57 protein-coding genes, 1 tRNA gene and 1 riboswitch (2 of these 59 running past the window's edge) are annotated in these 54,668 nt (G+C 70.9%); of the genes, 22 read left to right on the forward strand and 36 right to left on the reverse strand.

All coding sequences use genetic code 11. The features are described from left to right. Window positions 1-141: the start of an NUDIX hydrolase gene (locus tag ACFC0D_RS10340; RefSeq protein ID WP_376433208.1), read on the reverse strand. It extends 492 nt beyond the left edge of the window; 141 of the gene's 633 nt are visible here — the first part of the coding sequence; the start codon lies at window positions 139-141; its stop codon lies off the left edge, out of view. 39 nt (window positions 142-180) lie between these two features. Beyond that, window positions 181-1,641: a hypothetical protein gene (locus ACFC0D_RS10345; RefSeq protein WP_376433210.1), complete on the reverse strand. Its 1,461-nt coding sequence runs from the start codon at window positions 1,639-1,641 to the stop codon at window positions 181-183. A gap of 336 nt (window positions 1,642-1,977) precedes the next feature. On the opposite strand from ACFC0D_RS10345, the gene ACFC0D_RS10350 reads away from it, so the two are divergent. Further along, window positions 1,978-3,555 (forward strand): DoxX family protein, encoded by a 1,578-nt coding sequence (locus tag ACFC0D_RS10350; protein WP_376433212.1) that lies wholly within the window; start codon window positions 1,978-1,980, stop codon window positions 3,553-3,555. 132 nt (window positions 3,556-3,687) lie between these two features. On the opposite strand, the gene ACFC0D_RS10355 is transcribed toward ACFC0D_RS10350, so the two are convergent. From ACFC0D_RS10355 to ACFC0D_RS10365, 3 genes are all read right to left on the reverse strand, one after another. Beyond that, a complete protein-coding gene (locus ACFC0D_RS10355) occupies window positions 3,688-4,404 on the reverse strand; it encodes an NDP-sugar synthase (protein WP_376433214.1) in 717 nt (238 codons plus the stop codon). A 62-nt stretch (window positions 4,405-4,466) separates the two neighbouring features. Continuing rightward, complete coding sequence (locus ACFC0D_RS10360) at window positions 4,467-4,880, reverse strand: hypothetical protein (protein ID WP_376433216.1); 414 nt, start codon at window positions 4,878-4,880, stop codon at window positions 4,467-4,469. A gap of 258 nt (window positions 4,881-5,138) precedes the next feature. Continuing rightward, on the reverse strand, window positions 5,139-6,236 hold the full coding sequence (locus ACFC0D_RS10365) for an ABC transporter ATP-binding protein (protein ID WP_376433218.1): 1,098 nt from the start codon (window positions 6,234-6,236) through the stop codon (window positions 5,139-5,141). A 181-nt stretch (window positions 6,237-6,417) separates the two neighbouring features. Between ACFC0D_RS10365 and ACFC0D_RS10370 the strand changes: the two genes are divergently transcribed. Continuing rightward, window positions 6,418-6,491: transfer RNA gene (locus ACFC0D_RS10370), tRNA-Thr, on the forward strand. 71 nt (window positions 6,492-6,562) lie between these two features. On the opposite strand, the gene ACFC0D_RS10375 is transcribed toward ACFC0D_RS10370, so the two are convergent. The 14 genes from ACFC0D_RS10375 to ACFC0D_RS10440 form a co-directional block, all read right to left on the reverse strand. After that, the gene (locus tag ACFC0D_RS10375; protein ID WP_376433220.1) at window positions 6,563-7,699 is read right to left on the reverse strand and encodes a tyrosine-type recombinase/integrase; all 1,137 of its coding nucleotides are present in this window, start codon (window positions 7,697-7,699) and stop codon (window positions 6,563-6,565) included. Beyond that, a complete protein-coding gene (locus ACFC0D_RS10380; RefSeq protein WP_376433222.1) occupies window positions 7,699-7,902 on the reverse strand; it encodes a helix-turn-helix domain-containing protein in 204 nt (67 codons plus the stop codon). Before ACFC0D_RS10380 ends, ACFC0D_RS10375 begins: the two co-directional genes overlap by 1 nt. Before the next feature lie 2 nt (window positions 7,903-7,904). Next, entirely contained in the window at window positions 7,905-9,308 is a 1,404-nt protein-coding gene (repSA, locus tag ACFC0D_RS10385) for a replication initiator protein RepSA (protein ID WP_376433224.1), read from the reverse strand. 4 nt (window positions 9,309-9,312) lie between these two features. Beyond that, window positions 9,313-9,498 (reverse strand): hypothetical protein, encoded by a 186-nt coding sequence (locus ACFC0D_RS10390; RefSeq protein ID WP_376433226.1) that lies wholly within the window; start codon window positions 9,496-9,498, stop codon window positions 9,313-9,315. After that, window positions 9,491-9,733: a hypothetical protein gene (locus ACFC0D_RS10395; protein ID WP_376433228.1), complete on the reverse strand. Its 243-nt coding sequence runs from the start codon at window positions 9,731-9,733 to the stop codon at window positions 9,491-9,493. Before ACFC0D_RS10395 ends, ACFC0D_RS10390 begins: the two co-directional genes overlap by 8 nt. Window positions 9,734-9,738: 5 nt before the next feature. Then, on the reverse strand, window positions 9,739-9,918 hold the full coding sequence (locus ACFC0D_RS10400; protein ID WP_376433230.1) for a hypothetical protein: 180 nt from the start codon (window positions 9,916-9,918) through the stop codon (window positions 9,739-9,741). A gap of 95 nt (window positions 9,919-10,013) precedes the next feature. After that, window positions 10,014-10,562: a GGDEF domain-containing protein gene (locus tag ACFC0D_RS10405; RefSeq protein ID WP_376433232.1), complete on the reverse strand. Its 549-nt coding sequence runs from the start codon at window positions 10,560-10,562 to the stop codon at window positions 10,014-10,016. Between the two features lie 5 nt (window positions 10,563-10,567). Beyond that, window positions 10,568-10,807: a hypothetical protein gene (locus tag ACFC0D_RS10410; protein WP_376433234.1), complete on the reverse strand. Its 240-nt coding sequence runs from the start codon at window positions 10,805-10,807 to the stop codon at window positions 10,568-10,570. Between the two features lies 1 nt (window position 10,808). After that, a complete protein-coding gene (locus ACFC0D_RS10415) occupies window positions 10,809-11,114 on the reverse strand; it encodes a SpdD protein (RefSeq protein ID WP_376433236.1) in 306 nt (101 codons plus the stop codon). A 14-nt stretch (window positions 11,115-11,128) separates the two neighbouring features. Beyond that, window positions 11,129-11,314, reverse strand: a complete 186-nt coding sequence (locus ACFC0D_RS10420) for a mobile element transfer protein (protein ID WP_376433238.1) — start codon at window positions 11,312-11,314, stop codon at window positions 11,129-11,131. 20 nt (window positions 11,315-11,334) lie between these two features. After that, window positions 11,335-12,000 (reverse strand): DUF2637 domain-containing protein, encoded by a 666-nt coding sequence (locus ACFC0D_RS10425; RefSeq protein ID WP_376433240.1) that lies wholly within the window; start codon window positions 11,998-12,000, stop codon window positions 11,335-11,337. Window positions 12,001-12,022: 22 nt separating this feature from the next. Further along, complete coding sequence (locus tag ACFC0D_RS10430) at window positions 12,023-12,202, reverse strand: hypothetical protein (protein WP_376433242.1); 180 nt, start codon at window positions 12,200-12,202, stop codon at window positions 12,023-12,025. Window positions 12,203-12,287: 85 nt separating this feature from the next. Then, entirely contained in the window at window positions 12,288-13,640 is a 1,353-nt protein-coding gene (locus ACFC0D_RS10435) for an FtsK/SpoIIIE domain-containing protein (RefSeq protein ID WP_376433244.1), read from the reverse strand. Window positions 13,641-13,642: 2 nt separating this feature from the next. Continuing rightward, window positions 13,643-13,975, reverse strand: coding sequence for a hypothetical protein (locus ACFC0D_RS10440; protein WP_376433246.1), 333 nt, complete (start codon window positions 13,973-13,975; stop codon window positions 13,643-13,645). Window positions 13,976-14,126: 151 nt separating this feature from the next. Between ACFC0D_RS10440 and ACFC0D_RS10445 the strand changes: the two genes are divergently transcribed. Together ACFC0D_RS10445 and ACFC0D_RS10450 are read left to right on the forward strand one after the other, a co-directional pair. Continuing rightward, on the forward strand, window positions 14,127-14,993 hold the full coding sequence (locus ACFC0D_RS10445; RefSeq protein ID WP_376433248.1) for a GntR family transcriptional regulator: 867 nt from the start codon (window positions 14,127-14,129) through the stop codon (window positions 14,991-14,993). Then, window positions 14,980-15,672 (forward strand): HAD family hydrolase, encoded by a 693-nt coding sequence (locus ACFC0D_RS10450; RefSeq protein WP_376433250.1) that lies wholly within the window; start codon window positions 14,980-14,982, stop codon window positions 15,670-15,672. Before ACFC0D_RS10445 ends, ACFC0D_RS10450 begins: the two co-directional genes overlap by 14 nt. A 1,922-nt stretch (window positions 15,673-17,594) precedes the next feature. Here ACFC0D_RS10450 and ACFC0D_RS10455 read toward each other — a convergent pair. The 3 genes from ACFC0D_RS10455 to ACFC0D_RS10465 all read right to left on the reverse strand — a co-directional run bounded on the left by ACFC0D_RS10455 (window position 17,595) and on the right by ACFC0D_RS10465 (window position 21,797). After that, complete coding sequence (locus ACFC0D_RS10455) at window positions 17,595-19,214, reverse strand: cation acetate symporter (protein WP_376433252.1); 1,620 nt, start codon at window positions 19,212-19,214, stop codon at window positions 17,595-17,597. Next, on the reverse strand, window positions 19,211-19,834 hold the full coding sequence (locus ACFC0D_RS10460) for a DUF485 domain-containing protein (protein WP_376433254.1): 624 nt from the start codon (window positions 19,832-19,834) through the stop codon (window positions 19,211-19,213). Before ACFC0D_RS10460 ends, ACFC0D_RS10455 begins: the two co-directional genes overlap by 4 nt. A gap of 562 nt (window positions 19,835-20,396) precedes the next feature. Then, the gene (locus ACFC0D_RS10465) at window positions 20,397-21,797 is read right to left on the reverse strand and encodes an NAD(P)/FAD-dependent oxidoreductase (protein ID WP_376433256.1); all 1,401 of its coding nucleotides are present in this window, start codon (window positions 21,795-21,797) and stop codon (window positions 20,397-20,399) included. A 132-nt stretch (window positions 21,798-21,929) separates the two neighbouring features. On the opposite strand from ACFC0D_RS10465, the gene ACFC0D_RS10470 reads away from it, so the two are divergent. The 3 genes from ACFC0D_RS10470 (at window position 21,930) to ACFC0D_RS10480 (ending at window position 23,888) form a co-directional block, all read left to right on the forward strand. Next, window positions 21,930-22,826, forward strand: coding sequence for an aminoglycoside phosphotransferase family protein (locus ACFC0D_RS10470; RefSeq protein WP_376433258.1), 897 nt, complete (start codon window positions 21,930-21,932; stop codon window positions 22,824-22,826). Window positions 22,827-22,845: 19 nt separating this feature from the next. Further along, on the forward strand, window positions 22,846-23,322 hold the full coding sequence (locus ACFC0D_RS10475) for a GNAT family N-acetyltransferase (RefSeq protein WP_376433260.1): 477 nt from the start codon (window positions 22,846-22,848) through the stop codon (window positions 23,320-23,322). Window positions 23,323-23,477: 155 nt separating this feature from the next. Further along, entirely contained in the window at window positions 23,478-23,888 is a 411-nt protein-coding gene (locus ACFC0D_RS10480) for a RidA family protein (RefSeq protein WP_376433262.1), read from the forward strand. Between the two features lie 138 nt (window positions 23,889-24,026). Here the strand turns inward: ACFC0D_RS10480 and ACFC0D_RS10485 are convergent, their stop codons facing one another. Further along, window positions 24,027-25,025, reverse strand: a complete 999-nt coding sequence (locus ACFC0D_RS10485) for a zinc-binding dehydrogenase (RefSeq protein ID WP_376433264.1) — start codon at window positions 25,023-25,025, stop codon at window positions 24,027-24,029. 51 nt (window positions 25,026-25,076) lie between these two features. Then, window positions 25,077-26,252 carry an NAD(P)-binding protein gene (locus ACFC0D_RS10490; RefSeq protein WP_376433266.1) on the reverse strand — a complete coding sequence of 392 codons (1,176 nt, stop codon included), beginning with the start codon at window positions 26,250-26,252 and terminating at the stop codon, window positions 25,077-25,079. A gap of 98 nt (window positions 26,253-26,350) precedes the next feature. On the opposite strand from ACFC0D_RS10490, the gene ACFC0D_RS10495 reads away from it, so the two are divergent. After that, window positions 26,351-27,016 (forward strand): pentapeptide repeat-containing protein, encoded by a 666-nt coding sequence (locus ACFC0D_RS10495; RefSeq protein WP_376433268.1) that lies wholly within the window; start codon window positions 26,351-26,353, stop codon window positions 27,014-27,016. 21 nt (window positions 27,017-27,037) lie between these two features. Here ACFC0D_RS10495 and ACFC0D_RS10500 read toward each other — a convergent pair whose 3' ends face one another. The 4 genes from ACFC0D_RS10500 to ACFC0D_RS10515 all read right to left on the reverse strand — a co-directional run bounded on the left by ACFC0D_RS10500 (window position 27,038) and on the right by ACFC0D_RS10515 (window position 30,726). Further along, complete coding sequence (locus ACFC0D_RS10500; protein ID WP_376433270.1) at window positions 27,038-27,538, reverse strand: hypothetical protein; 501 nt, start codon at window positions 27,536-27,538, stop codon at window positions 27,038-27,040. A gap of 103 nt (window positions 27,539-27,641) precedes the next feature. Then, window positions 27,642-28,859 carry an FAD-dependent monooxygenase gene (locus ACFC0D_RS10505; RefSeq protein ID WP_376433272.1) on the reverse strand — a complete coding sequence of 406 codons (1,218 nt, stop codon included), beginning with the start codon at window positions 28,857-28,859 and terminating at the stop codon, window positions 27,642-27,644. A 68-nt stretch (window positions 28,860-28,927) separates the two neighbouring features. Beyond that, a complete protein-coding gene (locus tag ACFC0D_RS10510) occupies window positions 28,928-29,554 on the reverse strand; it encodes a response regulator transcription factor (protein ID WP_329117865.1) in 627 nt (208 codons plus the stop codon). Beyond that, on the reverse strand, window positions 29,551-30,726 hold the full coding sequence (locus tag ACFC0D_RS10515) for a sensor histidine kinase (RefSeq protein WP_376433275.1): 1,176 nt from the start codon (window positions 30,724-30,726) through the stop codon (window positions 29,551-29,553). Before ACFC0D_RS10515 ends, ACFC0D_RS10510 begins: the two co-directional genes overlap by 4 nt. Before the next feature lie 250 nt (window positions 30,727-30,976). Between ACFC0D_RS10515 and ACFC0D_RS10520 the strand changes: the two genes are divergently transcribed. Continuing rightward, on the forward strand, window positions 30,977-31,519 hold the full coding sequence (locus ACFC0D_RS10520) for a heme-binding protein (RefSeq protein ID WP_376433277.1): 543 nt from the start codon (window positions 30,977-30,979) through the stop codon (window positions 31,517-31,519). Between the two features lie 156 nt (window positions 31,520-31,675). Further along, window positions 31,676-33,097, forward strand: coding sequence for a M1 family metallopeptidase (locus ACFC0D_RS10525; RefSeq protein ID WP_376433279.1), 1,422 nt, complete (start codon window positions 31,676-31,678; stop codon window positions 33,095-33,097). Between the two features lie 108 nt (window positions 33,098-33,205). On the opposite strand, the gene ACFC0D_RS10530 is transcribed toward ACFC0D_RS10525, so the two are convergent. Beyond that, window positions 33,206-33,781, reverse strand: coding sequence for a TerD family protein (locus ACFC0D_RS10530; protein ID WP_361960491.1), 576 nt, complete (start codon window positions 33,779-33,781; stop codon window positions 33,206-33,208). 135 nt (window positions 33,782-33,916) lie between these two features. Here ACFC0D_RS10530 and arfB point away from each other — a divergent pair, with 135 nt between their 5' ends. Next, window positions 33,917-34,345 (forward strand): alternative ribosome rescue aminoacyl-tRNA hydrolase ArfB, encoded by a 429-nt coding sequence (gene arfB, locus ACFC0D_RS10535; RefSeq protein ID WP_376433282.1) that lies wholly within the window; start codon window positions 33,917-33,919, stop codon window positions 34,343-34,345. A 27-nt stretch (window positions 34,346-34,372) separates the two neighbouring features. Here the strand turns inward: arfB and ACFC0D_RS10540 are convergent, their stop codons facing one another. Beyond that, window positions 34,373-34,972, reverse strand: a complete 600-nt coding sequence (locus ACFC0D_RS10540) for a flavin reductase family protein (RefSeq protein WP_376433322.1) — start codon at window positions 34,970-34,972, stop codon at window positions 34,373-34,375. 314 nt (window positions 34,973-35,286) lie between these two features. Between ACFC0D_RS10540 and cdgB the strand changes: the two genes are divergently transcribed. Both cdgB and ACFC0D_RS10550 read left to right on the forward strand, forming a co-directional pair. Then, on the forward strand, window positions 35,287-36,906 hold the full coding sequence (gene cdgB, locus ACFC0D_RS10545) for a diguanylate cyclase CdgB (RefSeq protein ID WP_376433284.1): 1,620 nt from the start codon (window positions 35,287-35,289) through the stop codon (window positions 36,904-36,906). A gap of 154 nt (window positions 36,907-37,060) precedes the next feature. Beyond that, window positions 37,061-38,026 carry a CBM35 domain-containing protein gene (locus ACFC0D_RS10550; protein WP_376433286.1) on the forward strand — a complete coding sequence of 322 codons (966 nt, stop codon included), beginning with the start codon at window positions 37,061-37,063 and terminating at the stop codon, window positions 38,024-38,026. Between the two features lie 65 nt (window positions 38,027-38,091). Here the strand turns inward: ACFC0D_RS10550 and ACFC0D_RS10555 are convergent, their stop codons facing one another. The 3 genes from ACFC0D_RS10555 to ACFC0D_RS10565 form a co-directional block, all read right to left on the reverse strand. Further along, complete coding sequence (locus ACFC0D_RS10555; RefSeq protein WP_376433288.1) at window positions 38,092-39,018, reverse strand: 1-phosphofructokinase family hexose kinase; 927 nt, start codon at window positions 39,016-39,018, stop codon at window positions 38,092-38,094. A 134-nt stretch (window positions 39,019-39,152) separates the two neighbouring features. After that, entirely contained in the window at window positions 39,153-40,298 is a 1,146-nt protein-coding gene (gene nagA, locus ACFC0D_RS10560) for an N-acetylglucosamine-6-phosphate deacetylase (RefSeq protein ID WP_376433290.1), read from the reverse strand. Next, window positions 40,298-41,236, reverse strand: coding sequence for an ROK family protein (locus ACFC0D_RS10565; protein WP_376433292.1), 939 nt, complete (start codon window positions 41,234-41,236; stop codon window positions 40,298-40,300). The genes nagA and ACFC0D_RS10565 overlap by 1 nt, the downstream gene beginning before the upstream one ends. A gap of 241 nt (window positions 41,237-41,477) precedes the next feature. Here ACFC0D_RS10565 and ACFC0D_RS10570 point away from each other — a divergent pair, with 241 nt between their 5' ends. The 3 genes from ACFC0D_RS10570 to otsB are packed head-to-tail and all read left to right on the forward strand — an operon-like array spanning window position 41,478 to window position 43,853. Beyond that, window positions 41,478-42,707 (forward strand): extracellular solute-binding protein, encoded by a 1,230-nt coding sequence (locus tag ACFC0D_RS10570; RefSeq protein WP_376433294.1) that lies wholly within the window; start codon window positions 41,478-41,480, stop codon window positions 42,705-42,707. Window positions 42,708-42,717: 10 nt separating this feature from the next. Then, complete coding sequence (locus ACFC0D_RS10575) at window positions 42,718-42,972, forward strand: DUF3263 domain-containing protein (protein ID WP_376433296.1); 255 nt, start codon at window positions 42,718-42,720, stop codon at window positions 42,970-42,972. Window positions 42,973-42,995: 23 nt separating this feature from the next. Continuing rightward, complete coding sequence (gene otsB, locus ACFC0D_RS10580) at window positions 42,996-43,853, forward strand: trehalose-phosphatase (RefSeq protein ID WP_376433298.1); 858 nt, start codon at window positions 42,996-42,998, stop codon at window positions 43,851-43,853. 16 nt (window positions 43,854-43,869) lie between these two features. Here the strand turns inward: otsB and ACFC0D_RS10585 are convergent, their stop codons facing one another. The 3 genes from ACFC0D_RS10585 to ACFC0D_RS10595 form a co-directional block, all read right to left on the reverse strand. Further along, window positions 43,870-45,309, reverse strand: coding sequence for a trehalose-6-phosphate synthase (locus ACFC0D_RS10585; protein WP_376433300.1), 1,440 nt, complete (start codon window positions 45,307-45,309; stop codon window positions 43,870-43,872). Between the two features lie 100 nt (window positions 45,310-45,409). Beyond that, window positions 45,410-46,861: a hypothetical protein gene (locus tag ACFC0D_RS10590; RefSeq protein WP_376433302.1), complete on the reverse strand. Its 1,452-nt coding sequence runs from the start codon at window positions 46,859-46,861 to the stop codon at window positions 45,410-45,412. Between the two features lie 56 nt (window positions 46,862-46,917). Next, the gene (locus ACFC0D_RS10595) at window positions 46,918-47,898 is read right to left on the reverse strand and encodes a glucosyl-3-phosphoglycerate synthase (protein WP_376433304.1); all 981 of its coding nucleotides are present in this window, start codon (window positions 47,896-47,898) and stop codon (window positions 46,918-46,920) included. Window positions 47,899-48,019: 121 nt separating this feature from the next. Further along, window positions 48,020-48,177, forward strand: a riboswitch (SAM riboswitch). Between ACFC0D_RS10595 and thrC the strand changes: the two genes are divergently transcribed. From thrC to solA, 6 genes are all read left to right on the forward strand, one after another. Then, window positions 48,171-49,484 (forward strand): threonine synthase, encoded by a 1,314-nt coding sequence (gene thrC / locus ACFC0D_RS10600; RefSeq protein ID WP_376433324.1) that lies wholly within the window; start codon window positions 48,171-48,173, stop codon window positions 49,482-49,484. It overlaps the preceding riboswitch by 7 nt. Window positions 49,485-49,575: 91 nt before the next feature. Next, window positions 49,576-49,854 carry a MoaD/ThiS family protein gene (locus tag ACFC0D_RS10605; protein ID WP_215066190.1) on the forward strand — a complete coding sequence of 93 codons (279 nt, stop codon included), beginning with the start codon at window positions 49,576-49,578 and terminating at the stop codon, window positions 49,852-49,854. 447 nt (window positions 49,855-50,301) lie between these two features. Continuing rightward, the gene (locus ACFC0D_RS10610; RefSeq protein WP_005315736.1) at window positions 50,302-50,505 is read left to right on the forward strand and encodes a cold-shock protein; all 204 of its coding nucleotides are present in this window, start codon (window positions 50,302-50,304) and stop codon (window positions 50,503-50,505) included. Window positions 50,506-50,769: 264 nt separating this feature from the next. Further along, window positions 50,770-51,855 (forward strand): S-(hydroxymethyl)mycothiol dehydrogenase, encoded by a 1,086-nt coding sequence (locus tag ACFC0D_RS10615; protein WP_376433306.1) that lies wholly within the window; start codon window positions 50,770-50,772, stop codon window positions 51,853-51,855. Continuing rightward, window positions 51,852-54,332 (forward strand): FAD-dependent oxidoreductase, encoded by a 2,481-nt coding sequence (locus ACFC0D_RS10620; protein ID WP_376433308.1) that lies wholly within the window; start codon window positions 51,852-51,854, stop codon window positions 54,330-54,332. Before ACFC0D_RS10615 ends, ACFC0D_RS10620 begins: the two co-directional genes overlap by 4 nt. 14 nt (window positions 54,333-54,346) lie before the next feature. Then, window positions 54,347-54,668: the beginning of an N-methyl-L-tryptophan oxidase gene (solA, locus tag ACFC0D_RS10625; RefSeq protein ID WP_376433310.1), read on the forward strand. 833 nt of this gene lie beyond the right edge of the window; the window shows 322 of its 1,155 coding nt (coding positions 1-322); the start codon lies at window positions 54,347-54,349; the stop codon falls past the right edge of the window.

A 54,668-nucleotide genomic window follows, 5' to 3' on the forward strand; every position in this document is an offset into this window, starting at 1 on the left:
CGGGTCCTGGTACAGCACCCCGCCCGCGGCCTCGACGGCGGCCGGATCCGTGAGGATCTCGATGCCGCCCGGGTCGTTCCGGAACAGCTCCGGCCGCTCGCTGCGCAGCAGCTCGTACCGCCGCACCGGCTCCCTGCTCATGCTCTTCCCCTCCGGCCCGGCCGGGCCGCCGGACACGTCCTAGCCGTGCCGCCCCTGCTGGTCGGCCTGCCCGTTCCCACCGGGCGCCCGCCCGGTCTCGACGACACGACCGCCGTACGCCCCCAGGATGGCCTCCCAGTCCTTCTTCAGGTTGCCCAGCCGAAGCGTCGGCAATGTCAGCGAGTGTCCGAGGCCCGAGCGGCGGTCCCTGGCACCGCGGTCCCAGAACTCCAGACGGACGCTCAGCGCCCCGCCCACCGCCGTCAGCATCTGCAGCGAACCGGCGAGCAGCGACACCTCCTCGCCACTCGCGACCTGCAGCGCCACCCCGCCCGACTCGAGCACCAGCAACGTGGTGATCTCCCGGGCGAACCCCTGGCGCGAACTGCTGGCCGCGCGCGCCGCCTTCAGCATCCGAGCATGGTTCCGGGCGATCGTCGCGGTCCGCGCCGAGAACTCCTCCGAACTCGGAATCCGGCCGTCCCGGAAGCTGCGGTGGATGAACGCGTCCAACGACGCCACATACGCCTGCCACTCACCCGTCTCGCGCAGACCGATGATGTCGGCCAGCGACAGACCGGCGTACGAGTTCGGCCCGTCGACCGCCCGGTGCAGCGAATCCGCGACCAGGTTCCGCACCAGACGGCCGACCGCCTCAGGATCCTGTGCCTGCGCGTCGGGCGAGACCTCCTCCTGAAGCGTGCGGCGCGGCGGAGAGCCCGGCGGCGTCGCCGCGACGAGCCCGCTCGCGTCCGGCACCCCCAGGCTGTACATGAGGTCGATCAGCTGCTTCGTCGGCACGATCTCGTCGCCGTCCCGCAGCAGGTTCTCGTGCGGGGCCGTGCCGGGGCGGGTGAGGAACTGCTCGTAGAGCGCGCTCCGGCTGATGTTGCTCGTCCGGTCCTGGGAGGCCGCCCACACGAGGATGTCCTTCAGGATCCCCTCGCCCATCGCGTGGGCCAGCTCCTCCGGAATACCGAGGTCCTTCGCGAGCTGCGGGGCACGCAGCCACCGCAGCCCCGCCAGCTGCCGCGTGAAGCGCTGGCCGATGCGGTCGGCTCCGGTCCGGTTCGCCTCCTCGTCCCAGTCCAGACGCACGAACGCCGGGTCGGACTCCTCCGAGACCAGCCGCCGCCAGGCACGGCCGGCGACCGCGTCGTGCGTGAAGGGAAAGTCCTCGGTGCCGTCCCGCTCCCTGTACAGATACGGGACGATCACACGGTCGTTCAGCAGCTGCGCGAACGCCTTGCGGTCACCCGCCTCCGCCTGCGGGACGAAGTTCGAGTACAGCGCCTCGTTGTTCACGAAGAAGGCCCGATTGACCACCAGGGTCCCGCTGTTGACGAGCGAGCGGCGCAACTCGGCGGAGGCTGCCGCGATGCCTCCGGGCACCCTCCGAGGAGCACCCGGCTCCTGGCGGCCCGCGGCCAACTCCGCCGGGAACCACTGGTCGTCGAGCGCCTGGGCCATCACCGGGTAGTTCGTCAGGTCCGAGAACACGAGCTGGTTCCCCCGCCGCGCCGGCTCCGGCGCGGACGGGGCGCCCGGCGTGTCCGGTGCGGGCTCCGATCCCGGCAACGGGGCTCCGTCCGAAGCCCGTTGCTGTGGGACCTGTAGTGGTGGCGGCGGACCGGGCTGACCGTTCCGACCGTGCTGAATGGGGCTGGCCACGATGTCGCTCCCCTCGACTGGCGTCCCGCGATTGTAAAGTCAACTGACGGCGCATCATGGAACAACCGTTCCCCCGGCCGTGCACCCCAGTGACATTGATCTTGACGGGCCTCGGACATTTCCCGCCCGTCAAGGCAGTGTCCTAATCCCGCGTCACTCGGTTAGATGAGTGTGGACACCAGAACGCCCCGGCCGGGGTTCGACGATCAGCCCGCGCTGAGCATGGTCAAAGTGGATTCCGACCCCGCGCAGGTCATCGTGAACCACGCCAGCTTCCGTGTGCGGCTCGCGCCGGCCCAGCAGCCGAAGTTCGCCGCCGCCTCCCGCGGTTCGGCCCTCGCCGGAGTGAGTGCGGGCGCGGCCGCCGGGCGCCGGCGGCCCGTCGTGTGGACCGGAAGGTCCGCGCCCGGCGACCCCGGCGCCACCGGACTGCTCCAGGCCGTACGGGAGTCCTCGGTCTCCACGCTGGAGCCCCCGGGACCCCTCGACGCGGGCATCACCCAGGCCATCCCGCGCATCGACGACACCATGCCCACCCCTGTCGTCCCCGCCGAGTCCGCCCCGCTCCTGCCGCCCATGCGGCGCGCCGAAGGCGCCTACGACGGGGCGTACGGCGGCAACTCGCATTACGGCCCGCACGACGGTCCGTACGAGGCGGCCTACGGGGACGACCGGGACGACCGGGACGCCGACGACGAGTACCGCAACCGCCCGCACCGCCACGGCGCGGACCCGGTCCGCCACGCCTACTACCCCGGGCGTCGGATGAACCTCGGCGTCGTACTCCTCCCGCTCCGCGTCTTCCTCGGCTTCATCTCCATCTACGCCGGCATGGGCAAGCTCTGCGACCCCGTCTACTTCGACGGCGGCGAACGCGGCTCCATGGTCAAGTGGCTCAACTCGCTGAACCCCTGGGCCCTCGCCGAACCCCTTCGCGACTTCGCCCTCCAGCACCCGGTCGGCGCCGGACTCACCGTCGCCTTCCTCCAGGTCGTCGTCGGTGTCCTCACCGTCTTCGGACTCTGGCAGCGCGTCGCCGCCGTCATCGGCGCCCTGCTCTCCGCCGCGCTCCTGCTCACCGTCAGCTGGAAGAGCGTCCCCGTCTACGACTCCGCCGACATCATCTTCCTCGCCGCCTGGTCCCCGCTGATCATCGCCGGCGCCCCCGTCTACTCCATCGACGGACGCCTCGCCGGCGAAGCCTGGCGCACCCTCGGACCCCGCTCCGAACTCTGGGATCTCCGCCGTCGTGTCCTGCGCCGCGGCGCCCTCGTCGCCTCCGTCGTCGTCGGCCTCACGCTCCTCCTCGGCTCCATGCTCGGAGGCGCCGTACGGTCCACCGAGATGGTCACCGTGCCCGGCCCCAACGACGACCCGATCAACCACCTCCCCGGCCGGTCCCTCCCGCAGGAGTCCGGCGAGCGCAGCCCCTCCCAGTCCGCCTCCACCCGCCCCAAGCCGTCCGCGACGGCCGGCGCGAGCGGCGAGCGCGAGGAGAAGGAGAAGGCCAAGCCGAGCGAGACCGTACGGGAGACCGGCCGGATCTCGGAGAGCCGCCCGACCGCGACCCGCGGCACCGACAGCACCCCGAGCCAGTCCAGGCCCGCGGCCCCGCCGTCCACCAGCTCCGGCCCGACCAGCTCGGGCGGCACGAGCAGCGGCGGCGGCACCGGCACCACCGACCCCACGAGCGGCTCCACCTCGGGCGGCAACCGGAACCCGATCGGCGGCCTCCTGGGCTGACGCCCCCGCTCGACCCGGCTCCGTACGACCCACCCGACCACGAAAAGGGCGGCACCACTTCAGAGTGGTGCCGCCCTTCCCGTACGCATCCTGTACGTATCCCGTACGTATCCCGTACGTACAGAACCGCTGTCACACCCCCTGAGCCGCCAGCTCCTTCGCCGCCTCGGTCAGGTCCTTCGCGGTGTCGATGGCCCGCCAGTAGGCGCCCTGGGGCAGCGGGAAGCCCGCCAGGCGGCGCTCTCGGGCCAGCCGGGGGAACGTGGTGCGCTCGTGGTCGCCCCGATCGGGGAGCAGCCCCGTGAACTCGGGGGAGAAGACGTACACGCCGGCGTTGATGAGGAACGGCGACGGCGGCGACTCGATGAAGTCGGTGATGTGCCCGAACGTGTCCGTCTCCACGGCCCCCCACGGGATCCGGGGGCGGGCGAGGGCGAGCGTGGCGGTGGCGTCCCGCTCCGCGTGGAACTCGGCCATCTCGCGCAGGGAGAAACGGGTCCAGATGTCGCCGTTCGTGGCGTACCAGGGCTGTCCGGGCTCAGGCAGATGCGCGGCGGCGTACTTGAGGCCGCCGCCACGGCCCAGCGGCTCCGTCTCGACGACGGTCGTCACACGGAGCGGCAGATCGGCGCTCTCCAGCCACTCCTGGAGCACCTCGGCGAGATGGCCGCAGGACACGACGGCATCCGTCACGCCCTCGGCTGCGAGCCAGGACAGCTGATGGCCGATGATCGGGGTCCCGGTGCCCGGGATCTCGACCATCGGCTTGGGGCGGTCGTCGGTGTAGGGGCGCAGGCGCGAGCCCTGGCCGCCCGCCAGGACCACGGCCTGCGTCGGAGAGGTGTTCATACCGGGAACGATATGCGCACCTCGTGAGGCAGCCGTTCAGCGTCGCGGGGTGGGTTCGCGACTCAGCTCGCGTACATCACGCCGGTGGCGAACGAGGTGTCGCAGACCGGGCGGGAGTAGGACTGGGCGCGGGTGGGGCCGTAGTACCGCACGGCCGCCTTGCCGAGGGCGCGGGCGATGGACATGCAGTGCTTGGCGAGGGACGGGCTGTTCTCGACCTCGCGCTGGAGGTGCGTCAACGCCGTGCCGGGGTCCTTCTCCTGAAGCTCTGCGAGCAGGCGGTCGCGCAGAATATCCTGCGGAGCACGGGACTTGGCGGGGACGGAGACGTCCTCGGAGGACGCGGTGAGCATCTGGGTCCCGGTGGCCTGACCGGCCCACGGAACGGCGGACACCGCGAGCGTCCCGGAGAGCACCAGGACGACGGGCAGGACGAGAGCGAGAGAGCGGCCGATACGGCGGGCAGTGTGCGTCACGCAGGCGAGCGTAGCGGCCGGTAGTGATATGGCGACATTTAGTCACTCTCGCGAGGGATGGTTCGAAGCGTCTTTTCGAATTCCGTGTTGACGCCGGTGCCCGAATTGACGGGTCTGCCGGGGTATTTGTCGACACCCTGCGACACGCCGGTCCTGTACGCGAACGGCCCCGCACCCGCAAGCGGGAACAGGGCCGAACGGCACCGACGAGGACCGGGTGGACGAGCCGGACCGGCTCGTGCACCCGGAGAGACCGGATCAGCCGGAGAGGCGCTCACCCGTCGAGGTGGAGAACACGTGCAGCTCGTCCGGGCGCGGCACGACGTGCAGCGTGGAGCCCTTCTCCGGCACGGCGCGGCCGCCGACGCGGACGACCAGGTCCTTGTCCTCGCTGCCGACGCGGGCGGAGCCGTAGACGTAACCGTCGGCGCCGAGCTCCTCGACGACGTTCACGGAGACGGCCAGGCCCTCCTTGCTGGTGGCGCCCGAGACATCGAAGTGCTCGGGGCGGATGCCGACCGTGACGGTCGTGTCGCCCTTGGCGGAGGCGGCGGAGAGCGCGGCACGGGAGACCGGGACGACGCTGTTGCCGAACTTCACACCGCCCTCGGTGATCGGCACCTCGACCAGGTTCATGGCCGGGGAGCCGATGAAGCCGGCGACGAAGAGGTTGGCGGGACGGTCGTACATGTTCCGCGGCGAGTCGACCTGCTGGAGCAGACCGTCCTTCAGCACGGCGACCCGGTCGCCCATGGTGAGGGCCTCGACCTGGTCGTGGGTGACGTACACCGTGGTGATGCCGAGCCGGCGCTGCAGGCTGGCGATCTGCGTACGGGTGGAGACACGGAGCTTGGCGTCGAGGTTCGACAGCGGCTCGTCCATGAGGAACACCTGCGGCTCACGCACGATGGCGCGCCCCATCGCGACACGCTGCCGCTGACCACCGGAGAGCGCCTTCGGCTTCCGGTCCAGGTACGGCGTGAGGTCGAGGATCTTCGCGGCCTCTTCGACCTTGGCGCGGATCTCGCTCTTGTTGACGCCGGCGATCTTGAGCGCGAAGCCCATGTTGTCGGCGACGGTCATGTGCGGGTACAGCGCGTAGTTCTGGAACACCATCGCGATGTCCCGGTCCTTCGGCGGCAGGTGCGTGACGTCACGGTCACCGATCCGGATGGAACCGCCGTTGACGTCCTCAAGACCGGCGAGCATCCGGAGGGAGGTGGACTTGCCGCAGCCGGACGGGCCGACGAGAACGAGGAACTCGCCGTCCTCGATCTCGATCTCGAGCTGGTCGACGGCGGGCTTGTCGGACCCCGGGTAGAGCCGGGTCGCCTTGTCGAAAGTGACAGAAGCCATGGTGATGTATCCCTTCACCGGCAGGAACGTGCCGGACGATCCGAGTGGAAGGAAGGATGGGTCTAGTCCACCGGAGTGAACTCCGGGTGACGCTACCTGGCGATTCCGGATCTGTCAGCACTCCCGAGCCGGTGAGATTTCCGACCTGGGCGGGTCGGGGGTTGGTTACACTGCACTCGCTGCCTCCTTAGCTCAGCTGGCCAGAGCACCGCTCTTGTAAAGCGGGGGTCGTCGGTTCGAACCCGACAGGGGGCTCAAGGCAAAGGGCCAGCGCAGGGGGACGTTTCCCCGGCGCTGGCCCTTTCGCATGATCACGGCCGTGCCACCTACGTGCCAGAAGGCCCGTCCTTACGGGCTTGGCGGATCATCTCCCCGAGCTTCCCCGCGATGTGCTGATCACGGTCGCTCGTCATGTGCTGATAGATCAACGCGGCCCGGGTCGTGCTGTGCCCCATCCGCGTCATCAGCTCGCGGGTGCTGGCACCGGCGCTGGAGGCGAGGGTGTTCCCGGTGTGGCGGAGGTCGTGGAAGTGCACGTCCCCGGAGACGCCGGCCTTGGTGCGAGCAGCGGTCCAGTCGTCCCGGAAGTTGCTCCGGCGGAGGAGGCCGCCGCGGGGACCCAGGAACAGATGACCGTCCTGCCCGGCGCCGGCGAAGTGCTCGAGGTGGTGAGCGAGCTCGGGGACGAGCTCGGCAGGGAAGGCGACAGGCCGGATACCGGCGGCGGACTTCGGGGCCTTGTCGGCCAGCCTTCCGTTCTGCAGCTCGGACTGGGCACGGCGGACCAGGACCACGGCCCGGGTCAGATCGAGGTCCCGCCGGCGCAGCGAGGCCAGCTCGCCGAACCGGAGTGTGGTGAAGGCAGCGAGGAGGACGAGCGCCCGGTGGTGCGGTCGGATGGCGTCGGCCACGGCGTACACCTCGGCCACGGTGAGGACGGGGCGCTCCGGGACGTCGTAACGGTCGGCGCCCTTGATCCGGCACGGGTTGCGGCGGATCAGTTCGTCATCCACCGCCGTGTTCAGGATCGCGCGGAGCAGTTGGTACGCCTTGACCACGGTCGGCTCTCCCACGCCGCCTTCCAGTAGAGCGGTGCGCCAGGCCCGGACGCGGGGCGTGGTGATCGCGGCAACGGTTCCGGCACCGAACGTGGGCTTGATGTGCAGCCGGATCACGCTCTCGCTCCGTTCCCGGGTGCGGTCCTCCAGCTTGCGGTGCTTCAGCCAGTCGTCGGCGTACGGCCCGAAGGACACCTTCCCGGCGTCGGGGGACTGGTAGGTGCCCCGGATGATCTCCGCCTCGATGGTGGTCAGCCAGACGTCGGCGTCCGTCTTGGTGTCGAAGGTGTGCGGCGCGGACTTCATCTCGCTCGACAGCGGGTCGCGGTAGCGCGCCTGCCAGCGGCCGGACGCGAGCTGTCGCACGGTGCCGAACCTGCGGCGCCTGCCTGTGCGGTTCGCCATCAGGCCACCTTCCCGTAGCGACGCTCGACGGGCTGCACGGTGTGGGTCTCGATGTACGCCTCGATGGCGGGCTCCGGGATGCGGACGTGTCGGCCGACCTTGACGAAGGTGATGCGCCGTTCCTCGATCAGGCGCCGCGGGAACCGGACCGAGGTGCCGAGGAGTTCGGCGACCTGGTCGACAGTGAGCAGACGTGCGGACATGGTCACCACTCCTCATCAATGGACGCATCGAGCTCGGCGCGGAGTTCGCGGGCGTGTTCGCGGTTGTGTTGGACGTCGCGGCGGATGTTGGCGGCGAGCCAGGACTCACCGGGTGTCGAGCCGTGTCCGGCGTAGGTCCAGTGGGCGACGACGAGGACGGTTGCTTCCGGATGTTCGTCGGGGTCGGGCAGGCCGAGGGATGCGCGTTGTTGGGCGGCGCGGTAGTCGGCGCGGACCTGGCGCAAGGCGCCGAGGGTGGTGGAGTAGCGGCGGGATTTGGTGGAGAAGTGGCCGCGGAAGCCGAGCATGTGGGCCCAGGCCCGCAGGCGTCGGTCGGGGTAGGCCGGGTCGAGGTCCATGCAGGCTTCCATGAGGCGCCGGGGGTGGTCGGGGATGTCGAGGAGGATCAGAGCTTCCTTGTTGCCCACCCGGTGGTCCACGGACCCTGTCGCTTCGGCGGCCTTGGTGGCGTACTTGGCGACGTAGGCAGCGACCGCCTGTTCGGTGAGGTCTTCGCCCTGGCCGAAGGCTCCGATGGGCTGGACGTCGAGCTGACTGCCCCATGCCAGCTCCACGTCCTGGTCCACGCCGTACTCGGGGGCGGCGGGCACGGTGACGTGGACGCGGGCGGCGGCGGCCCGGATGGCATCCGTGAGGAGGTCGAGGGTGGCCCAGGCCGGGGGCGGGGTATCAGCGCCGCCCGGCCCGTCGAAGCGGATCACGGCGTGGAAGTGGACGGCGCCGCGCTTCTGGTACTCGGCGACCTTGCCGAACGAGACGCGGGACAGCTCGCGGGCGGCCTTCTGTGTGAGGCCGGCGCGGGCGGCGATCTCGCGGCGGAGGTAGATCGTGAAGTAGCGCCACAGCTCGGAGGCGTGGTTGTTCCACAGCACCGCCCCGACGTAGTCGTACGTCTCGGGGTCGAGCGGGGTGCCGAGTTCGGGTGCGTCCTCCTGGTGGTGCGTCCCGCAGCGGCATGGCCGGGTTCCGGGCCGGTTGTGGACGGGGCCGAAGGACGGGGCGGTGAGCGTGGCGAAGACGCGGGGGTGGTCGCGGATCGTCTCGGGGGTGCCCTTGTCCGGGTTGCCGACGAGTCCGGCGCGGATCAGGTGGTAGGTGTCCCCTGCGTAGGTCCAGGCACAGGCGGGGCAGCGGGAGGCCCGCCGGTTGCCGCAGGCGACCCGCAGGACTCCACCGGGTTCGGTGTCGGTGTTGTAGGCGTGAAGAACGGTCTTCGTGGCCGGGTCAAGGAGCTTGGACCCGCCGGAGATGCGGATGGGGGCGGCGCATCCTCCGGTGCGGCGGATCTGCTCGGTGAGGCGGTCGAAGCCGGGGGACCCGGCCACCCGGAGCACGTCGCTCAGGGTGGCCGGGTCCAGGCCCGCCGCAGTGGCGGTGTCGATCACGTAGTCACTCCTTGTGCGCGGGACCGTGGTGGGCGTTCCAACCAGCGACGAGGGCCGCAACCTGCGCGTCTCCCCTGGCGGAAGAAGTGGCGCCGCAGTGGCAGGCGGCGGAGCCCGTGGCGGGCTCGGACGGGGAGGGCTTGCTGACGTGCAGGCCGGGGCGGTCCGGGGTGGGGGCGAGATCAGCCACGGCGGGTCACCTCGGCAGCGTTGGCGGTGAGGGTGTCGAGGGTGGCGGCGGCCTCGGTCGCGGCGGCGGCAAGGGTTCGCAGGGCGTTGGCCGATCCGGGCGAGGAGAGGAGCGCGATTTCGATGGCGTCGCCCTCGATGCGGAGGCTGACGAAGGGGCGAGAGCTGTCGGGGAACGGCGTGACGCGGAAGCTGGTGTCCGCCTTGATGTGACCGGAGACGGAGAGGTTGTTCATGGCGGTCACCGCCCGGCGCGGGCGAGGCCGGCGGGGACGTTGTGGCCGAGTCCGCGGCAGGTGGGGCAGTGGACGGGGATCGTGTCCCGTGTGCCGTCGGCGGTCTTCAGGCCGGTGGTGATGGTGGCGGTGGCGAAGCCGTCGCAGTCGCGGCACACACGTCGGGGCTGGGTGATCTGGGGCATGATGAGCTCTCCCTTTCGGGTCCTTTGGATCTGGGATGGGGTTCAGGCGCCCGGGGCGGCGGAAGTTTGGCGACCGAGGCCGCTCCGGGGGCCGCTCAGTGTGTGTTGCGCCTGCCGTGGCCCTTGGCCGCGTACATCGACGCGTCGGCGGCGGACAGGGCGTCGGTGAGGGTCGGGACCGGCAGGTGGTCGGGGGCGCAGTGGCCGACCGAGGCCGAGACCGGGATGACGTGGCCGTTGTGGGTGACCGGCTGGTCCAGTGCGGACCAGAGGTCGAAGAGGTTGGCGGCGCCGAGGTTGGTGATGATGGCTGCGAACTCGTCTCCGCCGAGGCGGGCGGCGATGCCGTGGTGTCCGCACCAGTTGCTCAGCCGTTGGGCAGTGGCGGTGAGGACCGCGTCGCCGGCGGCGTGGCCGTGGGTGTCGTTGATGGCCTTGAAGTCGTCCAGGTCGACCAGGAGCACGAGCGCACCCGGGTGCTGCTTGGCGATGAGACGTTCGGCGCGGGCGGTCCATCCGGCGCGGGTGTGCAGGCCGGTCAGGGGGTCTCGGCGGGCGGTGGCCAGGCGGCGCCAGAGCATTCCACCGTGCAGGGCCCAACCGAGAGCCGGTAACCCGGCGGCCGCGATCGTGTAGGTGTCCATGGCGGTCACCGGCCCCGGCGCCGGTTGCGGGCGGGCTTGATGGGCGGGATGGCGTCGTAGGCGTCCTGGCCCTGCTGGAACGAGGCGGCGTCGGCGTCGCTGGTGGCGGTGTCGGTGTACTCGCGGCCGATGCGGCGCATGGTCTTGCGGTCGCCGTGGCGGCGGGCGATGGCGAACTCGCGGCCCATCTCGGCCATCTGCGGGTTCGACGGCGTGCTCTCGGACTTGCGGCTGAAGAGGCCCATGTCAGCGGTTCCTTTCCTGGTTGAGCAGGGACTTCAGGACGACGGCGCACACGGCGACAGAGACGGCGGTGATGGCGACGGCGAGGAGCATCGAGACCAGGACGGCGCCGACGACCAGGACCACCGCACCGCCGCCGGCGGCGAGGGCAATCGCGCTGCCGGGGGTGAGCTGAACCGTCGTACGGGCCGGGGCGACCGGCACCGGGGCGTGCGCGGGAGCGGTCGGGGTGAGGGCGGTCGACTGGTCGGGGGCGGGGTGCTGGGCCGGGGTGTAGGTGTCCGGGGTGGGGTACTTCGGGGTGAACACGGGCGGGTCTCCTCTCAGGCCTTGCAGCGGTGGGTGCGGGCGGCGAGTTCGGCGGAAGCGCGGGTGAAGTAGTCGGCGGAGAAGTCGCAGCCGGGGGCGGAGCACACGGCGGTGTGCTTGGTGCGGCCGCGGCCGTCGTGGTGGGTGCCGACGCGGACCGGGCCGAAGCGGGCGACGTTGTAGAAGCGGTTCGGGCGCACGGGGTCTGTCTCCTTTCGGATCAGGCGAGTTGGAGGGCGATCGAGTCCGCCAGGGCGGATGGGACGCCGAGGCGGCTGCGCAGGGTCTCGGAATCGATCGGGGCGCCTGTCTGGGCGTGGTGGGCGTCCGCGATCTTCCGGGCGTGGTCGAGCAGCGCGGGCGGAACCGGCACGGCGGGCGCCAATGCGGCAGGCTCCGGCGCTGTTTCCTGCGGTCCCGAATCGGCCGGCGGGAGCTCGGGCGCCAGTTCAGGGGCGCGTTCCACTGTCAGATCCGGTACGGGTTCCTCGGCGGGCTCCGGCTCCGGGTTCGGCTCTGGAGCTGGGGTGTGTGCGTGGGCGAGGAGGGTGCCGCCGAGGAACGCGAGGGCGGGCCATCCGGCGACCAGGATGCGCAGCCAGTCCGGGACGTCCTGCATGTCGAGCATTCCGGCGGTGGCGACGTTGGCACCGAGTGAGGCGACAAGGGCGATGGCGAACCAGAGCCAGGCGTCGCGGTTGGCCCCGTCGGTGCGCATCCGGCGCCAGGCGGCTACCAGCAGCAGGTCGACGCTGACGGGGTAGGCCCATGCTTTCCAGCCGTCCTGTCCGGCGGCCTGCGCCAGGTCGTGCAGGTGGGAGAAGGACAGGGCTCCGGCGATGACGGCCTGGACGAGAACGGCGTCGAGGCGGATAGAGCGCGCCATGGTCTTCACCTCCCTTGGGCGGTCATTGGTCGTTGGGCGTGCTGGCGGCGCGGGGGCCGAGGAAGAGCAGAAGCTCCGCACGTGCGGCGTCATCCGGTGCTGCGCGGTAGGCGGCCCGAGCGATGCTGAGCGCCGTCGTGAAGTCGCGAGCAGCGATGGCTCGCTGGACATTGCGGATCGCTGCCTGGTTGGCGCGGTGCATGGGGCGTGCTCCTTTCCGGTTTCAGGCATGGGTGGGGTAGGGAGCTGGCGCGAGACGGTCGCGCCGACCGAGTGGGAAAGAGGTGCTAGTCCGTCGCGGGGATCGGCTTCACCAGCGGGATGGGCTCAGCGGACCCGGCGGGGGTGGGGATCACCGGCCGGTACGGAGCGAGGGCCGGGAGATCCGGCGTCAGGTGCGCGTACTGGGCACAGGTCGCGGCAGCGTCGGCCGCGCTCAACTCGGGTGTACGGATGCGGGACCAGCCGCCGGAGGAGTCGCCAGCCACTGCGACGCCGGGCTGATCGGGCGGGATCGCCGTCACGGCCACGACCGCATCGGGGGCGATGTCGCCCAAGCCCATGTCCGCGGTCTGCTTGTCGTTGACCCGATGGACGACACGGCCCGTGAGCTGAGCGCGCAGCGTGGTGGCACCCTTGCCGAGATCGGAGCCGAACCGCTGTCCGCAGACCTCCAGGAAGATGCCGGCCGCGCGGGCCAGCTGCCCGAGGCGGATCATCTGGGTGACCATCCGGTCCCGGCGTTCCTCGTCCTTCTTCCCCGTGATGAGGAACAGCTCCGCGACCTCGTCCACCAGGAGCACGACCGGTACCGGCCGCACCTGCTCGGGCAGAGCCCATACATCGGCGACGCCGTACTCGCTGAGCAGGTCGAAGCGGTCTTCCATCTCGTCCACCAGGGCGTCGAGGAGTCCTGACGCTTCCTGGGGCGTGATCGCGAGAGCCGACAAGCGGGGTGCGTATCCGCGCTGCTCGACGCCGCGCTTGCAGTCGATCCCGACCAGGGCGACCCGGAGCCTGGCGAGACCGGCGACGAGGTTGCGCTGGTACATGGACTTGCCCGACTGGTTGGCGCCGAGCGTCAGCGCGTGAGGGACCTTCAGGTAGTCCCGGACGAACGCCGTGCCGTCTTCCCGGAGTGCGACCGGGACCGTCATCGGCCCGGAGGGGACACGGCGCGGCATCTTCACCCGCCGAAGTACGTCGTAGCCGGTCATCCTCAGCTCGACGAACCCCGGTTTGGTCTCCACCACGTTGACGGAGTGGACACCCCAGGCGTGCCGCAGCCGCTCGGAGGCCGCGACCACGTCGGCGGGCTCAAGACCGGCCGGGAGACGGAGCGTGACCCGCATCCCGGTCGAGGAACCCCGCACGCGACGGATCTTCGGCGGAACGGGCTGGACGTCGCTGCGGCGAGCGACATTGCGCACGAGGAAGGCGCGGAAGCGGGAGGGCTGCACCGTCAGCCCGCACACGTCCATCGTCGAGCGGTACGTCATCGCGAACCGCACCTGCGTGACCGGCAGTCCGACCAGCGACCAGAACACGCGCGGAGCACGGACCTTCGCGTACCCGAGGCCACCGGCACCAGCAGTGGCGAGCGGGAGACCGACCTCCCATAACGTCGAAACGTCCGACATGGTCAGGCCCCCAGCGGCGTGACCGCGACGGCGCGGAACGAGATCCCGTGCCGCTCCTTGCCGTTGATCACGTTCTCCCAGTCCCGGGCCTTGAGCCCGATCACCGAAACCGGAGACCCGGGCGTCAGACCCTCCGGCAGGCCCGTCTCGGGGACGGTCACCTGGAAGAGGTTGCCCTCGCCCTCGTCCGAGATCAGCAGACCCACCGTGGACAGCCCCGCACCGGTCTCGTGGTCCATGGAACGTTCACCGGTCTGCTTGTTCTTGAGCTTCGGCGTCGGCGGAGTCGCAACGAACACCACAGCGGTCGAAAGATCGATCTTGAACGACGGCATGGTTTCTCCTTGGAGATGACAGGGAGGGACTAGATGACCAACTTGGCTATCCCGGTTGGTCACATCTCGAAGGTAAGAGACCTGGCTAGCCATGTCAACAACATGACTGGCATGACTGTCCTGCCTCAGGGGAGTCGCTTACCATCGACCCATGACCTTCGTCCCCGAGCCGCTAGACCCCGACGACGACCGAGCCCCCTACGAGCAGGTGGCCAGCAGCCTCAGCGCTGCCATCCGAACGAGGCGGCTCGGCCCTGGTGAGAAGCTCCCGTCCCACGCGAAACTGACGGAGCTTTACGGGTTCGCCCGGGCGACGATTCAGCGCGCACTGCGCGACCTCGAAGACGAGGGACTCGTGGTCTCCCGCAAGGGCAGCGGCGTCTATGTCCGCAACCGGACCGAGAGGCCGGCGGGGCTGCGGCCGTACGTCGAGCAGGCTTTCGCCAAGGATCAGGTGACCATCGACTTCGCCGGGTTCTCCAGCGAGACCCTGCACGGCGCGCTTCAGGAACCGCTCGACAAGATCCGGGTCGGCAGGCTCACCCCGTCGAGCATCACCATGCGGATACTCGTCCCGGACATGGCCGTGCCACAGGCCGCGCCCGTACGCATGGAGGACGGGGCCGACGACAAGCGGCTCCGCGACCGAATGCACGACATCATGGTCAGCTACACCCGCAGTATCCGGGACGCCATCGCCGAGTTGGAACACCTCGGGCTGGTGGCCGAGACCAGGATCGACGTCCGCGTTCACAGCGGCACGCAGTTCTTCAAGCTGTACGTGGTCAACAACGAGGACGCGTTCTTCGGGTACTACCCGATCCGCCCCAACAAGGTCGTCGCCCAGGGCGAGACCATCGAGATCTACGACCTGGTCGGCAAGGACACCACGCTCTTCCACCACTCGATCAACGACGGCGAGTCCTCCAGCGGAGCCCAGCAGGTGCAGCAGGCCCGCATGTGGTTCGACAGCGTCTGGGAGACCATCGGAAGGGACTTCGACCTTGACGCACGATGACCAGCTCCCGGCGGTCCTGGCGAACGCGCGAGTCATCTTCTTCGACTTCGACGGACCAGTGTGCGACGTGTTCGCCGGACTGCCCGCCCACGAGGTCGCCAAGCAACTCACAGCGCTGCTCTCGTCCCAGGACGCAGCCGCGGGCGCGAAGGCCGCCGAGACCGACGACCCGATCGAGGTCCTGCGCATCGCTCATGAGGCGAGTGCCGATGTCGCCCAGGAGGTCGAGCGAGCGCTGACGGCCGCCGAGGTCGAAGCTGTCGCAGTGGCCGGCCCCCCGACGCCAGGGGCAGTAGAAGCCCTCCGGGCCGCGCACGCTTCAGGAAGGGCGGTTGCGGTGGTGAGCAACAACTCTGCCGAGTGTGTTCAACGCTTCGTGGAGTTGCATGGCTTGGGGGATTACGTCCCGAAGATCGTCGGTCGCCCCACGGGGCAGCCGAACCTGATGAAGCCGAACCCGTTCCCGCTCATCACGGCGGCCGAGCGGATGCACATGGACGTCACGAACTGCACGCTGATCGGTGACTCGCTCACGGACATCCAGGCCGCTCACGCCGCCGGGACAACGGTGATCGGCTACGCCAACAAGCCCCACAAGGCCGACCTGTTCGCCGAAGCGCAAGCCGACGCAATCACCGACGACATGCAGGCCATCGCCGACGCACTCACCACGGCGTAGCCGAGGATCAAAGGGGAGCTGTTACAGGTTTCTCTACCTCATCAAGCACCCGGCTGCGCTCCGCTCCGCCGGGCGGGCTTCCCGGCTCCGCTCGGGGCGACGCTCCTGCCTTCGGCCCGCTCCGCCCCCGCTGCGCCGACGCCCGCCCCTGCAAGACGGGATAGGCCCAAGGGCATGAGTCGAGCCCCAACGGCCCGCGGTTCCATCTGTCACCGACCTGCCTCCGGCGGGGCCTCAGGCTCCGGGATGGCGGGGGCGCCGTACGCGGGTGCCGGCCGGTGGGGTGTGTCGGTGGGGAACTCCCATCCCGTCTGCCATCGACCCAGGACAAGCCGAGCAGACACGGCACCGGGCGTCCAGGTCGTTCGTACAGTGGCGCGCTCCACCTGGACGCCCGGCACCGCGCCCGCTCCACGGTGTGTGGGCCGACGGCAGACGGGATGGGAGTTGGGGTGAGAGGTGGGCAAGGCCGGCGGATCAGTGACTCGTGACAGCTCCAGCTCGAAGCCGCTCCATCGACCTCAGCGAGTTCGGTACCAGGCGCTAACGGGTTCAAAGCGTCTTGATGTGTCTCCTCATCGGCCGATGCCGCTGGTGCCTATCAGGCCACCCTTTGCCGGAGGCCGCACGTCCAGAGGCTTGTCAAGGGAACTGCGCGAGGTGGTGGTGTGATAGCCAGCGCCTTTGTACGCCCGCCTCTGGCGCATTCCGCTCCTCCAAGTCGCGCATGACGGTGCAGGTAATGCATGGTTGAATAGGTGACCTTTAGGGGGCTCCTTGAATTCCACCGTTGAGCGGCGCAGACTGGATAAGTGGGAAACCAGAGCGGGAGGTCTTTATGTTTCACAGATCTGCACTCGCCTCCGCACTCATCCTCCTCATGGCCCCACTAGGTTTGGTGGCCGCCCAGTCAGGCGATGGCCCAACCCAGGCGCCAAAACCCTCCGTTCAACAGCAGTCCACGCAACCCGGGCCGTGCCCCCAGGATCCCGGCACGTCAGTGTTGCTTGCCGTGAAGAACCAAAAATGCCAGGGCATCACCTGCCCACCCGGCACAACCTGTAAGAACGGTAAATGTGTAACGAATCCCTGTCAGGGCATTACCTGTCCACCTGGAGAGAAATGTCATAATGGCCAATGCAAGTAGCCCATAAACGTGCATGTGATCGCTCGATGAACACGGCTCCGGCGCCCAGCGGCGGGTCGTCGAAATCCGTCACTCTCCGAAGACGTACGCGTCGGCGAAACGCAATGTTTGTACACTTCTGCGCCTCGGTAGTCAGAATTCCCGCGGTGACACCCGGACGGCACCGACCCGCCGTCTTTGCTGAGGGCAGCGGACGCCGTGCCGCCGCTTCCGCGTGAACCAACGCCATGGAGACAGCACACCTGTAGCCGCCACAGGGTTGGGAGCGGCTGTCATTCTGTGCCGGGGCAGAGTGTCGACCTGGGCAACCTGTTGGGTCATTCTCAGGGCGTGGTCCGCAAGCTGCTTCACGAGCGCCTGCACGCCGACTTGTCCCAGTCCGAACCGCCTCCGGACTGCGGAGCAGCATCAATGGCGGGGGCGGGAGCGATGTCTGCAGAGCTACGGGTCAAAGGTGCGTATGGCCGGCGGCTCCATTGCCGCGTGCCACATCCGTGCCAGATCGTGCGGGGAGCAAGGGGGAACGAGGGGCGTTGGCGGGCCCCGAGCCGCGGATCAGCTTTAGGCACAACGGCGCAGGTCAGGCCCAGCCCCGCCTTCCCTCTCTTGTAAAGCGGGGGTCGTCGGTTCGAACCCGACAGGGGGCTCCAGGTAGGACACGCGAAGACCCCCAACCGATCATGGTTGGGGGTCTTCGGCATCCACGGGTGACATCAACGGCGGTGGTTGAGGACGGTCGGGCCTGGCCGGGCGCCCTTTCGTCGGGGCGGGCGCGTCAGGGCGCGGAGGCGCTGTTCGCCGTGGGTGTGCCGGCCAGGATCGTCTCCTCCACCGCTTCGTACCGCATGCGCTGGTCGGCCGGGTCGCGTTCGCGGAGCACCGTGCCGAGCCAGCCCGCGAGGAAGCCCAGCGGGGCCGAGAGGATGCCCGACGTGGTGAACGGGAACCAGTTGAAGTCCTGGTCCGGGAAGATCGCCTGGGGCGATCCGGACACCAGGTTGCTGCCGGTCATGAGGATGAACGCGGAGGCGCTGCCCACGATGAGGGTGCAGAGCAGTCCCGTACGGGAGTAGCGGCGCCAGAAGAGGCTGTAGATGAGGGCCGGTGCGACCGCGGACGCGCCGATGCAGAACGACAGGGTGAGCAGTGCCTGAAGGTTCAGATGCCGTGCGCCGGCGGCGATCGCGATCGCCACGAGCCCGACGCCCGCCGCGGCGGTCCGGGCGATGGCCATCTCCGTGGAGCCCTTCAGTTGCGCCTTGCGGCGCAGCCCGTGCGTGATGAGATCGTGCGCCAGGGTGTTGGCGCAGGCGAGGGTGATCCCGGCGACCGAGGCCAGCAGGGTGAGGAAGATGGCTGTCGCCACGGCCGTGAACAGCAGTGTCTCGACGGCCGTCTGGTCCGTGCCCATGACGGCCTGGCTGACCATGAGGAACGCTGTCTTGCCCTGCGGGTCGCCGGCGACGATCCCCTGGTGGCCGACGATCGCCGCCGCGCCGAAGCCGATGACGGCGATCAGCAGACAGGTCACGACGACGGTCGACACGGCCCAGGACATCGAGCGCCGCACGGCTGCCGCGCTGCGCGCGGTGAACATGCGCATGGTGATCTGCGGCAGCACCGCGGCGCCGAGCACGACCGTCAACTGAGTGCTGATCATGTCGAGTTCGTTGCCGCCGAACTGCAGACCGGAGGCGAGATAGGCGTCTCCCGCCCCGCTGCCGCGCTTGGCGGCGTCCAGCAGGGAGGGCAGGCTGAAGTCGAAGCGGTTGAGGATGAGCGCGGCGATCGCGAGGGACGCGCCGAGCAGGACGACGGTCTTGACGATCTGGATGAAGGCGGTGCCCTTCATGCCGCCGATCGCCGCGTACGCGATCATCAGCAGGCCCAGGAACACGATCGCGCCGGTCTTGAAGCCGTCGGCGTCGAAGCCGAGGACGACGGAGAGGAGATCGCCGGCGCCCGCGAGCTGGAAGATCACCAGCGGCAGCAGTGCGGTCAGGGTGACCGCGGCCGTGGTGATCCGCACGGCGGGGCCGGGGAGACGCCGGGTGAAGACGTCGCCGATCGTGAACCGGCCGGCGTTGCGCAGCGGTTCGGCGAGCAGGAACATCATCAGGACCAGCGAGAGCACGGTGCTCAGGGCGAGCGTGACGCCGTCGTAGCCGACGAGCGCGATGATGCCGATGGTGCCGAGTACGGTGCCGGCGGAGATGTAGTCGCCGGCGATCGCGAGGCCGCTCTGCACGGGGGAGAGCGAGCGGTAGCCGGTGTAGAAATCGCCCAGGTCGTCACGGTCGGGGCCGGTCATCACGCACAGCAGCAGCGTGACAGTGATGACCGCGATGAACGCCATCAGCGACATGGTCTGGGCCTCGGAGCTGAAGCTGGTCATGCGCGCGCACCTCCGGTGGGCTGCTGCCACACGGGACGCCCGGAGCGGCCCTGGCGTTCTGGCCGGGGCGCGGCTGCCGCGGCCGCCTGCTCGGCGCGTTCGCGGATCGCCGCGGCGAGCGGGTCGACGCGCTTGCGCGCGATCCGCTCGTACAGCGCGATCGCAGCCAGCGCCACGGGCAGCTGGAGGAGCCCCAGGACCAGACCGGTGGTGAGACCACCGGTGATGTTGCCGGTCATCACCGAGGGGGCGTAGCCGGACAGGAAAAGGAAGATGACGAAGTAGCCGAGCGCGGTGAAGGTGGCGACGCGGCGGAGCCTGCGGTAGGCCGATCCGAGCCGGTGCAGATCATCACGATCGTCGGTGGCGGCGGGCGGTTGCGGCTGCGGGGACGCGTCCCAGGGCTGCTGCGCGGAGTCCCAGCCCTGCTGCGCGGAGTCCCAGCCCTGCGGCGAGGAGTCCCACGCTCGCGGGGACGGGTCCCAGGCTGCCTGTGGATCGGTGTCCCAGGACGGCGATCCACCCTCCCAGGACTGCGACGCCGCCTCTTGGCGGTGCCGCCCGGCATTCCGGTGCTGGGGTACGGGCGGTGGACCGGGGAAAGGCTGGTGGTACGACATCGATCTTGCTCCTTGCCGCCCCGGGGAACGGGCGGGTGGCGCTGGTGGTCCGCGTACGTTACTCATGGGTATGGCCCCTGCGTAAGGGGGTTTCCGACCGCTCGGTATGTCGGTTCGGTGACGATCCTGTGCGCGCGGCGACGGAACCCGCGGTAACCCCGTCGTGGATCTTGCCGCAGGTCACGGGTGAGTCTCGGGCCGCCCCGGGGGCCGGGCAGGCCGCTCGGCACGACCGGTTCGGCGAATGCGCCGGGCGGGCCGACGATGTGGTCGGGTGGATGCCCTCGGCTGCCCCCGGCCCGGCCCGGATCGGCCCGGCCCGGATCGGCCCGGCCCGGCCCGCGGCCGATGGCAGGGAGGCCTCACTGCCGGGGAGGCGGGCGTGGCTGGGCGAATCGTCGTGCCGGCTGCCATCCCGGTGCTGCAAAGACGGGCGATCGGGCGACGGATCACCGGGAGTTCCCGTCGCTCGCGCCCGTACCGACGGCGAAACGTTCCTCGCCTCGCCTTGCCGGGCCGACGGTCTCAGGGCAGTGCCTGACCCTGCCGGGTTTGGGTGGGGTCAGCGGCCGGAGAGGCGGTCGGCGATCGTTGCGATGCGGGACGTCTCCGCCGTGTGAGTGGTGGATTCCTGGTGGTCCGCCGTGCGGTAGGCCGCGTACATCGCCTGGACGCCGAGCCAGCGGAGGGGTTCCGGTTCCCATTTGCGGACCTTGTGGTCGACCCAGGGGAGGGTGGTCAGGTCCGTGGGGCCCGACTGGCCGGAGTCCTGTTGGATCAGGTCGCGGAGGGTGCGGGCGGCGAGGTTCGTCGTGGTGACGCCTGAGCCGACGTAGCCGCCGGCCCAGCCGAGGCCGGTGGAGCGGTCGAGGGTGACGGTGGCGCACCAGTCGCGGGGGACGCCGAGGACACCGGACCAGGCGTGGGCGATGCCGAGGCCGGCGAGGGAGGGGAAGAAGCGGATGAGGATCTCGCGGAGGGCCTCGATCGTCTGGGGCTGGGTGCGGCCGTCGTTGTCGGTCTTGGAGCCGTAGCGGTAGGGGACGCCGCGGCCGCCGAGGGCGATGCGGCCGTCGGCGGTGCGTTGGGCGTACATGTAGGCGTGGGCCATGTCGCCGAGGGTTTCGAGGCCGTTCCAGCCGATGCTTTCCCATTGGGCGTCGGTGAGGGGCTCGGTGGCGATCATGGACGAGTTCATGGGGAGCCAGGTGCGGCGCTGGCCGGTGAGGGAGGCGGTGAAGCCTTCGGTGCACCGGAGGATGTACGGCGCACGGACGGTGCCGTACGGGGTGATGGCGTGCTTCGGCCTGATCTCGGTGACGGGGGTCGATTCGTGGATCGTGACGCCGAGTGCTTCGACGGCCGCCGCGAGGCCCTTGACCAGCTTCACGGGGTGGAGGCGGGCTCCGTGGGGGGTCCAGCTCGAGCCGACTGCGCCGGTGACGCGGATGCGGTCGGCGGTTTCGCGGGCGCCGTAGAGCTCCCGGTCCGTTTCGCCGAAGGCGAGTTCGACGGAGTGGAAGGCCTTGAGGCGCGCGAGCTGGGCGGGGGAGTGGGCGATTTCGAGGACGCCGCCGCGGTGGATGTCGGCGTCGATCTTCTCGGCTTCGCAGACGCCGATGACCTCGGCGACGGTGGCGTTCATGGCCTGCTGGAGGCGGACGGCTGCTTCGTGGCCGTGGATCTTGGCGTAGCGGTCGCGGCCCGCGATGCCGTTGTAGAGCCAGCCGCCGTTGCGTCCGGACGCTCCGTAGCCGCAGAACTTGGCTTCGAGGACCGTGATGTTGAGGAAGGGGACGGCCTTCTTGAGGTAGTACGCCGTCCACAGGCCGGTGTATCCGCCGCCGACGATGCAGACGTCGGCGGTGGCGTCCCCGGGCAGAGGCTCGCGGGGGGCGGGGGTGCCTTCCTGGGCGTACCAGAACGAGATGCCGCCGTTGACCGTGCTGCTCCTGCTGACCATGGGCGGGAGGGTACTGGATGGGCGGGGGCCTTCGGCCTTCGGATCCGGGTCTTTCGGCGGGCTGGTCGGGGTGGGGTGTGTGGCGGCCGTTTTTCAGGTGTGCGGCGGGTTGTGGGTGTATAGCGTCGCCATGTGATCGAGATTCCGGCGGAGTTGGTGGCCTCGCAGGCGAAGTACAACGGCGCGGCGGGGCGGGCGTTCGTCGCGGCTCTGCCTGCGCGGGCGGAGGAGTTCCTGGACCGGTGGGGGCTGCGGGTGACCGGGCCTTCGATGTACGGGATGGCGTCGCTCGTGCTGCCCGTGACGCGGGGCGCGGACGGTGCGCGCGCGGCGCTGAAGATGCAGCTCCTGGACGAGGAGAGTGCGGGCGAGGCGGTCGGGCTGCGGGTGTGGGACGGCAGGGGATCCGTACGCCTGCTGGCGGATGATCCGGCGACGGGGACGCTGTTGCTCGAGCGACTGGACGAGGGCCGGCATCTGTCGGCGCTGGAGGACACGCGGGAGGCGACGCGGATACTGGCGGATCTGCTGGCACGGCTGGTGGCGGTCCCGGCGCCGGAGGGGCTGCGGGGGCTGGGGGACATCGCGGCCGCGATGCTGGAGGCCGTACCGGAGGCGGCGGGGCAGCTTGGTGAGTCGGACGCGCGGCTGCTCCGGGACTGTGCGGCGGCGGTGCGGGAAGTGGTGGGGGAGCCGGGGGATCGCCTGCTCCACTGGGATCTGCACGTCGACAACATCCTGGCGGGGGAGCGGGAGCCGTGGCTGGCGATCGATCCGAAGCCGTTGGCGGGGGATCCGGGGTTCGATCTGCTGCCGGCGTTGACGAGCGCGTTCGATCCGGATCCGGCGGAGACGCTGTGGCGTTTCGATCTGCTGACGGAGGCGCTGGGGCTCGACCGGGGCCGGGCGGCTGCGTGGACGTTCGGGCGGGTGCTGCAGAACGGGTTGTGGGACGTGGAGGACGGGGAGCCCGCGCTGGACGAGGAGCAGGTGCTCATCGCTCGGGCGCTGCTGGCCCGCGCGGGCTGATCCGGTGCAGGCTGGGCGCATGATTCGTACCGCCACACCTGCCGATGTCCCTGTGATCCACGCGATGGTCCGTGAGCTCGCCGCGTACGAGAAGGCGCTGGAGGAGGCCCGCGCGACGGAGGAGCAGCTGCGCGAGGCGTTGTTCGGGGAACGCCCGGCGGCGTTCGCTCACATCGCGGAGACGGACGAGGGCGAGGTGGTGGGCTTCGCGCTGTGGTTCCTGAACTTCTCGACGTGGCGCGGGGTCCACGGGATCTACCTGGAGGACCTGTACGTGCGGCCGACGAGCCGGGGCGGCGGGCACGGGAAGGCGCTGCTGCGGGAGTTGGCGCGGATCTGTGCGGAGCGGGGGTACGAGCGCCTGGAGTGGTCGGTCCTGAACTGGAACACCCCGTCGATCGACTTCTACGAGTCGCTGGGGGCGAGGCCGCAGGACGAGTGGACGGTGTACCGGCTGACGGACGAGGCGCTCGCGGAGCTGGGTGCGCGGGGGTGACAGCGGCCGTGACAGCGGGGGTGAACGGCGGCGGTGAACGGCTGCAGTGAGCAGCGGCGGTGAATAAGGGGAGGCGAGGGCTTCGGGGGCGCTGGCAGGATGGTCGCTTCTGTGACGACCAGAAGGTCGGAAGGTCAGAGGGGAACGTGACGACCGTGGGCCGTGCCATTACCTTGATCCGCTCCAGCGCCCTGTCCGATGTGGCCGAGTACGCGTATGCGGCGACCGCGCCCGCCGAGGCCCGGCTCGTGTTTCTCGCCGGGGCCTGTCCGTTGAACGAGGACGGGTCGACGGCGGCGGTCGGCGACTACGCGGGGCAGGCGGCGAAGGCCGTCGAGAACATGCGGGTGGCCCTCGCCGCCGCCGGGGCGTCGTTGGACGACGTCATCAGTACGCGGGTCCTTGTGGCGTCCTCGCGGCAGGAGGATCTGGTGAAGGCCTGGGAGGTCGTGCGGGACGCCTTCGGCGACCACGACGTGCCCAGCACGCTGATGGGGGTCACGGTGCTCGGTTACAACGATCAGCTCGTCGAGATCGAGGGTGTCGCCGCGGTTCTCGACTCGTAGGTCCACGTCGCCGCCGTCCCCCCGTGGGTCCACCGCGTGGGTCCACGGGGTCAGGCACACCGCGCCGTTCGCAGGCCTGCCTGGGCGGGACCACCGCCCCGGCAGGCCTGGGCGGGACCACCGCCCCGGTTCGGGGGCCTACGGGATCAGGACCACCTTGCCGGTCGTGCCCCGGGTCTCCAGGGCGTGGTGCGCCGCTGCCGCTTCGGCGAGGGGGAAGCGGTGGACGGCCGGGCGGAGGGTGCCTTCGGTGGCCGCGGCGAGCGAGGCGAGTTCGAGGTTGCGGACATCGCCGCCGGCCTTCTGGAGCATGACCGGGCCGAGGACGCTCTCGGAGGTGATGCCTCGGGCGGCAAGTTCCTCGTCCGTGAAGGTGAGCGGCTCGCCGTCGTGGACGCCCTGACCGGACCAGCCGAAGACGAGGTGCTCGCCGCCCTTGCCGAGGAGGTCGACGGCCGCGCGGCCGGTGTCGCCGCCCACGGAGTCGAAGACGATCGTGGCGGTACGGGAGCCGAGGAAGGCGCGGACCTGCTGCGGCCAGTCCGGCTGCTTGTAGTCGACCGCCAGGTCCGCGCCGTTCTCCCGTACGAGGGCCACCTTCGCGGGGCCGCCGGCGAGGCCGATGACGGTGGCGCCGGCGTTCTTCGCGTACTGGACGAGGAGGGTGCCGATGCCGCCGGCGGCGGCCGGGACGACGGCGATCGAGTCGGGGCCCAGTTCGGTGAACTGGAGGATGCCCAGCGTCGTGCGGCCGGTGCCGATCATGGCGACGGCTTCGGCGTCGCCGAGGGTGTCGGGCAGGGCGTGGAGCTTGGCGGCGTCGACGACGGCGAGTTCGGCGTAGCCGCCGGGGGCCATGCCCAGGTGGGCGACGACGCGCTTGCCGAGCCAGCTCGGGTCGGTGCCCTCGCCGAGCGCGTCCACGGTGCCGGCGACCTCGCGGCCGGGGATCGTGGGGAGTTCGGCGGGGGCGGGGAAGGGGCCGGTCTGCCCGAGGCGCAGGGCGGTGTCGAGGAGGTGGACGCCTGCCGCGGTGACCGCGATCCGGACCTGGCCGGGTCCGGGGACGGGGTCCGAAGTCTCCTCGTACGTGAGGTTCTCGGCCGGGCCGAAGGCGTGGAGGCGGATGGCGCGCATGGTGGGCTCCCCTGGTGATGTTCTCCCGTTGACGTACGACAGCCTCTGACCTCAAGCGTGCTTGAGGTCAAGCCTCTTCGTGCGCAGCGCCAGGGACACCGCCTCGACGGCGCTCGTGAACGACACCTCGGCCAGGACTCCGGGCGCCGCGACCTGGTCTCCCGCGAGGTAGACGTCGCCGCCGCGGTGGATCGCGGGCCGGTCGCGCCAGGTGGTGCCGGGGCGGTCGAGGGCTCCCGTACGGCCTGCGCAGACGGCCTCGCGGCGCCAGACCGTGCGCTCGCGCCAGCGGGGGAAGCCGAGGTCGAGCAGGCGCTCGGCGTGGGCGATGCCGTCGGTCTTGGAGAGGCCGGGGCCGATGGGGAGCTGGGCCTGGATCAGCTGCTCGCCGGCGGGGGCGAGGGAGGGGTCCTGTGCGGTGAAGCGCTCGATCCAGCCGGGGGCGTCGAGGTCGGAGACGATGTACGGGTCGCCCGCCCGGGTGCGCAGAGCCAGGTCGAACAGGACGGTGCGGCCGCTCTCCCAGGTCAGCCCGGGGTCGCCGAGGAGCCGGGAGGCCGCGGCGAGTGAGGTGGCGACGACGACCGGGCCGTCGGCGAGCGGCAGTTCGTCGAGCCGGGAGGAGGTCTCGATCCGTACGCCCAGGTTCCATGCGTGGGCTGCCATGCGGTCGGTCAGCTGTCCCCAGCCGCCGCGGATGAAGCGCGCCTCGGGAGGCAGGGCGGCGGCACGGTGGAGGCGTTCCTGCACGAAACGGGCGGAGAGCGTGCCGGGGTCGTGGTGGAAGAGGGCGACCGCGCTGTACGCGGCGGCCTGACGGGCGGCCTCGGGTCCGGCGACGCGGGTGGCCCAGGTGAGGAAGTCGGTGTCGACGGGGGCCTCTTCGGCCGTACGGAGGGAGTGGCGGAGGAAGCCGAGCGGCGGGGTGCGGCGCATGGCCCCGGCGCGGTGGAACCGGAAGCGGGCGGCTTCGCGCAGCGGCACGGGTGCGAGCGGGCCGAGGAGGCCGCGCTGGGTGAGCCAGGTCCAGTGGGGGCCGCCGTTGTAGATGGCGTGGGGGCCTTCGTTGGTTCTGTACGGGCCTTCGGCGGTGCGGGCGCGGCCGCCGAGGGTGTGGTGGGCCTCGTGGAGGGTGACCTTGGCCCCGGCCTCGGCGGCGGTGATCGCCGCGGTGAGTCCGGCGAATCCGCCGCCGATGACGGTGATGTGCTTCCTGTTCCGCTGCATCTCGTGCTCCCTCGTCCGGGTCTTGCACAGGGGACGGCGGAGGGGGCCCGGTCTGTGACATCGGGGGCGTTGTCAGTGGCGCACGTCACTATGGGCGCATGGCGACAGCGAAGAAGAAGGTGGCGGTCGTGCGTCGGCCGGAGGTGCGGTTGCCGCCGCTGGAGGCGTACGAAGGGGGGCTCGATCCGGACGGGGACTACGACGGCCTGGAGTTCTCGGGGCTCGATCTGGCGGGGCAGGACGGGGGAGGGGCGCGGTTCCTGGACTGTGCGCTGCGGGACTGTGCGATGGACGAGACACGGCTGGCCTCGGCGCGGGTCCTGGACTCCGTGCTGAGCGGGATCCGGGGTGTGGGCACGGACCTGGCGGGGGCGTCGCTGCGGGACGTGGAGATCGTGGACGCGCGGCTGGGTGGGACGCAGCTGCACGGGGCGGTGTTCGAGCGCGTCCTGGTGAGGGGAGGGAAGATCGACTATCTGAATCTGCGGACGGCGAAGCTGAAGGACGTCGTCTTCGAGGGGTGTGTGCTGAGCGAGCCCGACTTCGGGAGTGCGGTGCTCGAGAGGGTCGAGTTCCGGGACTGTGTGCTGAAGGGGGCGGACTTCAGCGGGGCGCGGATGAAGGACGTCGATCTGCGGACGGTGGAGCGTCTCGAGATCGCGCGCGGGGTGGACGCCCTGGCGGGCGCGGTGATCAGTACGGGGCAGCTGCTGGATCTGGCGCCGGTGTTCGCCGCGCAGCTGGGGGTGCGGGTGGAGGACTGAGGGGGCCGGGCGGGGGCTCGGTTACGGGAGGCGGGGGAAGCGGGCCTGGAGGTCCCAGATCGCCGGGTTGTCGCCTAGGCCCTCGTGCATGTCCGTGAGGTCGGCGATCAGGTCGTGCAGGAAGTCGCGGGCCTCGCGGCGCAGTTCACGGTGGTTGAAGGTGAGCGGGGGCTCGTCGCCCGGCATCCAGTCGGCCTCCACGTCCACCCAGCCGAAGCGGCGCTCGAAGAGCATCCGGTCCGAGGACTCGGTGAAGTCGAGCTCCGCGTACTGGCGCTGCGAGGACCGGCTGCCGCGCGGGTCGCGGTCGAGCTGCTCGACGATGTCGCACAGCGCCCAGGCGAAGTCGAGCACCGGCACCCATCCCCAGGCTGTGGACACCTCGCGGTCGGCCTTGGGGTCGGCGAGGTACACGTCCCCGCAGAACAGGTCGTGGCGCAGGGCGTGGACGTCCGCGCGGCGGTAGTCGGTCTGCGGGGGGTCGGGGAAGCGACGGGAGAGGGAGTAGCCGATGTCGAGCACGGAGACGATGCTCCCACGCGCACGGGACCCGGGGCGCACGCGCCGGCCCCGCCCGGTCTCCCTGCGCCCGTGCGCCGGGAGCCTCCCGCGCCCCAGGCTCCCCTCAGCCGCGCGTCCGGGCGTGCAGTGCGCGGGCCATGCGGGGGCCCAGCCAGCGCTTGAGGCGGCGCAGGGGTTCCAGCTGCTCCGCCACCCGGTCGATCCGGTAGTAGAGCTGTGGGGGGATGTGGGGGAGCAGGGGCGAGTGGCGCTGGCCCAGGAGCGCGAACATCTGGCGCGGCTCCAGGCTCATGTAGCGGGGGAGGTTCTCGTACCACTGGGCGCTGTAGCGGGCCGCGCTCTGGGCCGAGAGGAGCTCCGCGCGCCGCCGCCGGCCGTAGCGGGTCAGGGCGGAGTCGAGGTCGTCCCCGGCACCCTCGCGCAGGGCGTCCGCGAGGGCGAGGGCGTCCTCCAGGGCGAGGGTGGTGCCGGCGCCGATCGAGTAGTGCGTGGTGTGGGCGGCGTCGCCGAGGAGGACGAGGTTGCCGCGGTGCCAGGCGCGGGTGGTCAGGGTGCGGAAGTTGAGCCACTGCGCGGCGCCGTCGTCCTGCGCGCGGCCGATCAGCGGATGGTCGTCCAGGAGGTCGTGGAAGAGCTTCTCCAGCACGTTCAGGCTGTCGGCCTCGCTCATGGTGCCGAGCCCGAGCCCCGTCCAGGTCTCCGGGGAGCACTCGACGACGCATGTGGACTGCTCGCCGCTGAAGCCGTACGCGTAGCACCAGATCCAGCCGTGCTCGGTCTCCTTGAAGGCGAAGCTGAAGGAGTCGAAGACCTTGGTGGTGCCGAGCCAGATGTAGTGGTTGCGGCCGGTGGCGACCTCGGCGCCGAAGTCGGCGGTGTGGGCCTCGCGCAGCACGCTGTTGACCCCGTCGGCCGCGACGACCAGGTCGGCGTCCGCGAGTTCGGGGGCGTCGGGGCCGGTGATGCCGTGCTCGAACTCGACGCGTACGCCGAGCGCTTCGGCCCGTTCGGCGAGGAGGGCGAGCATCCGGCGCCGGCCGATGCCGAAGCCCTTGTCGCCGCGGTGGACGGTCCGCTCGTCGCGGACGATGGCGACGCCGTCGGTCCAGCGGACGGAGGCCTCGTCGATGGCGCGCGCCGACTCCGGGTCGCCGGCCCGCAGCTTGTCGAGGAGCCCGGCCCAGTAGGTCACACCCCAGCCGTAGGTGGAGCCGGCCGCGTTCCGCTCGTAGACGGTGATCTCGTGGGACGGGTCCTGCCGCTTCATCAGGATCGAGAAGTACAGGCCGGCGGGCCCACCGCCGACGCAGGCGATCTTCACATGCGCTCCCACAACGAGACGAGACGAACTGACACTCTGCGATAGCACGGTAACGCAGAGTGGCAGCGTCAGGGGAGCAGGCGCTGCTCCTTCGCCACGGCGACCGCGCCCGCACGTGTGTCCACGCCGAGCTTGGCGTAGATCCGGCCGAGGTGGGTCTTCACCGTCGCCTCGCTGATGAAGAGCGCGCGGGCGATCTCGCGATTGCCGAGGCCGTGGGCGAGCTGGCCGAGGATGTCCCGTTCGCGGTCGGTGAGGGTGGGCCCGGCGGCGCCCCGCATCCGGTCCATGACCCGGCTGGCGACCGGCGGGGAGAGAGTCGTACGGCCCTGGGCGGCGGAGTGGATCGCGGCGAACAGCTCCTCGGGGCGCTCCGCCTTCAGCAGGTAGCCGGTGGCGCCTGCCTCGATGGCGCGGGTGATGTCCGCGTCGGTGTCGTAGGTGGTGAGGACCAGGACGTGGACGCCGGACGTGGATCCCGCGATCCGGCGGGTCGCCTCGACGCCGTCGATGCCGGCGCCGAGCTGAAGGTCCATGAGGACGACGTCGGGTCGTAGCTTGGCGGCCATCGCGACCGCCTCCTCGCCGCTGCCGGCCTCGCCGACGACCTCGATGTCGGGGGCGCTGCCGAGCAGGGCGAGCAGCCCGGCGCGTACGACGGCGTGGTCGTCGCAGAGCAGGATCCGTACGGTCATGCGCCGGCCTCCAAGGGCGTGGACAGGGGGATCGCGACCGAGAGCACCGTGCCCTCGCCGGGGGTGGACTCCACGGTGAGTGTGCCGCCGAGCTGCTGGGCCCGCACCCGCATCGCGGGCAGGCCGTGGCCGCGGACGCCGCGCTCGCCGCTCGGGCGACCGGACCCGGCGTCGAAGCCGCGGCCGTCGTCGGCGATGTCGAGGACGACCTGGTCGTCGAGGTAGGTCAGGGTCAGGGCGGCGGACGTGGCCGCGGCGTGCTCGCGGACGTTGGCGAGGGCGCCCTGCGCGATGCGCAGCAGCGCCGACTGCACGCGTTCGGGCAGCGGGACGGGGGCGCCGTCGACGCGGAACGCGGCGGACTCGCGCCCCGCGAGCGTACGCAGCGCCTGCTCCAGGCCGCCGCCCTCGGCGAGGTCGGCGGGGGCGAGGTCGTGGACGAAGCGGCGGGCCTCGGCGAGGTTCCGTTCGGCGATGGACTCGGCCGTACGGACGTGGCGGCGGGCGGTCGACGGGTCGGTGTCCCAGGTGCGCTCGGCCGCCTGGAGCAGCATCTGCTGGCTGGACAGGCCCTGGGCCAGGGTGTCGTGGATCTCCATGGAGAGCCGCTGGCGCTCGGCGAGGGTGCCCTCGCGGCGCTCGATGGCGGCCAGTTCGCGGCGGGTGCGGATCAGGTCGTCGATGAGGGCCCGCTGCCGGTCGGCCTGCCGCTGCGCGTGGACGAAGACGGCGGTCGCGATCGCGGCGACGGCCGGCGGGGCGACGATCAGGTTCGGGTCGAAGCCGCCGTTGGAGAGCTGGACCTGCGCGGTGACCACGAAGACGGTGAGGAGGGCGACCAGGACGAGGGCGGCGCGCGGCGGGAGGGTGCGAAGCCCGGTGTAGAAGAGCGGCACCGCGCACCAGGCGAAGCTCGGCGCGAGGACCACCAGGACCATCCAGACCGCGACGACCGTGAAGAGCCAGGCGATCCGGCGGGGTGTGGCGCGGGTGCCGAGGACGGGGCCGAGGAGGTAGAGGGCGGCGAGGGCGCCGGAGAGGGCGACGATCCAGGGGCTGCGGTCCTCCCACGGGTGCCGCAGCAGGAAGCGGACCAGCGAGGCGCCGAGGAGGAGGAAGAAGGCGATGTGCATGACCCGCGCCAGCCAGCGGGCGTCCGGGTCCTGCTCCATCGCGTACCTCTCCCTCAGGGGCCCGGCCACGGCTCTGACCTGGGTCTACGTTTCCATCCTGGCCCGGGAGGACCACGGGGGCATCAACCGATCGGCTGACACCCCCGTCGTCCATCATGCGCGACGGGGGCAGCCGGTTCGTGGACCGTACGGGCCCGGAAACGGCCGGAGGATCGATGGCAGAGCGAACGAACGACACGCCTCGATCACCGTCACGGCCTCAGACCGTCACTGCCTCAAGGAGCCCTCCATGAAGAAGAAGATCCTCTTCGGTGCCGCCACCGCCGCCGTCGTCGCCGCCGGTACCTTCGGCGCCGTCTCCGCGAACGCCTCCGCCCCGGCCGCCGCGCCGGCCGTCGCCGCCAAGGCCGACGCGTCGAACAGCAACCTGCAGCAGACCACGCACCTGACGATCGAGGCCGCCACCAAGGCCGCGCAGGCCACCCTGGACGCCGCCGAGGACGAGAACCAGCGCATCACCGTCGCGGTCGTCGACCGCAACGGCAACACCATCGTCACCCTGCGCGGCGACGGCGCGGGCCCGCAGTCCTACGAGTCGGCCGAGCGCAAGGCGTTCACCGCGGTCTCCTGGAACGCCCCCACCTCCGTCCTCGCGGGCCGCCTCGCCCAGGCCCCGAACCTGAAGGACATCCCCGGCACCCTGTTCCTCGGCGGCGGCGTCCCGGTCACCGCCAAGGGCGCGCCGATCGCCGGCATCGGTGTCGCCGGCGCGCCGAGCGGCGACCTCGACGAGAAGTTCGCCAAGGCGGGCGTCGAGGCGCTCGACAAGTAAGCCCTGCGAGCAGGCCCGGCGAGCGGGTCCCGGGTACGGGACCTGTCCGCCGGTCACCTCGCCGGCCACCCCCGTCGGTGGCGCCCGGACCCCCGTCGGGCGCCACCGATGCCGTACGCCCGCCCTCCACCCGCGCGTACCCCTGCCTAAGATCGAATGGTGGACGTACGTAGCCGGGCCGCTCTGGCCACCGCCGTGGCCGCGCTGCTCGTCCTCGTCGGCTGCACCGGCGGCGGGGACGACGGTGGCGGTGGTGTGGACGTCGGCGGGGTGCGCGGCACGCCCGGCGCGGCGGGTCTGCGCGATCCGTACTTCCCCAAGCTCGGCAACGGCGGCTACGACGTGACGCACTACGCGCTCGACCTCGCCTACGACCCGAAGAGCGGCCGCCTCGACGGCACCGCCATGATCACGGCCCGTGCCACCCAGGACCTGAGCGCCTTCAACCTCGACCTCGCCGGTCTCACCGTCGACTCCGCCTCCGTCGACGGCGAGCGGGCCTCCGTCAACCGGGCCGGGAACGAGCTGACGCTGCGCCCGAGCGAGGACATCGACAAGGGCGCGGTCTTCCGTACGACGATCGCGTACTCCGGCCGGCCCGCGACGATCACCGGCGCGGACGGCTCGCAGGAGGGCTGGCTGCCCACCGTGGACGGGGCGCTCGCGCTCGGCGAACCGGTCGGCTCGATGGCCTGGTTCCCCGGCAACCACCATCCGTCCGACAAGGCGACGTACGACATCACGCTGACCGTTCCGCAGGGGACGCAGGCGATCTCCAACGGCGTACGGACCTCCGAGCGGACCGCGAACGGCCGCACCACGTCCGTCTGGCACTCCGCCGAACCGATGGCGAGCTACCTCGCGACCGTGGCCGTCGGGAAGTTCAAGACGCAGGTGTCCGCCACCCCCTCCGGGCTGCCCGTGCTCACCGCCGCCGACCCGTCGGTCGCAGTCAAGAGCGCCCCGCTGCTCGCCCGGATCCCCGAACTCCTCGCCTGGCAGGTGGAGAACTTCGGGCCGTACCCCTTCTCCTCCACCGGCGCGATCGTCGAGCGGAACGGCGACGCGGGCTACGCGCTCGAGACCCAGACCCGGCCGGTCTTCCCGCAGGACTCCCTGACCGTCGAGATCCTGGTGCACGAACTGGCTCACCAGTGGTTCGGCAACTCGGTCACGCCCGCCACCTGGAAGGACATGTGGCTGAACGAGGGCTTCGCGGTGTACGCCGAGTGGCTGTACGCGGAGGACTTCGAGGCCACCCCGGCGCAGGTGAACTTCGAGGCGGCCTTCGCCGCCGACGCCAACTGGGCCTTCCCGCCGTCCGATCCGCCGTCGGCGGAGAACCTCTTCGACCCGCCGGTGTACCAGCGCGGCGCGATGGTGCTGCACAAGATCCGGCAGCAGGTCGGCGACGAGGCGTTCTTCGAGCTCCTGTCCGGCTGGGCGGCGGAGCACCGTCACGGGAACGCCTCCACCGACGACTTCACCGCGTATGCGGAGGAGGTGACGGGGGAGGACCTCGACGCGGTGTGGGACGTGTGGCTGAACGGGGAGGGGAAGCCGAAGGGCCCGAACTAGGGGCGATCGGGAGCCGGGACCAGGACTCGGGATCAGCTGGCCGTCGGGGCCGGAACGCCGGAGCCCCGGCGCGGTCCTCGCGCCGGGGCTCCACCGTTCTGGCGTACGTCAGAGGTTGACGCCGAAGTCGCGGGCGATGCCCTCCAGACCGGAGGCGTAACCCTGGCCGACCGCGCGGAACTTCCACTCCGCTCCGTTGCGGTACAGCTCGCCGAAGACCATGGCGGTCTCGACGGCGGCGTCCTCGGAGAGGTCGTAGCGGGCGATCTCGGCGCCGCCGGCCTGGTTGATGATGCGGATGTACGCGTTGCGCACCTGGCCGAAGTTCTGCGAGCGGTTCACCGCGTCGTAGATGGAGACCGGGAAGACGATCTTGTCGACGTTCGGGGGCAGCGCGGCGAGGTTGACGTTGATCTGCTCGTCGTCGCCGCCGCCCTCGCCGGTGCGGTTGTCACCGGTGTGGACGATGGTCTGGTCCGGGGTGGCCTTGTTGTTGAAGAAGACGAAGTGCGCGTCGGAGGCGACCTTGCCGGCGCCGTCGACGCCGATGGCGGAGGCGTCGAGGTCGAAGTCGGTGCCGGTGGTCGTACGGACGTCCCAGCCGAGGCCCACGGTGACGGCGGTGAGGCCCGGGGCCTCCTTGGTCAGGGAGACGTTGCCGCCCTTGGAGAGGCTTACAGCCATGGGAAGTGCCTTTCTTCGTGACCTTCGTGATGTCGTCACACGGGATAACGCGGACGACGCCCTGCCGGTTCCACGGTGCGGAATCGGTGCGAAAACAGGATGACGTGCGGGAGCCGCTCCGGGGAACATGGATGCATGTCCGGTCCGTATTTCATCCGCGGCTCCGTCTCGCTCCCCGAGGCCGAGCTCATGTGGCGTTTCTCGCGGTCGTCGGGGCCGGGTGGGCAGCACGTCAACACCAGCGACTCACAGGTGGAGCTCCGCTTCGACCTGGCGTCGACGGAGGCGCTGCCGGAGGTCTGGAAGGCGCGCGCGCTCGAACGCCTTGCGTCGCGCATGGTCGGCGGGGTGGTGACGGTCCGCGCGTCCGAGCACCGCTCGCAGTGGCGCAACCGGGAGACGGCGGCGGTCCGCCTCGCCGCGCTCCTCGCGGAGGCGACGGCGCCCCCGCCGAAGCCGCGCCGGGCGACGAAGATCCCACAGGGCATCAACGAACGCCGGCTGCGGGTGAAGAAGCAACGCTCCGAGACGAAGCGGGGCCGCCAGGGACGCGACTGGGGCTGACGGGGTGCCCCGGTGCGGGCGCGGTCGTCAGGCCAGGCGGCGGTACTTGCCGCGGAAGTAGGTCAGCGGGGCGCCGTCCGAGGACGGGAAGGCGGCCGTCAGGACGCGCGCCACGACCAGGGTGTGGTCACCGGCCACCACGCGGTTCTCCGTGCGGCACTCCAGCGCCGCCAGGGCGCCGCCCACCAGCGGGGCACCGCTCTCCTCGCCGCGGGTGTACGGGACGTCCTCGAAGAGGAGCCGGTCGCTCACCCGGCCCTTCATCGCGAAGCGGCCCGCGATGTGGCGCTGGCTCTCGGAGAGGACCGAGACCGCCCACACCGGGACCTCGTCCAGCAGGTCGTCCATGCGGGAGCCGTTGCGGAGACTGACGAGCACCAGCGGCGGGTCGAGGGAGACGGACATGAACGCCGTCGCCGTCATGCCGACGTCCTCCCCGCGCGGACCGTCGTCCGGGTCATGGGCCGTCACCAGCACCACGCCGGCGGCGAGGCGGGACATCGCCGCCCGGAACTCGTCGTTGCTCACCCCCTCAGCATGAGGGATCGCCAGATCCGAGGCGGGGGGCGGGGCGGGGGTCGTCGTCAGCACACTCCGCACGCTAGCCTCGCCCCACGTCCCCGGCATCGGGCCCGGGGACCAGTCCACGCCCCCTCGCCGGTCCTAGGACCCCCGGCCCCGGGGCCACGCCCGCACGGTCCGGGGCCGTACCCCCACCGCCGTACCGCACCGTTCTCTTTGCGTTCAGGAAAGAACGGGAGCGCTTTCCGGCACCCCCTGCAACGCTTCATGACCTGGTGTGACTTGAGTCACAGAGCTCAGTATTTGTTGACCCTGTGTACCGGGTGCAACGCTCGCTGTGATTCAGTGGCAAGGACAATGCAGCACGAGTGTCGATGAGAATCCTGGAGTTGCTGTCGAGGTCTCGGGGAGAGCGAGCGATGGAGACCGAGTCGGAGCCGTACGTCCGTCTTGCGACCCTGCGGCAGCTGCATCAGGTCGTGGCCGACCTCAATACAGCCCGCAGTCTGGCGGACACCCTGCAGACCGTCGCCGACGGCATCGTCGCCGGCCTCAACTACGAACTGGCCTGCGTCAACCTCGTACGCCCCGACGGTGACCTCGTCGTCGCCGCCTTCGCCGGCAGCCCCGCCGCCGAGGCGCTCATCACCGGCCGCGTCGGCCCCCGCGAGTCCTGGGAACGCCGCCTCTCCATGGGCGTCGCCTGGGGCGACCTGAGGTTCATCCCGCACACCGAGGGCTGGGTCCTCATCGAGGACGACGTCCCGCAGTGGCACACAGAGGGCCCCGCCCCCCGCTTCGAGGACGAGTGGCACCCGCACGACCGCCTCTACGCCCCCATGTACGCCTCCGGTTCCAAACGCGAACTGCTCGGCGTGATCTCCGTCGACCGGCCCCGCAACGGCCGCCACCCCGGACCCTGGGGCCAGGAAGCCCTGCAGATGTACGCCTCCCAGTCGGCGATCGCGATCAGCAACGCCCGGCTGCGAGCGAACATGCAGCGCGCCCTCGTCCGCCTGGAACGCGAGCAGCAGGCTCTGCGCGCCAGTGAAGAGTCGTTCCGGCAGGCCTTCGAGTACGCCCCCTCCGGCATGGCCATCGCCGAGATGGGCGGCGACCAGCACGGCCGCCTCCTGCGCACCAACGACGCCCTCTGCCGCCTCCTCGGCCGCCCCGCCTCCGTGATGCGCCGCTACTCCTTCGCCGACCTCGTCCACCCCGAGGACATCGGGACCCTGCTCCGCACCTCCGCCGAGGGCGGCCGCGCCGAGCTCCGTCTCGGCCGCCGCGACGGCACCTACGTCTGGGTCTCCCTGCGCAACTCCGTCGTCGCCGACACCGCGGACGGCCCCCGCTTCCTCCTCACCCACGTCGAGGACATCGAGGAGCGCAAGCGCCACGAGCTCCAGCTCGCCCACCGCGCCTCGCACGACGCCCTCACCGGCCTGCCCAACAGCGCCGAACTGCGCTCCCGGCTCAGCGCCCGGATCTGCGAGCGCCCGCACGCCGCACCGGAGACCGACTACGACGCCCCGTACGGGCACGACCACAACTTCGGTTTCGACGCGAGCCCCGCCGGCGGACCGTACGACCATCACGTCCACTCCGTCGCGCCCGCCGGCGGCGAGGTCGACGACGGGACGAAGGGGCTCGCCGTCCTCTTCTGCGACCTCGACGGCTTCAAGTCGATCAACGACCGGTTCGGGCACCACACCGGCGACGCCGTCCTCATCGAGGTCGCCCGGCGCCTCACCACCGGCGTACGGGACGGGGACACCGTCGCCCGGCTCGGCGGTGACGAATTCGTCGTCCTCGCCGACGGCCTCGGCTCGGCCGACGCCGCCGACCTCGCCGTACGGCTGCGCAACGCCATCATTCCGCCGATCCGGGTCGACGGGCGGGCGGTCAGGGTCGGGGCGAGTTTCGGCATCGGCTGGGCCGAGTGCGGTATGACCGTCGAAGAGGTCCTGAACTCCGCCGACCAGCGGATGTACATAGAGAAGCGCTCCCGGGCGAAGATCCACCGCCGCGCCGGATAGCCCGATTCGCCCCCGTGCCCAGCCCCTGCCGCGCCGCCTCCCTTACCCACGGGTCACCTGCCGCTCGGTCAAGGGACGGATCGGCGGGTGGTCCGTTCGGGGTAGGCTCGGCCGGTCGGCGACGGCTGGCGAGCATGGATAGGAGTGACCAGGGATGGCTGCCGGTAACGACGGCGCGAACACGCCCGAGGACGACGATCCGTTCGGCTACCTGTACGCGGACGGCCAGGCGGCAGGCGCCCAGCCGCCCGGGCAGGCCGGTGGCTACGGCTACCCCGGTCCGGCCGCGCAGCCGGGTGTCCCCAGAACCTCGTACAACCAGGTCAGAACGGTCGGCGAGCGCCAGTACGGCGGTGGCCAGCCGCATGTGCCGCAGCAGCAGACCTACGGCGGCCAGCAGCAGTACGGCCAGCCGAACCCGCAGTACGCCGCGCCCGAGACGTACCCCGGTGGCGAGCGGACCCGGCAGTCCTCGATCCCGCCGCAGCGCGGCGGTGGCGGCCGCGGACCCAACACCAAGGGGCTGCTGATCGGCGCGATCGCGGTCGTCGCGGTCGTGGTGATCGGTATCACGGCCGCCGTCATCAGCAACAACGGTGACAAGGACGACGACGGCGGCACCGCGGGCGGCAAGCCGACCGGCGGTTCCACGCAGGTCCAGGAGGAGCCCTCCACCCAGCCCAGCGCCGACGACACGCCGGCCGCGCTGCCGCAGCAGGACGCGGCCACCCTGAAGCTCGGCGGATCCGCGCTCCTCGCCAAGGACATCAAGGGCGCCGAGGGCACGGACGGGCTGTATGTGACCGGCTTCAACACGGTCGGGTCCTCCGCGACCTGGCAGACCGAGGTGCCCGAGGCCGGCACGTACAAGATGGAAGTGCGGTACGCGATCCCGGCCAAGGACGCCAACGCCACCGTGACCGTCAACGGCAAGGCCAACACCAAGCCGATGAATCTGAAGAACTTCATCGGCTCCTCGGACCCGGACCCCGCGAAGAACTGGCAGACCACCTGGTCCCAGGTCTCGCTCGAGAAGGGTCAGAACACGATCAAGCTGTCGTGCGAGGCGGGCAACCAGTGCGACGTGATCTTCGACTGGGTGAAGATCAGCAACCTCTGAGTGCGGCGACGCGCGAAAGGCCCCGCGGAACCTGGTTCCGCGGGGCCTTCGTCATGCGGTGGGTGTCACGCCGCCTCGGCCTGCTCCGTCACCTTCACCCGGGTGAGCAGCTCCTCGTACGCCGTCCGGTCGAACTCGCCCGCGACCGGGGAGAGCACCGTGGCCGCCGACAGCGCGACCGCGCGGGTCAGCCGGTCCGGCCAGGGGAGTCCGTCGACGAGACCGGACAGCAGACCCGCGACGGCCGAGTCGCCGGCGCCGGTCGGGTTGCCGCGGACCGCGGCCGGCGGGGCGGCGAGCCACAGGCCGTCCGGGGTGGCGGCGAGCATCCCCTCCGGGCCGAGCGAGGAGACGACCGTGTGCGCGCCGCGGCGGCGGGCGTCGCGCGTGGCGCGGTGCGGTTCGCGTGAGCCGGTGAGCTGGGCGAGCTCGTCCGCGTTGGGCTTGACGAGGTCGGGGCGGGCGGCGATGCCGCGCCGCAGGGGTTCGCCGCTGGTGTCGAGCAGGACCGGGACGCCGGCGCCACGGGCGATGCGGATCAGCTCCGCGTACGCGCCGACGTGGATGCCGGGCGGCAGGCTGCCGCACAGGGCCACGGCCTGGGCGCCGGTGAGCAGTTCGGTGTAGCGCTCGGTGAGCGCGGACCACTCGGCGGGGGTGAGGTTGGGGCCGGGTTCGTTGAGCTGGGTGGTGTCGCCGGTCGCGGTGTCGACGACGGCGACGGTACGGCGGGTGGGCCCGGCGGTCGTCACGAGTGCGTCGGTCAGCGGCAGTTCGGCGAGGTGGGTGCGCAGGACCTCGCCGGTCGCACCGCCCGCGAAGCCGGTGACGACGGTGTCGTAGCCGAGGGCGGCGAGCACGCGGGCGACATTGAGGCCCTTGCCGCCGGGGCGCTCGATCACCTGTGTGACGCGGTGGGAGGCGTGCGGGGTGAGGGCGGGCACGCGATAGGTGAGGTCCAGTGCGGTGTTGAGGGTGACTGTGAGAATCACCTGCCGTAACCCCCGTACGCCGTCGAATGATCGTGGACCGGCCGGACCTGCCGGAACGGCCGTGGAACGCGCCCCGATCATGCCAAACAGAAGGCGGTTGGCCCAGTCCCCGGACCAACCGCCCCTCGGCGAAATCAGGCCACTTGGGGGACAACCACCCAGGTGCCCTTGCGCATCACGCCGGCGATGTCGAAGTTCTCGTCGAGGACGACGAGGTCGGCGTCCTTGCCGGGCTCCAGTGAGCCGACCCTGTCGTCGATGCCGAGCAGCCGGGCCGGGTTGGCGGAGATGGCCTGCACGATCGACTCGACGGGCAGGCCGTCGATGGTCGCCGCGCGCTTGAACGCGCGGTCCAGGGTGAGGGTCGAGCCCGCGATGGAGCCGCCCTCGACGAGGCGTGCGACGCCGTCCTTCACCTCGACGGCCAGCGGGCCGAGGGAGTACTGCCCGTCGCCGAAGCCCGCCGCGTCCATCGCGTCGGTGATGAACGCGACCCGCCGCGGCCCCGCGTGATGGAACGCCAGCTCCAGCGAGGCCGGGTGCAGATGGGTGCCGTCGTTGATCAGCTCGACCGTGATGCGCTCGTCCTCGAGGAGGGCGGCGATCGGGCCGGGGGTGCGGTGGCCGAGGGCGGGCATCGCGTTGTAGAGGTGGGTGGCGACGGTGGCGCCCGCGTCGATGGCCTCGACGGTCTGCTCGTACGTCGCGTCGGTGTGGCCGATCGCGGCGATCACGCCGTGTTCGGCGAGCAGGCGTACGGAGTCGATGCCGCCGGGCAGTTCGGTGGCGAGGGTGACCATCCGGGCCTGGCCGCGGGCGGCGTCGACGAGCTTGCGGACGTCGGCCGGGTCGGGGTCGCGCAGCAGCGTCTCGTCGTGCGCGCCCTTGCGGCACGGGGAGATGAACGGTCCCTCGAAGTGGATGCCTGCGATGTCGCCCTGCTCGGCCAGTTCGGAGAGCAGTCCGGCGCGGCGGCTCAGGAAGTCCATCTCGCCGGTCACGAACGAGGCGACGACCGTGGTGCTGCCGTGCAGGCGGTGGGTGTGGACGCCGGTGAGGATGTCCTCGACGGTGCCGGAGGTGAAGGAGGCCCCTCCGCCGCCGTGGTTGTGCATGTCGACGAAGCCGGGGACGACCCAGTGGCCGGTGAGGTCGAGCGCGGGCGCGTCGGCGGGCGCGGCGCCCGCGATGCGACCGCCGTCGACGATCACCCGTCCGTTCTCGACGATGCCGGTGGGCAGCACCACGCGGGCTCCGGCGAGAACTGTGGAAACGGCCATCAGGCGGATACCTCCGAGTCGAGGGAGAGCAGGTCCCAGGCGAGGAGGCCCGCGCCCAGGCATCCGGCGGTGTCCCCGAGGGCCGCCGGGACGACGGCGGGCAGCTTCTGGAACGTGACGCGTTCCTCCACCGCGGCCCTCAGCGGTGTGAACAAGGTTTCCCCTGCCTCGGCGAGACCGCCACCGATGATGAGCGTGCGGGGGTCCAGCAGGGTGAGCGCGGTGACCAGGCCGTCCGCGAGGGCGTCGACGGCGTCCTGCCAGACCCGGACGGCCCGGGCGTCCCCGGACTCGACGGCCTTGGCGCAGTCGGCGGCGTCGGCGTCAGTGTCGCCGGAGGCGGCGGCCCAGGCGTGGGAGACGGCGGAGGCGGAGGCGTACCGCTCCAGGCAGCCGCGCTGGCCGCAGCCGCACTCGGCGCCGCCGGGGCGGACGACGATGTGGCCGATCTCGCCGGCGTAGCCGTGGGCGCCCGCCTCGATGGTTCCGCCGATGCCGATGGCGCCGGCGATCCCGGTGCCCAGGGGCACGAAGAGGAAGCGGTCGGCGCCGTTCCCGGCGCCGATGCGGCCCTCGGCGAGGCCGCCGGTGCGGACGTCGTGGCCGAGGGCGACGGGGATGCCGTCGAGGCGCTCGCTGAGCAGGGCGCGCATCGGGACGTCGCGCCAGCCGAGGTTCGACGCGTAGACGGCGATGCCGTTCTCGGCGTCGACGATGCCGGGGACGGCGACGCCGGCGGCCGCGGCGGGCTCGCCGTACCGCTCCAGGCCGTGGGCGCGCAGCTCGGCGGCGAAGCCGAGGATCGTCTCGACGACGGCGTCGGGGCCGCGTTCGCGTCCGGTGGCGCGCCGTGCTTCGTGGAGCAGGGTGCCGTCCGTGCCGACGAGGGCGGCCTTCATGCCGGTGCCGCCCACATCGAGGGCGATGACGTGTCTCACGGGAACAGTCTCGCGCGTCGATGCCCGAAAGGTCTAGTCCACTGGCCGATATTGTTGCGCGGGCATACAAATTACCGGCGGGGGTGTGCCGCACTCGGGGGTGCGATGCCGAAGCGATACCCAAGTGGTGTAGACCTTATGCTTTTCCTCCTGTGAAAATCACAGCTCGACGACGAGCCAAAGAGGGTGGGGCAGCGCTGTGCAGCGGCGATTCCTTGGACTGACCGCGACCATCGCCGCGATGGGCCTGACCGCCGCGCTCTCCGGCTGCGGTCTCACCGGCGCCGACTCGGACGACGTGACCCTCAAGCTCGTCGCCGCCGACTACGACCTCACCGGCGGCGACACCACCAAGAAGTACTGGGACGAGCTCACCGCCGCCTACGAGGCCCAGCACCCCGGCGTGAAGATCGACGTCCAGATCGAGTCCTGGAACGACGTCGACCGCAAGGTCGCCGAGATGGTCGAGGCCGACCAGGCCCCCGACATCGCACAGATCGGCGCCTACGCCGACTACGCCGCCGCGGGCGAGCTCTACTCCGCCGACGAGCTGCTCTCCATCCCCGTCCAGGCCAACTTCCTCGCCCCGCTGGTCTCCGCCGGCGAGATGAAGCGCACCCAGTACGGCCTGCCGTTCGCCGCCTCCACCCGGCTGCTCTTCTTCAACGAGGAGCTCTTCGACAAGGCCGGCATCACCGAGCCGCCGACGACCTGGGCCGAGCTCGCCGCCGCCGCCGAGAAGCTGAAGGACGAGGACGTCCCCTACCCCTTCGCGCTGCCGCTCGGCCCGGAGGAGGCCCAGGCCGAGACGATGATGTGGCTGCTCAGCGGCGGCGACGGCTACACCGACGGCAGCGACCGCTACCGCATCGACTCCGACCTGAACGTCCAGACCTTCGACTGGCTGAAGAAGAACCTGGTCGAGAAGGAGCTCACCGGCCCCGTAGCCCCCGGCAAGCTCAACCGGAAGGACGCCTTCGCGGCCTTCTCGCGCGGCGAGGTCGGGATGCTCAACGGCCACCCCTCGCTCATGCAGGAGGCCGAGAAGAAGGGCGTCAAGGTCGGCAAGGTCGCCCTTCCCGGCGTCAACGGCAAGGCCAAGGCGTCCATGGGCGTCGCCGACTGGATCATGGGCTTCAAGCAGAACGGCCACCGCGAGGAGATCGGCACGTTCCTCGACTTCGTCTTCAGCGACCAGAACGTGCTGAAGTTCGCCGGCGGCAACGACCTGCTGCCTCCGACGGTCAGCGCGTACTCCCGCATGCAGAGCGAGGAGGAGCACAAGAACCTCCGGGAGTTCCTCAAGGAGCTGCCGAACTCCCAGCTCCCGCCGGTCGGCAAGACGTCCTGGGCCAAGGTCAGCGACAACGTCAAGCAGAACATCGGCAAGGCCGTCGCACCGGGACAGAAGCCCGCCGAGGTCCTGGCCAAGCTCGCCCGCGAGGCGACGGAGGCGGAGAACGCGGAATAAGTTGGCTCGTATGACCAACGATGTGGAACCGGGAGAGAGCCGGGCGCTGGGGGATCGGGAACGTGCCGTTCTCGCCCTGGAGCGCCGCTCCTGGCCGGGCCCCGGCGCCAAGGAGCGCGCCGTCCGCGAACAGCTCGGCCTCTCCGCGACCCGCTACTACCAGCTCCTCAACGCGCTCCTGGACGACCCGCGCGCCCTGGAACACGATCCGGTGACCGTCAACCGGCTGCGCCGGGTCCGTGCGGAGAAGGAGCAGCGCCGCTGAGTCCGCGTCGGTAGGGTCGTCGTATGGTCAGCAGCCTTCCGCACCCGACCACACCCGCAGGCCGCGACGGCCTGGCCGCGCTCCTCGCGCGGCCGGACAAGGCCGTCGTCGCCCTCGACTTCGACGGGACGCTCGCCGAGATCGTCCCCGACCCCGAACAGGCCCGCGCCCACCCCGGCGCCGTCACCGCGCTCGCCGCGCTCGCCCCCGAGGTCGCCTCGGTCGCGGTGGTGACCGGCCGCCCCGCCGGGGTCGCCGTCCGCTACGGCGGATTCGCCGGCGTCCCCGGCCTCGAACACCTCGTCGTCCTCGGCCATTACGGCGCCGAACGCTGGGACGCCGTCACCGGCACCGTCCATGCCTCCGCCATCCACCCGGGCGTGGCCTCCGTCCGCGCCGAACTCCCCGGTTTCCTCGACAGCGTCGGCGCCTGGCCGGGCACCTGGATCGAGGAGAAGGGCCGGGCGGTCGCCGTCCACACCCGCCGCTCCACCGACCCCCAGGCCGCCTTCGAGGCCCTCAAGGCACCCCTCGCCGACCTCGCCGCCCGCCACGGCCTGGTCCTGGAACCCGGGCGCATGGTCCTCGAACTGCGCCCCCCGGGCATGGACAAGGGCGTGGCCCTGGCGGAGTACGTACGGGAGGTGGGCGCCGGATCCGTCCTGTACGCGGGCGACGACCTGGGCGACCTCCCGGCCTTCGCCGCGGTGGAGAAACTCCGCTCGAACGGCACCCCGGGCCTGCTGGTCTGCAGCGGCTCCACCGAGGTCCCGGAACTCAGCGACCGGGCCGACCTGTCCGTGCCGGGGCCGGGCGCGGTGGTGGGGTTCCTCGCGGCCTTGGCGGAGCGGATTCGCCCACGCTCCGATGATCAGCCCTGACGGCCGGTCCTGACGGTCAGTCCTCGCGCAGCGCCTCCAACTGCTTCAGGAACCACTGCTGCGGCGGCAGCGCCGTTGCCGCCGCGGCCAGGCGTTTCGAGCGGTCCGTGCGCTCGCTCGGGGGCATCGTCAGGGCACGGTGCAGCGCCCGGGCCGTCTCGGACACGTCGTACGGGCTGACCGTCAGCGCGTCCTCGCGCAGTTCGTCGTACGCCCCCGCGCCCGTCGAGAGGACCAGGACACAGCCCGACTCCGACACCACCGGGATCTCCTTCGCCACGAGGTTCATCCCGTCGCGGACCGGGTTGATCAGCGCCACGTCCGCCATCCGGTACGCCGCGAGGGAGCGCGGGAAGTCGTCCTTCACCGACAGCAGCACCGGCTGCCAGTCCTCCGTGCCGAACTCCGCGTTGATCTCCTCCGCCAGCTCCGCCACCGCCGCCGTGTACGCGCGGTAGACCGCCAGGTCCTGCCGGGACGGGTACGCCGAGGCCAGATGGACGACCCGGTCGTGCCACTCGGGCCGCTCGCGCAGCAGCTCCCGGTACGCGAGCATGCCGCGGACCACGTTCTTCGACAGCTCCGTGCGGTCCACCCGCACGATCGTCATGCGGTCACCGACCTCGGCCCGCAGCCCGGCGAGGCGCTCGTCGACCTCCGGGCGGTGGGCGAGGGCGCGCAGTTCGTCGCCGTCCACACCCAGGGGATGGACGGCGACCCGGGTACGCCGCGCCGTTCCGCCCGCTCTGTGGTGGTGCACGCCGCGCCAGGAGGCGTCGGCGGGCAGCACTCCCTCGGCCACCCCGCCCGCACCGTCGACGCGCGCGCCCTCGATGAACGCCGAAGCCCATCCCCAGGTGTGGAAACCCAGCTCGTCCGCGCCGAGCATCCCCCAGACCAGCTCCTCGCGGATGTCCTGCGGAAGCATCCGCGCGTACTCCGGCGACACCCACGGCGTGTGGGTGAAGTGACCGATCCGCAGATCGGGCCGCAGCTCCCGCAGCTGCCCCGGCACCAGCGCCAGGTGGTAGTCCTGCACCAGCACCGCCGCGCCCTCCGCCGCCCGCGCCGCCAGCTCCTCGGCGAACGCCCGGTTGTAGGCCCGGTACGACTCCCACCTGCGCCGGAACTCCGCGTCGAAGACCGGCTCGCGCGGGATGTCCCACAGATGGTGGTGCAGGAACCACAGCACCGAGTTCGCGATGCCGTTGTACGCGTCGTCGTAGACCGCCGGCTCGACGGCCAGCATCCGTACGCCCGGCTCGGAGACGCCCCTGCGGACCGCCTCCCGGTCCCCGTCCGACAGCGCCGCGCACACCCAGACACTGTCCTCGGAGGACACGGCACTCAGCCCGGAAACGAGGCCGCCCCCGCCGCGCCGGGCACTGAGCGTGCCGTCGGCGGCGAGGGCGTACGAGACCGGACCCCGATTGGACGCCACAAGCACAGAAGCCATGTGCCGAACCTAGCCCGTCACGTAAACGCTCAAACGTACGTATACAAGTGTGGCGAATCCACGCCGTCGGGGCGCGTCAGGGTTCGCGCAGATGCCCGCGTCAGGGCTGGCGTCGGCTGCGCATGGCCGCCTTCGCCACCGCGCCCGTCGCCGCCAGAGCGAGGGCGAGCCCCCCGAGCAGCCACAACCGCTCACCGTTGCCGCCCGTCTCGGCCATAGAACCGCCGGGCCCGTGCGCGGCGGGGCGCGCCTGGTGGGTGATGGGGTCGGGGTCGGGGTCGGGGATCGGCGTGGGCGAGGCCGTGGTCCGGATCGGTGAGGGGGACGGGGACGGGGACGTGGGGGACGGAGACCACGAGGGAGCCACCGCGACCGTCGCGGCCCGCGGATGCGTCGGGGGCGGAGTCGGTGTCGGTGTCGGAGTCGTGCTCTCCGTGTCCTGCACGGGTACGGAGAAGGCAAGCGCGGAGGCCACGTAGGTGTCGCCCGCCGTATTGAAGGTCAGGTCGGCCGACCTCGCCCCCTCCGGGATCGCCCCGTCCGGGAGGTCGAAGGCCTTCACGTCGATGCTCAGATTGTTGGCCGAGTCGGGGGAGACGGCGCCGGCGTCCCCGCCGACGAAGAAGTTGTTGATGTTGCCGGTGCGGGCCTCGGTGACGTTCTTGCCGTTCACGAGGAACATGTCCCCCGGCATGTTCCAGTCGCCCTCGTACGCCGTCACGCTCGCCCGCGCCCGGCCCGCAGTCCGGTGGAAGCCGTCGACGGTGACCGTCGTCGCGGGGGAGGTGGAGCGCTGGAGCACGTGTCCGCCGTAGACGTACACCTGGCGGCGGTCCGGCGCGTGCGTCTGCTCGGGCCCCGGGTACGAGTAGACGACCGTCAGGGACCAGCCGGCCACACAGCCCTTGCCGTTCGGTGCCCAGACGTTGCCGACCGCGACCCGCGTGGCGCCGCCGCGGACATCCGCGAAGGCGGCGGTGACGTCCGACTCTCCCGTGTAGTAGTGCGGGCCGGTGACCTCCTCCGGGTCCGTGACCATGGAGTCGATGGACACCTCCGTCTCCGGCGCCGCGCCGACCCGGATGTGCGGCGGGGTCGTCGCGTGGTCGCCGGGCGAGGGCGCCGCGTCGGTGCCGGCGAGGTCGCAGCGCTTGAGCTGTGCTCCGCTCGGCCCCTTGTACGTCCCGTCGTTGCCGCCCCAGAAGAGCCGGGCGTACGCGACCTCGGCGCCTGCGGGGATCTCCACCCGGCCGGTGCTGGAGCCGTAACCGGCGGCCATGGAGGCGGTGTTGATGCGCTTCATGGCGAAGGTGTTGTTGGTGTCGCCGCCCTGGCCGGTGGCGGCGGTGGCGCAGCGCGCGGCCAGGTCGGCGGGGGCGGTGGGGCAGCCCATGACCGTGTTGCCGACGGTCGTGAAGTCGCCGTACAGGGAGGCGTCGTACCGCACGCCGAAGGGCTCCACCACGTCCGCCGCGGCCGGTCCGGCCGCGGCGAGGGACAGCGAGCCGAGCGCGCCGATGGCGAGGACGAGCGCCACCGGCAGTGTGGTCATCCGATTATTGAAGCGCATGAAACGGAAATTTAGTTAAAAAGCATCATCATTCGGTGTTACGCCACGCGGCGGCGCGCGTACTCCGTGATGTCGATCATCGGCGGCCGCTCCTCCGTGTCGACGGCGTACGTCCGTGGCGTGAAGCCCTTCCCCTCGCCCGTCTCGTCCCGCTCGAACTGTGTCAGCAGCGGCCGCACCAGATGCCCGCGGGACAGCCGCAGCTGCGCGGTCCGGTAGATCGCCGCCGCCATCCGCCCGAGCGCCCGCTCGTCCTGGTGGCGGTGCTTACGGACCCCGACGTCGACCTGCGCGAGGGCGTCGAGGCCGACCGTGTGCAGCGCGTCGACGAGCAGCCCCAGCTCCACTCCGTAACCGACGGGGAAGGGCAGCCGCTCGAGCAGCGAACGCCGCGCCGCGTACTCGCCGCCCAGCGGCTGGACGAAGCCGGCCAGCTGCGGCCAGTGCAGATTCAGCAGCGGCCGGGCCACCAGCTCCGTCACCCGCCCGCCCTGACCTGGGGTCTTGCCGGAGGCGAGCGGGTCGACCCCGGTGCTCAGCGGGCGGTCGTACATCGCCTTCACGAAGTCGACGTCCGGTTCGGTGAGGAGCGGGCCGACGATGCCGGTGACGAAGTCCGCGGAGAAGTCCCGCAGATCCGCGTCGACGAAGCAGACGATGTCGCCACTGGTCACCATCAGTGACCGCCACAGCACCTCGCCCTTGCCGGGCACGGCCGGTATCCGCGGCAGGATCTCGTCGCGCGCCACCACCCGCGCCCCGGCCGCCGCCGCGACCTCGGCCGTACGGTCCGTGGAGCCGGAGTCGAGCACCACGAGCTCGTCGACCAGCGGCACCGCCTCGGACATCAGCTCCCGGCGGATCACGGAGACGATGTCGCCGACCGTCGCCTCCTCGTCGAGCGCAGGCAGCACCACGCTGACCGTCGTCCCCCGCTTGGCGGCCAGCAGCTGCTCCAGCGGACGGTCTGCCACGGACCAGGACCGCCGGCCCAGCCAGCGCTCCACCTCATCCAGCAACGTGATCTCCATCTCGCGGTTCGGACGACCATCTCAGGCGTCCATGCCTTCGGTTACAGTCTTGAACAACGCGGATGCCCGATGCATGTCGGGGTGCCATCCACGTCCTACAACCGAATACCGCTCATCCAGAGGGGCAGAGGGAAACGGCCCGTTGAAGCCCCGGCAACCCTCCAGTCGGTCTCGTCCGCAGTCGTCCGTACTGCGCCCGCGAGGCTCCCGGCTAGGGAAGGTGCCAAATCCGTCTCATGGCGACGTTCGTCATGGGAAAGATGAGGAGAAAGGGCCTCGCCTCCATGGCTGTACAGACTGTTTCCACCACCACTTCGACGGTTGACCTCGGTCCGGCTTCCGGACTCTCCTGTCGTGAATGCGGTGAGAAGTTCCCCCTCGGTCCCATCTTCGCCTGCGAGCTCTGTTTCGGCCCGCTCGAAGTCGCCTACGACCTGCCCCTGGGCGACCCGGAGGCGCTGCGCAAGCAGATCGAGGCCGGCCCCGCCAACATCTGGCGCTACGCCCCGCTGCTGCCCGTCCCCGCCGACGTCGCCGAGAAGCCGAACCTGAACCCGGGCTGGACCAAGCTCGTCCAGGCCGACAACCTCGCCCGCGAGCTGGGCGTCGAGCCGGGCAAGCTCTACGTCAAGGACGACTCCGGCAACCCGACGCACTCCTTCAAGGACCGCGTCGTCGCCCAGGCCCTCGAGGCCGCCCGCGCCTTCGGCTTCACCACCCTGTCCTGCTCCTCCACCGGCAACCTGGCCGGCGCCGTCGGCGCCGCCGCCGCCCGCGCCGGCTTCCGCTCCTGCGTGTTCATCCCGCACGACCTGGAGCAGGGCAAGGTCGTCATGGCCGCCGTCTACGGCGGTGAACTCGTCGGCATCGAGGGCAACTACGACGACGTCAACCGCTTCTGCTCCGAGCTCATCGGCGACCCGCTGGGCGAGGGCTGGGGCTTCGTCAACGTCAACCTGCGCCCGTACTACGGCGAGGGTTCCAAGACGCTCGCGTACGAGATCTGCGAGCAGCTCGGCTGGCAGCTCCCCGACCAGCTCGTCATCCCGATCGCCTCGGGCTCGCAGCTCACCAAGATCGACAAGGGTCTGCAGGAGCTCATCAAGCTCGGTCTCGTCGAGGACAAGCCGTACAAGATCTTCGGCGCGCAGGCCGAGGGCTGCTCCCCGGTGTCGACGGCCTTCAAGGCCGGCCACGACGTCGTACGGCCCCAGAAGCCGAACACCATCGCCAAGTCGCTCGCCATCGGCAACCCGGCCGACGGCCCGTACGTCCTGGACATCGCGCGTCGCACGGGCGGTGCGGTGGAGGACGTCGACGACGAGCAGGTCGTCGAGGCGATCAAGATCCTGGCCCGGACCGAGGGCATCTTCGCCGAGACGGCGGGCGGCGTGACCGTCGGCGTCACGAAGAAGCTGATCGAGGCCGGTCTCCTCGACCCCACGCTCACCACGGTCGTGCTCAACACCGGTGACGGCCTCAAGACCCTGGACGCGGTGGCCGATACCTCGCAGGCGACCGCCACGATCCGCCCGAGCCTGGACGCGTTCCGCGAAGCCGGCCTGGCCGGCTGACGCCCGCGACCGACGGGGTGCCGGGGCGGCCCGGCGCCCCGTCGGCTCCCATCCATCCGTCATCCGTTCCCGCCCCGAAGGTGAACCACCCATGAGCGTCAAGGTCCGCATCCCCACCATCCTCCGCACCTACACCGGCGGCCAGGCCGAGGTCGCCGCCGAGGGCGCGACGCTCTCGGAGGTCATCGCCGACCTGGAGAAGAACCACACGGGCATCGCCGCCCGCGTCCTGGACGACCAGGGCAAGCTGCGCCGCTTCGTGAACGTGTACGTCAACGACGACGACGTCCGTTTCGAGCAGGGCCTGGAGACGGCGACGCCGGACGGCGCCGGCGTCTCGATCATCCCGGCGGTCGCCGGCGGCTGCTGAGCCCCCGGGGCGACCGTGGAAAGGCCTTTGAGTCACCCACGGTCACCTGAGTTACCCACGGTCACTTGAATTGCCCCCTCCGCCGGAGAAGCGGTGGGGGCAATTCTGCATGGTTGAGCGGGGTAGAGTTGGGGAAGTCCCCCTGACTTCCCTTCGCTGCTTGTGCCAGACGCATATGAGAATGCGCCCGCACCCGACAAGAAGCAGCCAAAGTGTTCGAGTGTTGTGTACCTTCTGCGCACTTTGACGGGCCCGACTTGCCCCGGGATTCAGTGAATTCTCCTTAATTCTCCTTTCCGTCGCGCCCAGATTTCTCGTCCGATTGACCTGTTGCAGAGGGCAGTTGGACAGATACATTCAGCCGCGGTCGACGCGTTCCGGCGCAGGGTCTGACCCGGGTCCGCGAAGTGCGGTCCCGCGCAAGGGCCAGTAATAGGGGAGTTAGGCATGGCTCAGGGCACCGTCAAGTGGTTCAACGCGGAGAAGGGCTACGGCTTCATCGCGGTCGACGGTGGTGCGGATGTATTCGTCCACTACAGCGCGATCCAGATGGACGGTTACCGCACCCTTGAAGAAGGTCAGCGGGTCGAGTTCGAGATCTCGCAGGGCCAGAAGGGTCCGCAGGCGGACATGGTCAAGCTCGCCGTCTGAGCACGGCGCGATCGGCCACCACGTACGCACTCACGCGTTCTCTACGTCGAGGGGTGGGGCCCCGGTCCACGGTGGGGGGCCCCCCCCCCGGGGGGGGGCGGGGGCCCCCGGCCCCCGCGTCGCCGTGTGTCGGGAGCGTTGCGGTCCACCGACGGGTTTTGCCCGACGTTAACTCCGGCCTCTTGACGACCCGTTGTCGGCGTTCTCACTATGTTCCCCATCGCGCAACCCATCGTGCAATGCGCAACAACCGAGGAGCCCATCGTGTCGCATGAGGTTCGTGCCGTCGTTGCCGTCGAGAAGGGCGCACCCGTCGAGGTGCGGACGATCCTCGTCCCCGACCCCGGTCCCGGCGAGGTTCTCGTCGCCGTGCAGGCCTGCGGGGTCTGCCACACCGATCTGCACTACCGGGAAGGGGCGATCAACGACGACTTCCCGTTCCTGCTCGGCCACGAGGCGGCCGGCACCGTCGAATCCGTGGGCGAGGGAGTCACCGACCTGGCGCCGGGCGACTACGTCGTCCTCGCCTGGCGCGCCCCCTGCGGCACCTGTCGCTCCTGTCGCCGCGGCCGCCCCTGGTACTGCTTCGACTCCCGCAACGCGGCCCGTCCCATGACCCTGTCGGACGGCACGCCGCTCTCCCCCGCGTTGGGCATCGGCGCCTTCGCCGAGAAGACACTGGTGGCGGCCGGACAGGCGGTGAAGGTCGACCCCGCCGCCCGGCCCGAGGCTGCCGGCCTCATCGGCTGCGGCGTGATGGCCGGTTACGGCGCGGCCGTGAACACCGGACGGGTCGGCAACGGCGACACGGTGGCCGTGATCGGCTGCGGCGGAGTCGGCAACGCGGCCATCGCGGGCGCCTGTCTGAACGGGGCCCGCAAGGTCATCGCCGTCGACATCGACGACAGGAAACTGGATCAGGCGGAGAAGTTCGGCGCCACGCACACGGTCAACTCCCTTGGCACGGACCCCGTCGAGGCCGTGCGCGCGCTGACCGACGGCTTCGGGGTGGACATCGCCATCGACGCCGTCGGCCGCCCTGAGACGTACAAGCAGGCCTTCTACATGCGGGACCACGCCGGGGTGCTCGTCCAGGTCGGCGTCCCCGACCCCGAGATGAGGATCGACCTCCCCCTGATCGACCTCTTCTCGCGCGGCGGCGCGCTGAAGTCGTCCTGGTACGGCGACTGTCTGCCGAGCCGCGACTTCCCGATCCTGATCGACCAGTACCTCTACGGTCTCCTGGACCTCAACTCCTTCGTCACCGAGACGATCGGGCTCGACGAGGTCGAGAACGCCTTCGCCAAGATGCATCGCGGCGAGGTCCTGCGCTCGGTGGTGATCCTGTGACCGACGCCGTGCCCACGTCTCCCCGCGTCGTGGTCGTCGGCGCCGGCATCGTGGGCTGCTCGCTCGCCGACGAACTGACCGCCCGCGGCTGGACCGATGTCACGGTCCTCGACCAGGGCCCCCTGCCCGCCCCCGGCGGCTCCACCTCCCATGCCCCGGGCCTCGTCTTCCGTACCAGCCCGTCCAGGACGCTCAGCGCCTTCGCCTCGTACACCGTGGAGAAGTTCCGCTCGCTGGAGGTCGACGGGCTGCCCTGCTTCAATGCCGTCGGCGGGCTCGAACTGGCCACCACCGAGGAGCGCTGGGCCGAGCTGCACCGGAGGGCCGGGTACGCCGCCTCCTGGGGGATCCGTGGCGAACTGGTCTCGGCCCGGCGCTGCAAGGAGCTGTGGCCGCTGCTCGACGAGAGCAAGGTCGTCGGCGGGTTCCACACCCCGGACGACGGCCTGGCCCGCGCGGTGCTCGCCTGTCGCGCCCAGCGGGAGCGCGCCGAGTCACGCGGTGCGCGCTTCCTGGAGCGGCACACGGTCACCGGCATCGAGCGGGAGGACGGCCGTGTCACCGGGGTCGTCACCGACCGGGGTGTCTTCCCGGCCGACCACGTCGTGTCGGCGGCCGGTTTCTGGGGCCCCGTCGTCGGGCGGATGGCAGGCGTCGACGTCCCGTTGCTGCCGCTCGCCCATCAGTACGCGAAGACCGCGCCCCTTCCGGAGCTCGCCGGCGTCAACGATCCTCTCGAGGAGGCCTCCCGGCCGATCCTGCGCTTCCAGGACCGAGATCTGTACTTCCGCGAGCACGTCGACCGGATCGGCATCGGCAGTTACGCCCATCGGCCGCTGCCCGTCGACCCGTTCGCCGTCCCGGCCTACGACGAGGCTCCGGTCATGCCCTCCTCGTTCCCCTTCACGTCCGAGGACTTCGCGCCGAGCTGGGACGACTGCCGGGAGCTCCTGCCCGCGCTCGCCGGCAGCGAGATCGAGGAGGGATTCAACGGCGTCTTCTCCTTCACCCCCGACGGAATGCCGCTGCTCGGCGAGGCCCGTTCCCTGCGCGGCTTCTGGCTCGCCGAGGCCGTCTGGGTCACGCACTCGGCGGGGGTCGCCAAGGCCGTCGCGGAGTGGATGGTCGACGGGCGCCCCTCCCTCGACGTCCACGAGTGCGACCACACCCGCTTCGAGGACGCCCAGCGCTCCCCCGCGTACGTCCACGACCGCGGCGCCCGCCAGTTCGTCGAGGTCTACGACGTGCTGCACCCGCTGCAGCCCATGGAGGAGCCCCGCCCGCTGCGGGTGAGCCCCTTCCACACCCGTCAGCGGGAGCTCGGCGCGTCCTTCCTGGAGGGCGGCGGCTGGGAGCGTCCGCACTGGTACGAGGCGAACGCCCCGCTCACCGAGTCCCTCGCCGTGCCTGAGCGGGACGCCTGGTCGGCCCGACACTGGTCGCCGATCGCCGCCGCGGAGGCCCGGGCGACCCGCGAGAAGGTCGCCCTCTACGACATGACACCGCTGCGCAGGCTGGAGGTCACGGGACCCGGCGCGCTCGCCTTCCTCCAGCGGATGACCACGAACAACCTGAACAAGAAGCCGGGCGCCGTGACCTACACGCTGCTGCTCGACGAGAGCGGCGGCATCCGCTCGGACCTGACCGTCGCGCGGCTGGCCGCCGACCGCTTCCAGATCGGCGCCAACAGCCGGGCGGACGAGGACTGGCTGCTCCGGCACGCCCCGGGTGGGGGTACCTCCCGCTCGAGCGAAGCCGGGAGCGGGGGAGTGCACATCAGGGACATCACCTCCGGCACGTGCTGCATCGGCGTGTGGGGCCCGCTCGCCCGCGCCCTCGTGCAGCCGCTGACCCGGGACGACTTCTCGCACCGCGGCTTCGGCTACTTCCGCGCCAAGGAGACGTACCTCGGCCATGTGCCGGTGACGGCGATGCGGCTCAGCTATGTCGGTGAACTGGGCTGGGAGTTGTACACCGGCGCCGATCTGGGACTGCGGCTCTGGGACACCCTGTGGGAGGCGGGGCAGGAGCACGGGGTGATCGCCGCCGGACGGTCCGCCTTCAACAGCCTGCGGCTGGAGAAGGGATACCGCTCCTGGGGCCACGACATGACCACCGAGCACACCCCGTACGAGGCCGGTGTCGGCTTCGCCGTCCGGATGGACAAGGGCGACTTCGTCGGACGGGCCGCGCTGGAACGGGCCGGCGAGCCCCGGCGCCGGCTGACGCCGCTGCTCCTCGACGACCCGGCCGCCGTGGTCCTCGGCAAGGAGCCGGTGTACGTGGAAGGCCGGGCCGCCGGGTACGTCACGAGCGCGTCCTACGGCTACACGCTCGGCCGCTGCGTCGCGTACGCCTGGCTGCCGCCGCTCGCCTCCGGAAGCGCGGTGCACATCGAGTACATCGGCGAGAAGGTCCCCGCCACCGTCGCCGACGAGCCGCTGTTCGACCCCGACATGAGCCGTATCCGCCGCTAGGAAAGGTTCCAGGGATGTCACCCACCTATGACGTGATCGTCGTCGGCCTCGGCGGGATGGGCAGCGCCGCCGCCCACCATCTGTCCGCGCGCGGTGCCCGTGTGCTGGGCCTGGAGAAGTTCGGTCCGGTGCACAGCCGCGGCTCCAGCCACGGTGGTTCGCGCATCACCCGGCAGTCCTACTTCGAGGACCCCGCCTACGTGCCGCTGCTGCTGCGCGCGTACGAGCTCTACGAGGCGCTGGAGCGCGACACCGGCCGGGACATCGCGACGCTGTGCGGCGGCGTGATGGTCGGCAGGCCCGGGTCCCGCACCGTGTCCGGCTCGCTGCTCTCGG

This window comes from Streptomyces sp. NPDC056222 (assembly GCF_042264065.1).
GTDB lineage: Bacteria > Actinomycetota > Actinomycetes > Streptomycetales > Streptomycetaceae > Streptomyces.

What these genes read in the sequence shown, in the direction of transcription:
- ACFC0D_RS10605 (WP_215066190.1), top strand. Translation starts at nt 49,576, where the DNA reads ATGAGCGTCAAGGTCCGCATCCCCACCATCCTCCGCACCTACACCGGC.
- ACFC0D_RS10405 (WP_376433232.1), bottom strand. Translation starts at nt 10,562, where the DNA reads ATGGACACCTACACGATCGCGGCCGCCGGGTTACCGGCTCTCGGTTGG.
- ACFC0D_RS10525 (WP_376433279.1), top strand. Translation starts at nt 31,676, where the DNA reads ATGGTGGACGTACGTAGCCGGGCCGCTCTGGCCACCGCCGTGGCCGCG.
- ACFC0D_RS10455 (WP_376433252.1), bottom strand. Translation starts at nt 19,214, where the DNA reads ATGACCAGCTTCAGCTCCGAGGCCCAGACCATGTCGCTGATGGCGTTC.
- ACFC0D_RS10575 (WP_376433296.1), top strand. Translation starts at nt 42,718, where the DNA reads ATGACCAACGATGTGGAACCGGGAGAGAGCCGGGCGCTGGGGGATCGG.
- otsB (WP_376433298.1), top strand. Translation starts at nt 42,996, where the DNA reads ATGGTCAGCAGCCTTCCGCACCCGACCACACCCGCAGGCCGCGACGGC.
- ACFC0D_RS10530 (WP_361960491.1), bottom strand. Translation starts at nt 33,781, where the DNA reads ATGGCTGTAAGCCTCTCCAAGGGCGGCAACGTCTCCCTGACCAAGGAG.
- ACFC0D_RS10395 (WP_376433228.1), bottom strand. Translation starts at nt 9,733, where the DNA reads ATGAACAACCTCTCCGTCTCCGGTCACATCAAGGCGGACACCAGCTTC.
- ACFC0D_RS10410 (WP_376433234.1), bottom strand. Translation starts at nt 10,807, where the DNA reads ATGGGCCTCTTCAGCCGCAAGTCCGAGAGCACGCCGTCGAACCCGCAG.
- ACFC0D_RS10435 (WP_376433244.1), bottom strand. Translation starts at nt 13,640, where the DNA reads ATGTCGGACGTTTCGACGTTATGGGAGGTCGGTCTCCCGCTCGCCACT.
- ACFC0D_RS10355 (WP_376433214.1), bottom strand. Translation starts at nt 4,404, where the DNA reads ATGAACACCTCTCCGACGCAGGCCGTGGTCCTGGCGGGCGGCCAGGGC.
- ACFC0D_RS10430 (WP_376433242.1), bottom strand. Translation starts at nt 12,202, where the DNA reads ATGCACCGCGCCAACCAGGCAGCGATCCGCAATGTCCAGCGAGCCATC.
- ACFC0D_RS10495 (WP_376433268.1), top strand. Translation starts at nt 26,351, where the DNA reads ATGGCGACAGCGAAGAAGAAGGTGGCGGTCGTGCGTCGGCCGGAGGTG.
- ACFC0D_RS10475 (WP_376433260.1), top strand. Translation starts at nt 22,846, where the DNA reads ATGATTCGTACCGCCACACCTGCCGATGTCCCTGTGATCCACGCGATG.
- ACFC0D_RS10540 (WP_376433322.1), bottom strand. Translation starts at nt 34,972, where the DNA reads ATGCCGGGGACGTGGGGCGAGGCTAGCGTGCGGAGTGTGCTGACGACG.
- ACFC0D_RS10510 (WP_329117865.1), bottom strand. Translation starts at nt 29,554, where the DNA reads ATGACCGTACGGATCCTGCTCTGCGACGACCACGCCGTCGTACGCGCC.
- ACFC0D_RS10465 (WP_376433256.1), bottom strand. Translation starts at nt 21,797, where the DNA reads ATGGTCAGCAGGAGCAGCACGGTCAACGGCGGCATCTCGTTCTGGTAC.
- nagA (WP_376433290.1), bottom strand. Translation starts at nt 40,298, where the DNA reads ATGGCCGTTTCCACAGTTCTCGCCGGAGCCCGCGTGGTGCTGCCCACC.
- ACFC0D_RS10365 (WP_376433218.1), bottom strand. Translation starts at nt 6,236, where the DNA reads ATGGCTTCTGTCACTTTCGACAAGGCGACCCGGCTCTACCCGGGGTCC.
- arfB (WP_376433282.1), top strand. Translation starts at nt 33,917, where the DNA reads ATGTCCGGTCCGTATTTCATCCGCGGCTCCGTCTCGCTCCCCGAGGCC.
- ACFC0D_RS10550 (WP_376433286.1), top strand. Translation starts at nt 37,061, where the DNA reads ATGGCTGCCGGTAACGACGGCGCGAACACGCCCGAGGACGACGATCCG.
- ACFC0D_RS10425 (WP_376433240.1), bottom strand. Translation starts at nt 12,000, where the DNA reads ATGGCGCGCTCTATCCGCCTCGACGCCGTTCTCGTCCAGGCCGTCATC.
- ACFC0D_RS10570 (WP_376433294.1), top strand. Translation starts at nt 41,478, where the DNA reads ATGGGCCTGACCGCCGCGCTCTCCGGCTGCGGTCTCACCGGCGCCGAC.
- cdgB (WP_376433284.1), top strand. Translation starts at nt 35,287, where the DNA reads ATGGAGACCGAGTCGGAGCCGTACGTCCGTCTTGCGACCCTGCGGCAG.
- ACFC0D_RS10440 (WP_376433246.1), bottom strand. Translation starts at nt 13,975, where the DNA reads ATGCCGTCGTTCAAGATCGATCTTTCGACCGCTGTGGTGTTCGTTGCG.
- thrC (WP_376433324.1), top strand. Translation starts at nt 48,171, where the DNA reads ATGAGGAGAAAGGGCCTCGCCTCCATGGCTGTACAGACTGTTTCCACC.
- ACFC0D_RS10445 (WP_376433248.1), top strand. Translation starts at nt 14,127, where the DNA reads ATGACCTTCGTCCCCGAGCCGCTAGACCCCGACGACGACCGAGCCCCC.
- ACFC0D_RS10590 (WP_376433302.1), bottom strand. Translation starts at nt 46,861, where the DNA reads ATGACCACACTGCCGGTGGCGCTCGTCCTCGCCATCGGCGCGCTCGGC.
- ACFC0D_RS10485 (WP_376433264.1), bottom strand. Translation starts at nt 25,025, where the DNA reads ATGCGCGCCATCCGCCTCCACGCCTTCGGCCCGGCCGAGAACCTCACG.
- ACFC0D_RS10380 (WP_376433222.1), bottom strand. Translation starts at nt 7,902, where the DNA reads ATGTCCGCACGTCTGCTCACTGTCGACCAGGTCGCCGAACTCCTCGGC.
- ACFC0D_RS10350 (WP_376433212.1), top strand. Translation starts at nt 1,978, where the DNA reads ATGAGTGTGGACACCAGAACGCCCCGGCCGGGGTTCGACGATCAGCCC.
- ACFC0D_RS10490 (WP_376433266.1), bottom strand. Translation starts at nt 26,252, where the DNA reads ATGCAGCGGAACAGGAAGCACATCACCGTCATCGGCGGCGGATTCGCC.
- ACFC0D_RS10520 (WP_376433277.1), top strand. Translation starts at nt 30,977, where the DNA reads ATGAAGAAGAAGATCCTCTTCGGTGCCGCCACCGCCGCCGTCGTCGCC.
- ACFC0D_RS10460 (WP_376433254.1), bottom strand. Translation starts at nt 19,834, where the DNA reads ATGTCGTACCACCAGCCTTTCCCCGGTCCACCGCCCGTACCCCAGCAC.
- ACFC0D_RS10400 (WP_376433230.1), bottom strand. Translation starts at nt 9,918, where the DNA reads ATGCCCCAGATCACCCAGCCCCGACGTGTGTGCCGCGACTGCGACGGC.
- ACFC0D_RS10585 (WP_376433300.1), bottom strand. Translation starts at nt 45,309, where the DNA reads ATGGCTTCTGTGCTTGTGGCGTCCAATCGGGGTCCGGTCTCGTACGCC.
- ACFC0D_RS10375 (WP_376433220.1), bottom strand. Translation starts at nt 7,699, where the DNA reads ATGGCGAACCGCACAGGCAGGCGCCGCAGGTTCGGCACCGTGCGACAG.
- ACFC0D_RS10610 (WP_005315736.1), top strand. Translation starts at nt 50,302, where the DNA reads ATGGCTCAGGGCACCGTCAAGTGGTTCAACGCGGAGAAGGGCTACGGC.
- ACFC0D_RS10515 (WP_376433275.1), bottom strand. Translation starts at nt 30,726, where the DNA reads ATGGAGCAGGACCCGGACGCCCGCTGGCTGGCGCGGGTCATGCACATC.